The sequence below is a fragment of the Candidatus Sericytochromatia bacterium genome (genome assembly GCA_035285325.1).
In the GTDB taxonomy this organism is placed as follows: Bacteria; Cyanobacteriota; Sericytochromatia; order S15B-MN24; family JAQBPE01; genus JAYKJB01.
In genome coordinates this window covers 1-47,161 of the sequence record JAYKJB010000056.1, presented here as the reverse complement: position 1 = coordinate 47,161, position 47,161 = coordinate 1, and the positions used below count along the sequence as shown (strand labels likewise).

Below are 47,161 nucleotides of genomic sequence, written 5' to 3'. Positions count from 1 at the left end.
CTCGCTAGCCTGCTGGGGCTCTGCGCTCTCGCGCCGGCGGCCTGGTCAACCCCCACGCCATCGCGACCGACCTGGGCCGCGGAGCGCGGCGGCGAGGTCACGCTTCGCGATCTTCCCGTGGACTCCGGCGCGGCCGTCGAGGCGAGGTTATTTGTGCGGGCCCCTTGGTCGGTTTGCCGCGCCGTTCTCTGGGACCATCAAAAATTTCCAGAATTCATGCCCCACTCCCGCAGTTCGAGGAGCCTCAAGGAGGCCCGCGACTTTCAGGTGGTGGAGCAGACCGGGGCCCAGGGGCCCTTCCTGACCACCCTGATCACGGAACGCCGCCTCGAACCGACCCGTATCAGCTGGCACGGGGTGGGAGGGGACCTCCTGCGAAACGATGGCGAATGGGAGTTCACCCACCTGGGAGACGGCACCGGCGTGCGCTACCGCGTTCACGTCGTGCCGCACCAGCCCGTGCCGGCGTCCGTGACCCGCTTTTTGCAGCGCCAGGCTCTGCCCACGATGCTGCTCGCCGTGCGTCGTCGCATTGAGACGAGCCACGCAGACTCCTCACCACGCCCCGGGTCGACGGGACCTTCTCGGCGCCCCTGATAGCGACGGTCCAATGAGCCCCAGGATCGCCTCACCAGCCACCTAGCAGCCAGCGATGCACGTCGGGGTCGTCCGTCCGGGCCATCAGGCGGGCCAGCACATCGGCCAGGCGGTGCGCTTCCGCGGGGTCATCCTCCTCGCCCACACAGCTCAGCCAGGCGGCCACCGCGCGCGCCTGGCCCCGATCATCCCCCAGCTCCGAAAACCCTGCGGCAGCCTCCGCCAAGAGCGGAATGGCATAGGCCACCTGGCGAGCGGCGCGCCGATGCAACGCCAGGCAAAGCGCCGACTCCGCCGAGGCAAGCCGATCACCACGACGCTGCGCGCGGGATCGCCAGGCTTGCCAGAGGGGGGCTAACTCCAGGGCCCCCTCGCCGAATTCGAGCTGCATCTGCGCGGCTAACCAGACCAGGTACGAAAAATCTTCGGCCTCGAGAGCCAACTCCCAGGCTGCGCGCAGCGAGGATTTTTTTTCGGGCGTTCCGTGGCTCGTCATCTGGATCAACAAGCGAGAGGCCTGGGCGTACAGGTCGTGGGCGCGGGTTCGCCGCGCGATCGCGAGCACGAGTTCGAGCAAGGCCCGGTTCAAGGCCTGGTCCTCAGCCTGCGGGACGCCGTAAGCTGGGCCGGACTCGGCCAGTGCCAGGCATTCCCTGCCCCAAGCCTCCCAGGACACTGCGGGGCCAGCCGCCTCGGCCAGGCGCGCCAGGCAAACATCCGGATGCTCCTGCGCATCGCGTAGCAACCACGCAGCCAGCAGCGTGGCGGTAGAGGAGGGCTGGTCAGCGGCAGGTTCCAAGCGGTGGCGCCTCGTCGGTTCTCAGCATCGACAGGGGCGTCATTCCCCGCCGCGCCCGCCCTCATTCAGCCCGTGGGCAACGTCTCGGCCCAGCGTTTTTGTCCGTTGCAACCAGTCGCGCCGAGGAACTTTGGCGTTACATGGCCCGAAGGCGTCACACCGCGGAGCGACACAGAAGAAATGGAGGCGGCATGCGGATTTGCGTGATTGGAACAGGATACGTCGGGCTGGTGACGGGTACCTGCCTGGCCCACATCGGACACGATGTGATGTGCGTCGATGAACACGTCGAGAAAATCGCCGGCCTCAATCGCGCCGAGATGCCCATCTACGAGCCTGGGCTGGCAGAAATGGTGAATACGCAACGCGCCAGCGGTCGTCTGGCCTTTTCCACCGACGTGGCGACGGCGGTGCAACGAGCCGACACCATCTTCATCACGGTGGGCACCCCCACTGGCGAGCACGGCGAGGCAGACCTGAGCGCCGTGGAGCGAGTGGCCCGGGAGATCGGGCGGAGCCTCAATACGTACAAGGTCATCGTCAACAAGAGCACCGTTCCCGTGGGAAGCGGCGATTGGGTCGCCATGTTGGTGCGCGAAGGGCTCGCCACTCGCCAGGGGGTCGGCTCGGCCTGGAAAGCTCAACGTCCCCCCGAAGACGGCGCCTCAGAGGCCCTCGGCCCGGCCTCCTTCGACGTGGTGAGTTGCCCGGAGTTCCTGCGCGAGGGCTCGGCCATCCACGACAGTCTACATCCGGACCGGATCGTGGTCGGCAGCGCAAGCCCCAGAGCGCTGGCTCACATGCGAGCGTTGTACTTGCCCCTGATCGAGCAGCGTTTTCCTGGCGCAGACGCTCGCTCACCCGTGCCCTTCGTGGTGACGGACCTCAACTCGGCGGAGATGATCAAATACGCGGCCAACTGTTTCCTGGCCACCAAGATCAGTTTCATCAACGAGATGGCCAACATCTGTGAAAGGGTCGGAGCCGATGTCACGGCGGTGGCCGACGGGATCGGGCTCGACCATCGCATCGGACGCCAGTTTCTGCAAGCCGGCATCGGCTGGGGCGGCAGCTGTTTCCCCAAAGACCTGCTGGCCATGCTGCAGATCGCCCGGGAAGCAGGTTACGATGCGTCGCTGCTGAAGGCCACCATCGACGTCAACCAGAGCCAGCGTCTGGTGCCCCTGCTCAAGCTGCAACAACATCTGAAGACCTTGAAGGGCAAAACCATCGGCCTCCTCGGCCTGGCCTTCAAGCCTGAGACGGACGACGTGCGGGATGCCCCCGCCCTGTCCCTGGCCCAGCAATTGCTGCAGCGCGGCGCCGCCGTTCGCGGCTATGACCCGGTCGCCTCAGCCCACGCGAGCTTGCTGGCGCCAGGTCTGAAGGTCTTCGACGACCCCTACACCATGGCCGAAGGTTGCGATGCGCTGGTCTTGGCCACGGAATGGCCGGAATTTCATTCGCTCGACCTGGGCCGCATGCGCTTGATGATGAACCAGCATCACGTCTTCATCGACGGGCGCAACATGTTCGACCCGCCCCTGATGCGGGAGCTCGGTTTTCTGTATGTCGGCATCGGGCGTTGAGGAAAGGGAGGTCACCATGCATCTGTGCCTCGTCAATCCGCCTGAAATGCCCGGTTTTGTGAGCGACCGCGACAAGGCCGGAGGCGTCGGCGTCGCGCGGCCCTACCAACGACGACTCTGGAACCGCTACTGCCCTCCCACTCCCGCGCTGGACCTGCTTTACGCGCTGGCGCTCGCAGACCGGGCTGGCATTCCAAACCGCTTCGTCGACGCGATCGCCCGGCGCTGGAACGCCCGACAAACGCTCGCCGCCATCTGCGAGACCAACCCGACGCACGTGGGCGTGCGCATCAGCCTTCCCTCGCTGAAGGAGGACCTGGCCCTGGCCAATGCCGTGGTCACAGCCCTTCCCCGGGCGCAAGTGTTCCTCTTCGGCGCCTGCGCGAAAATGACGCACTCCCGCTGGTTGGGGCAGTTTCGGGGTGATGCGGTCCTCTACGGCGAGGTCGAGGCCCTCCTGCTCGCTTACCTCGATGGCCAGGCCGAGCGGGCCGTCCTGCGTCCGCCCCAATCGGCCACGCCGGCCAGCTGGCAGACGCTTGAAAATCTGGACAGTTTGCCCTTTCCAGCCTGGCATCGGGTCGACCGCGCGGCCTATACGCGCAGGGGGCACGCAGACGACTTCGTCTACTACGTGTTGACCAGCCGAGGCTGTCCCAAAGGCTGCGCGATGTGCCCGTACTTCGTCTATCAGGGCGCCGAGTGGCGGGCGCGCTCACTCGACCACCTGGCAGCCGAATTCGCTCACCTGGCCAACATGGGCGCCCGTCGGGTGCAGACCCGGGACCCGAACATTTCCTGGCGCAAGCCGCACCTGATGGCCCTGGCCGAGCGGTTGGCTGGCCAGCGTCAGCTGGCCATCACCACCGAAACCGACCTGGAGGCGCTGAATCGTCAGGATCTCGAGCGTCTCAGGGAAGCAGGCTTCGTCCGCATCATGACCGGCGTCGAATCCGTCGATGAGACGATTTTGCGCGACATCCATCAGAACGGGCAGGCCCTCAAACGCGTGCTGGTGAACATGCAGACCTGTGCGGAGCTGGGTATTGCCGTGACGGGCTTCTTCATCGTGGGCGCCCTGACGGAAACCTGGCAAAGCATTCGTCAGACGATCGCCACCGCGCGAACCCTGCCGTGCGAGTACAGCGTCTCCTTGATGACCCCCTATCCTGGCACGGAAAGCCGCGAAGCCTTCATCAAGGCGGGCTATCATCGCGAGGGCGACTTCCGCGATTACAACGGCTATACCGGCCTGGTGAGGACCTCGGGGCTGGACCATCAGCAGGTGGTGCTGGCCCACGCCTGGGCCTCTGCGGAACTTGAACTGGTGCAGCGCAGACGCGGATTGCACTGGCGCCATTGGTGGCAGACCCTGCGGTATCTGGCACAGCGCCATCGCGTCACCCGTCTCCGGCGGCGAATCAAACAGGTGGAATCGCTGGCCCCGGCCACGACACATCGCGAGGAGTTGCCCCTTGGCGCCTGAAGAGCCTCTGCATTCGAGAGCCTTGAACATCTGCCTGGTCTCTCGCGAGCATCCCAGTCTGCCCGAAACCGGTGGCATCGGCACCTATACCGACAACCTGGCCAAAGGCCTGGCGGCGCGGGGCCACTGCGTGACCGTGCTGGCAGACGGGGAGCCACCGTCCAGCCCCCCCAGGCCGCAAGCGGGAACGGTGCGTCTGCTCGGGGTGGGTCGCACCGAAGCTTTCAGGCTGCCGTTCGGCCGTCGCTGGCTCGGCACCAGTTCACGCAGCCTTGCGTTTGCATTGGCGGCGGGCAAGCGCTATCAAGCGCTCGATCGCCAAGACCCTTTCGACGTGGTCGAGGTCCCGGAATATCAGGCTTGGGGCCTGGGGGTCTCACTCGTCCGACGTTGTCCCCTGATCGCCCGTCTGCACAGCCACACCCGGCTGGTTCGCGCCCTGAACGCCGTCCCCCTCACCCTGGACGATCGCCTGTGTACGCGCCTGGAGGCCCAGGTACTCCGACGGGCCGAGCGGGTTCTGGCCAACTCGCAGGCCCTGGCCCGCGAGGCATCTCGTGATTTTCCCGGTCTGGAGGCCAGCAGACGGCTGGAGGTGCTGCCGCTAGGAATCGACACCCAGCGTTTCAAGCCCTCGGAAGGAGGCCCGTATCGCCGCGCCCACGGGCTCGACGAGCAGGCTATCCTGTTGCTTTACGTGGGACGATTGGAGCGTCGCAAGGGCGTCTTGACGCTGTGGGAAGCCTTCGCCAGACTGGCTCCTCAGTTGCCGCAATTGCATCTTCACCTGGCTGGCTACAGCACCGACCTGAGCCGGCAAGGGGACAGCGTGCTGGGACACTTGCAGCGACTGAGCCGCGAGAGCGGGCTCGCGGATCGCATCCGATTTCTCGGACATCGCCCCTATCAGGAGTTACCTGCGCTGTACGGCGCCTGTGACGTGTTCGTGGCTCCCTCGCCATTCGAGCCGTTCGGAATGGTCTACCTGGAGGCCATGGCCTGCGGAAAGCCGGTGGTGGCGTGCCGTGCCGGCGGCGCCCTGGAAATCATCGAGCACGGTCGCAGTGGCCTGCTGGTTCCGGCGAGCCACCCCGAGGCCCTGGCCAACGCGTTGCGCACGACGGTGGAAAACGAAGCTTGGCGTCGCCGTCTGGGGGAGGCGGCCCATCAGGAGGTCCAGCAGCGATTCACCCTGGCCCAGCTGGCAGCCCGAACCGAGTCCCACTACCGCACTGCCGTGGCGGCTCACCAGGCCAGCGACGCGGGCTGCCACAGGGGGGCCTGACATGACAACCAGTCTCCCCATCCGCCTGCTCAGCACCCTGGGGCGCTGGGATGAGCGATTGGTCCACTGGCGCTCGCGCAGCCAGCGGGCGCTGCTCCTGCGGCGACACCCCGGCCTGCGCCTGCCCGACAGTGTCAAGGTCGAAGCCGGCGTTCTCTGGCGCCTGGCGCCCAACACCGAGGTGAGCTTCGGTGCCGGCAGCGTGCTACGACGTGGCTGCGAGTTCAAAGCCGACCCCGGCAGCCGCATTCAGGTCGGACAGAACGTGCATATCGGCCCGTGGTGCACGATCAGTGCCTTGCATGGCGTCGAGATCGGGGACGACTGCCTGATTGCCGAGGGCGTGTCCATCCGGGACCACGACCACGCCTTCTCGCCCGAAGGCACTCCTTACCGAGCCCAGGGTTACCGCCTGGCGGCCGTCCACATCGGACGCAACGTCTGGCTCGGAAGCGGCGTGACGATCGTCAAGGGGGTCTCACTGGGCGAAGGCAGCGTGGTCGCCGCCGGTGCCGTCGTGACTCGCTCCTACCCACCCGGCAGTCTCATCGGAGGCGTGCCCGCCCGCCTGCTGCGTCCCCTGCTGGAGGTCTCGCCGCCAGGCGAGGTCGATTGAAGGCAGGCCCTGGTGTCGATGGCGCAGCAAACCCGTCACCACGCGCTCAGCATGGCGATTCAAGCCGGTGCTCAGCTGGGCCTGACGGTCGCGCTGGCCCGCTGGTTTTCGCCCGATGGAATGGGCGCTTACGGCTTGCTGGGGTGGCTGATCGCCATGGCGGGTGTGCTCGTCCACCTGGGAGGCATCACCACCACCGTCAAGTACGTCTCGGAAGCCCAAGGGGCAGCCGCCCCCGAACTGGCAGCTGGCTACCTGACTCGCGGCCTGCGAACGTGGGGACGCAATCTGTTCTGGGTCAGCCTGCTGTGGCTGGCCCTGGGGCCGTCGATGGTGAGCACCTACGGTCAACACGGACTGGATTCGGCCCTCTCCGCCGCCCTCCCTCTGATTGCCACCAGCAGCTTGTTCACCTGGCTGCTGGGAGCGTGTCAGGCGCTGCAACGCTACGGGCAGTGCGCCCTGGCCAGTGCGCTGTGGGCGGCCAGCCTGGTCCTCGCGACCGGCCTGGCCATGGCCTGGGATGGGGGCCTGGTCGGCGTCTTGCTGGCCCAGACGATTGCCTGGGGGATGGGCTGCGCCGTTCTCTGGCGGGGCCTGACACGCTGGCGCGCCGGCTGGTGGCATCAGCCCCTGCCCGGCGCGCGCCAGCGCGAGCTCAGAAAATTCGCCGCACCACTGGCTTTGATGGTCTTGTTGGATGCCCTGATCTGGCAACGCTCAGGCGTCTTGTTTCTGGGCCAAAGCGGCGCGCCCTCCGAGGTGGCCTACTACACGCTGGCCTTCGGACTGGCTCAGCTGGCCATGCGGACCATCCCGGGCAGCCTGATCGGCGTCCTGGTGCCCGCCATGTCGCGGGCCGTGGGAGCCGGAGACACGGCCCGAGTGGGCAGCCTGTATCGCGTCGCAGGGCGATGGATGGGGGCCACGGCCGTTTGGTTGGCCACCCTCGGCACGGTTCTCGGACCGCCCCTGCTCCCTTGGATCTACGGCGAGGCCTACGGAGGGATGGTGGCCCCCTTCTCCATTCTGCTGTGGGCCGGGGCGATCGCCATGGCCCTGGGATTTCCAGCCAGCAGCGTGCTGTACGCGCTGGAGCAACAACGCGCGGTGCTCCGCATGGGGCTGGCGACGGCGCTGCTCTATCTCTTGCTGGCCATCCAGATCATTCCCGCTCACGGGGCCCAGGGAGCAGCCTGGGTCACGGCGATTGCCCAGAGCCTCAGCGTCGCCGCGGGAGTGGGGCTGGCGGCCCGCGCCTGCGGTGGCATCCGTCCGGACTGGTCCAGTCTGGCGCGGATCACACGGGCGGCCACCGTCACCTTCGTCCCCCTCTGGGCGCTGGCAAGCCACCTGCCACCGGCCCTGGCACTCGCCATTGGCGCCCCCCTCGGCACCGTGATCTACGCGCTGGCGTGCTGGAAGGGGGGGGTCGTGACGTCCCAGGAGCAAGACACGCTTCGCCGCTGGATCCGGCATCAGTGGACCAGGCGACATCGCACGCCGGAAGTGACCGCGATCACGTCCCCTGTGGCTTCCATCCGCTAGACTGGGGTCATTGAGAGGGGTGGCTGCATGCCTTCCCCTTTTTTTTTGGAGATTTGGCCGCGCCCCGCCACTGGAGATAGACGCCAATCTCTCGGCCGACCTCAGCGCCTGCTGGGTTCCAGCCGTCCGAGCGGCAGTCCTTGCGCGGCGGCTTCTTCTTCAGACGTGTCCACGCGCGTGCTGCCCCCTTGCCACACGCCGCCACTGCCGGGGCGCAGGTCGGAGGGCCCTTCCTTGATGCCGGGAACCGGGAAGGCGGACGGCGCGTGACGCCCCATGTCCCCGTTGTAGTCGAGCACGTCCGGCACATAGGCGATCAGGTGGCCGGCACGGGTCGGCGTCACATAACCCGCCTCCAGTTGTTCGCGGTAACGGTCGAGCGCAAAGACCATGGGGGTTTGTGGCGTGGCGTCGAGCACCTGCATCTTGGCATTGAGGTTCAGAACCGAATTGATCAAGACATCACCGCCCCACATCAGCAATGTGGCGCGCGCTTGGGGCGCCGGGAGGTCCTCCGGCCACGGGCGTGCCTTGCCATCATCCATCTCAATGTGAAGCGCGTTGTTGCGGATGCCGATCGCGCTGACCTTGCAGATCATCTGGGGCGGGGGATACAACCTGGCAGGGTCCATGATGATGTCGTTGCCGGCCACTGCCAGCCCCTTCTCCTCGCGCGCCTTCATCAGCTTGGCCAGTTCGATCCCGAACAGGCCGATCAGGCCGTCAACCCGCAGGCCCATCGACTTGATCACCTTGGGAACCAAGCGAATCTTGCCATCCGGGGTAGGTTCCAGCACCCCTTCCATTTCGAAGGAGACCCAGACACCCTTTTTCATGCGCCCCGACATGACCAGGCGATCGCCATTGAAGCGAATGCGCAGGTCCTTGATCGGCGAATCGGCATCATTGAACACGTAAGTGTTCATCACCGCCTCGAGGTCAGCAGCCCCCTTGTCGACCGAGGCCTTGTGAATCAGCAGCTTGAACTCGCTCTTGTTGGCCGGTACGAAGGGCATGGAGGGGTCGCGCGCCAGGATGTCCGCGTTCATTTCGGACAGGAACATGGCCACGTTTCGATCCATGCGGTAAAGCACATTGCGCGCCATGAAGCGCGTCGTGCCACCGGGGCCTCGACGAATCAGGTCCACCGTGCTGGAAGCAGGGGGCGGCGCGGACCAGGCCGATTCCCGGCCGCAGCCCGGCAGGGACGCCGCGAGCGCGGCCGCCGCCACCAGGGATTGAACTTGTCGGATGAGCCGACGCATGGGACCTCGCAAACGAGGGAACTGATGCCATGTTATCGGGAGGGGCGGGCAACAATCGGTAAAGCTTGGTTTAAGATTGCAAAATCCTCCCAAGTAATAGGAGTTGGGGAGGGGGGCGACAGGTATCGCCCGGAAAAAAACGGCACCGACCTCCGGAGAGGCCGATGCCGTCGACAGGTGGCGCGCCGCTCTCAGCGGGCAGCAACCGGCGCGTAATGGCGCGCACCAGGGCCGATGTATTCAGCCCGCGGGCGAATCAGGCGGTTATTGGCCAGCTGCTCCATCACGTGAGCCGCCCAACCGGACAAGCGGCTGACGGCAAAGATGGGGGTGAACTGGTCGCCCGGGATCCCCATGTAGTGGTAGGTCGAGGCCGAGTAAAAGTCGACGTTGGTCAACAAGCCCTTCTCGCGCTTGACGACCTCGTCCACCTTGATCGACATCTCGTACCACTTCATGTCGCCCTTGATGCGGCCCAGTTCCTCGGACATGCGACGCAGGTGCTTGGCGCGGGGATCGCCATTCTCGTAGACGCGATGCCCGAATCCCATGATCTTCTTCTTCTTCTCCAGCGCGTCCATGATCCAGGCTTCGGCATTCTCGGCCGTGCCGATTTCAGCCAGCATCTTCATGACGGCCGTGTTGGCACCGCCATGAAGCGGCCCCTTCAGGGTGCCGATGGCCGAAGTGACGCAGGAGTGCATGTCGGACAAGGTCGAGGCCGTTTGCCGCGCGCAGAAGGTCGACGCATTGAATTCGTGGTCGGCGTGCAGGATCAGGGCCCGCTCCATCGCCTTGACCGAAACCGCGTCCGGGTCCTGGCCAGTCATCATGTAGAGGAAATTGTGCGCGAGCGTGACACCCTGCTTGGGGGCAATCGGAGCCTCGCCGCGACGCAAGCGCTCGAAAGCAGCCACAATCGTTGGAATCTGCCCCTGCAAGCGGGTGGCCTTGGCCAGGTTGGCCTCGGGGCCGTTGTCATCGGCTTGAGGGTCGTACAGCCCCAGGGCCGACACGGCCGTGCGGAGCACGTCCATCGGATTGGCATCCTTGGGGAACCCACGCAGCAAATCCATCACGGGTTGCGGCAAGGCAGCCCCGGCCGCGATAGACGCCTTCAAACCGTCGAGTTGCGCCTGCGACGGCAATTCGCCGTGCCACAGCAACCAGACGATCTCCTCGAAGCATTCCGCTTGCTCGGTCAGTTCGTCGATGCTGTAACCCCGGTAGGTCAGCATGTCATCGATGATCGAGCAGATCGACGAAGTGCTCACGACCACGTCTTCAAGGCCCTTGTTGATCACAACGTTTGCGCTCATAGAACCGGTACCAACCTCTCTCGTTCGGGGCTGATTGCCGCTGCCGGCGACCAGGCCATTCCGTCAGGCCAAACAACAGACCAAACCCGTGGCGTCCAGCGACACCGCGCTGCCTCGTGGCAGGCTCATCCTCGAGCTCGCGAGCCGGGGTCCCACGACGCCTCTCACCGACACGCGCGAACGGACGGCAATGGCACGATCGAAGGGCCGCCCGATCCTACCACGCGGCGTGTCACGCCGCCAGGATGCCGTCAAAAAGGCCTCATCCCGCCCTGCTCGATACAAGCCTGGCCTCATCAGGTATGATACCTGAGCTATCAAGTCGCCTCACAATCACTGAACCGTCACGCGCCTGACGGGACGAAGGGAGCCAGCGCCCATGCCCGAGATGCATCCCAACGACCGCCCGCTCTACATCATCAGCGTTGCGGCCGACCTGGTGAACATGCACCCCCAGACGCTGCGCCTGTATGAACGGCGAGGCCTGGTTGCCCCCAAGCGACAGGGCAAGAACCGCCTGTATTCTCAGAGCGACATCGAGCGCCTGCAGTATATCCAGCAGCTCACCCAGGAGTTGGGGATCAACCTGGCCGGCGTGGAGAAAATCATCCGCCTGCAAAACGAGCTGGAAAGCTTGAAGCACTTCAAAGAACGGGAATTGCAGCTGATCGAAGCGCGCTTGAACGAGCTGGCCGTCATGAAGACGGCCCGGGAAAAAGACATTCGGGTCATCAAGGAAAAAATCAAGGAATCGGCAACCGACGACGATGCGCGCTGAAATCCCTTGTGAGTGGGTAAATGCCATGGTAAGGTGGGCGCCATTCGTGGCCCTGCCCCGGCTTCCGCGACGTGCCTGACGGTCCGCCTTTCGGGTGGTGAGCACCAAGCGGAATCCACGCACGGTTCGGAGCCACGGCGGGTCACGCAGCGAGCCTCATTTGAAGCAGGTCCGGCCCTGGAAAAGGGGGTGTCATCATGTTCGAACGGTTCACCGAAAAGGCCATCAAGGTCATCATGCTGGCGCAGGAAGAGGCGCGGCGACTTGGCCACAACTTCGTGGGCACCGAACAGATCCTGCTTGGACTGATCGGGGAGGGCACCGGTGTCGCTGCCAAAACCCTGAAAAGCCTGGGGGTCAGTTTGAAAGACGCCCGCATTGAAGTGGAAAAGATCATCGGCCGCGGATCTGGCTTCGTGGCGGTCGAGATCCCCTTTACGCCCCGTGCCAAGCGGGTTCTAGAGCTGGCGTGGGATGAAGCGCGCCAGCTGGGTCACAACTACATTGGCACGGAACACCTGCTGCTCGGCCTGATTCGCGAAGGCGAGGGGGTGGCGGTGCGGGTGCTCGAGAACTTGGGGGTCGACCTGTCGCGCGTGCGGTCCAACGTGATTCGCATGCTGGGCGAAAACGCCACGACCACCACCAGCGGGCAGCATCGCAGCAAGACGCCCACCTTGGACGAGTTCGGGTCCAACCTGACGCAAATGGCCGAGGAACACCGACTGGACCCCGTGGTAGGGCGCGAGAAGGAAATCGAGCGCGTGATCCAGATTCTGGGACGCCGCACCAAGAACAACCCTGTCCTGATTGGGGAACCAGGGGTCGGTAAGACCGCCATCGCCGAGGGTCTCGCCCTGAAAATCACGGCCGGCGAAGTGCCCGACATTCTGGCCGACAAGCGGGTGGTCACGCTCGATATCGGCTCCCTGGTGGCGGGCACCAAATACCGCGGCGAGTTTGAAGAACGCCTCAAAAAGATCATGGAAGAGATTCGCAACGCCGGAAACATCATCCTGGTGATCGACGAGCTGCATACCCTGATTGGCGCCGGCGCTGCCGAGGGGGCCGTTGACGCGGCCAACATCCTGAAACCGGCCCTGGCGCGCGGCGAGTTGCAGTGCATTGGCGCGACGACACTGGACGAGTACCGCAAGCACATCGAACGGGATGCCGCGCTGGAGCGTCGCTTTCAGCCGGTCAACGTGAACGAGCCTTCCGTTGATGAGACCATCGAGATTCTCAAAGGCCTGCGGGAACGCTACGAAACGCACCACCGCCTCCAGATCACCGACGAGGCGCTGGTGGCGGCCGCCAAGCTGGCCGACCGGTACATCTCGGACCGCTTCTTGCCGGACAAGGCCATCGACCTGATGGACGAAGCGGCCAGCCGCGTGCGCCTGCGCTCGAGTTCGCTTCCTCCCGCGGCCAAGGAACTCGAAAAGGAGCTGCGCGGCTACACCAAGGAAAAAGAGGCGGCCATTCGCGCCCAGGACTTCGAGAAAGCCTCGCAACTGCGGGATCAGGAGCAGGGCGTGCGAGACCGCATCCGAGAGATTGCGGCCGAGTGGCGCTCCGAGCGAGGCCAAACGGCCACCCCGATGGTGGACGAGGAAGAGATCGCCCACATCGTGGCATCCTGGACGGGCATCCCGGTCAAGAAGATGACCCAGGGCGAGACGGAAGCGTTGGTTCATATGGAAGTTGACCTGCACAAGCGGGTCATCGGCCAGGACGACGCGATTCACTCCATCTCGCGGGCCATCCGACGGGCTCGGGTCGGGCTGAAAAATCCGAAGCGTCCCATTGGCAGCTTCATCTTCAGTGGCCCCACCGGTGTGGGCAAAACCGAACTGGCCAAGGCGCTGGCCGGGATCTTCTTCGGCTCGGAAGAATCGCTGATTCGCGTCGACATGTCCGAGTACATGGAGAAGCACGCTGTCTCCAAGATGATCGGCTCCCCACCTGGCTACGTCGGTTACAACGAAGGTGGTCAACTCACCGAAGCGGTCAGGCGGAAACCTTACAGCGTGGTTCTGTTCGACGAAATCGAAAAGGCCCACCCGGATGCCTTCAACATCATGCTCCAGATTCTGGAAGACGGTCGCCTGACGGATGCCAAGGGTCGGGTGGTGGACTTCAAGAACACCATCGTGATTCTGACCTCCAACATCGGCGCACGCGCCATCGAAAAGGGCCAGAGCCTGGGCTTCCAGACGGGGGGCGAAGACAATCGTTACCGGAAGATGAAAGACGTCGTGATGGAAGAGTTGAAAAACAACTTCCGGCCCGAGTTCATCAACCGCATCGACGAAATCATCGTCTTCCATCCGCTTTCCAAGGAAGAGATCAGTCAGATCGTGGATGTCATGCTCGCTGAGGTGCGCAACCGTCTCAAGGAGCAGGAATACGACCTCGAACTGACCCGCGAGGTTCACGAATTGCTCGCCAACGAGGGCTACAACCCCTCTTACGGGGCGCGTCCTCTGCGTAGGGCCATCCAACGTCTGATCGAGGACCCGCTGGCGGAAGAAATTCTGGCCGGTAGCCTGAAGAAAGGCTTGATTCAAGCCCGTCGAGAGGGTGAAAAGGTGGTCTTCGGGCAGCAGTCCGAACCGGAAGCGACCAAGGAGGAAGCCCAGGCCGGCGTCTGAGCGTTCCAGAAGACGGCCCCCCAGCGCAAGTCAGCGCTGGGGGGTTTTTGCTATCTGCCTGCCCGCGCGATTCAGGCCGTCGTGAGCTGGCTCAGCCAATGAATCAGCAAGCGGATCCCGACCCCGGTCGAGCCTTTGGGACGGTAGTCCTTGCCCTCGGACAGATAGGAAGGACCCGCGATGTCGAGATGCGCCCACGGCGCTGCCCCGGCAAAACGCTTCAGGAACATGGCCCCAGCGATCGCGTCCCCCTTCTCAGGGTGCGAGTTGGCCAGGTCCGCGATGTCGCTCTTCACCATGAACTCGTAAGCGTCCCAGATCGGGAAGCGCCAGAGACGCTCACCCGTGGCCTCTCCCGCCTGCCTCAGGGCCTCGGCCAGGGCGTCGTCGGTCGAGAACAGGCCCGAAGCCGCGTATCCCAGCGCCATGATGATCGACCCTGTCAGTGTCGCCACATCGATCGTGTAGCGCGCCTGATAATGCTTGGCCCCGTAGGCCAGCGCATCGGAGAGAATCAGCCGACCCTCGGCATCCGTGTCGATCACCTCGACCACGAGACCATTGTAGGCGGTCAATAGATCCCCGGGCTTGAGCGCCCGCCCGCTCGGCATGTTCTCCGCGATCGGCAGCAACCCCACCAGGTTGAGAGGCAACTGCCGGGCCGCCGCCACCTCCAGCACGCCGAGCACGGTCGCCACGCCGTGCATGTCGGTCTTCATCTCTTCCATGCCAGCCCGGGGTTTGATACAGATACCGCCCGTATCGAAGGTGATCCCCTTGCCAACCAGCACAATGGGAGCGGCGTCGGCGACCGGCGCCCCGTGATACTCCAGCGCCACGAAGCAGGGGCGATGGGCGCTGCCCTGCCCGACTCCCACCAGGCAGCCAAATCCCTCTCGCTGGAGGTCTTCAAACTCCAGCACCCGGGCCGTCAGGCCCGCCCGCTGGGCCACCGCCAGCGCCTCGTCGCGCAGATCGGACACCGTCAACTTGTTGCCGGGCATGTTCGAGAGGGTGCGCGCCCGATTGACCACCCGCGCCAGGTCCAAGCCACGATGGGCGGCCGTCGCCTCTGGTCCGTCTGCCGCCAGGCCCAGCCACAGCGTGGCCAGCTTCTGCTCGTCTTTCTTGTCCTTGTCCTCAGCCGTCTGATAGAGGCGCGTCTCGAAGGCCGCCAGCGCCACCGCCTCAGCCGTGGCTTCCGCCGCTTCAGCAGGCGGCAGCTGGGCAGGCAGGCCGACGGCCATCGAACGGGCCTTGCCGTGAAGGGCACCCACCGCAGCCGCCAGCACCTTGCGCCAGGCCTCCGGCGTGAGAGTGTCCTTCCCGAGGCCCAGCAGCACGAGCCTCCGGGCCCCCACACCTGGAATGGGATACAGCACCTCGCACGCCCCTTCCGCCCCCCGGAACGTGTGATCCGCCCAGGCGGCTTCCAGCCAGGGGCGAAGCACTTCGGGCAGGTCCGCGGGCGGTGCCTCGGACTCCGGGAAAGACAGGACCAGGGCGTCAACGACCGCTTCGGTCAGCGAGGCATTCGTGAATTCAAGCTGCATATAGTCGCCTAGGATGAGGGAGTGGAACCGCCAGTTTACCCCGTGTCGCCTGGCGACGCCAGGCGACACGGGGCTGGCTGAGGCTGGGGTTCCATCTGCTATGCTGCAGGCATGCCCCGACACCTGCACTGCCCCCGCTGCGGGCATGCCACCAAGGCGCAGCCCCTGGAAGGTCGCCTGCGCGACACCTGCCCCGCCTGCCGCGGCGTCTGGTACGACTGTGCCAAGCCGTGTGCGACCGTCGTGATCGAGGACGCCGATGGACGCGTGCTCCTGGTCCGTCGCGGGATCGACCCCTATCGAGGCCTCTGGAACCTTCCGGGGGGATTTCTGGAGGCGGAGGAGCATCCCCTGGCCGGGGCGTGCAGGGAGGCGCTGGAGGAAACCGGGTTCGAGATTGAACCGCTGGAACAACTCGGGATCTATATTGGACACTGGGACGGCCGCGGCGATGCCACCGTATCTCACCACTCCTTGAACGTGGCCTACCGCGCCCGCATCGTGGGAGGAGCCTGGCGCCCGAACGCCGAGTCGACCGAGATGGCCTTCTACACCGCCGAAGACCTCCCGCCGGCTTCACAGATCGCCTACCCCAACCACCATCGCACCCTGATGGATTGGGCCACCTCGCGGCGACCAACCCGCGAGCGCCGGGGCTGAGGCCGCGCCAGCGGGCCTACGGCAGGCTGTGTTCGCCCTAAAATGATGGCGTGGACGGAGACGAAAAAATGACCAGAGATGACGTGATCGCGGCACTCGAAGAGATGGCCACCCTGCTGGAACTGGCAGGCGAAAACCCTTTCAAGGTGCGCGCCTTCCAGAACGGCGCGCGGGTGCTGGAATCGATCAGTGAACCACTGGCCGAGATGATCGCCAGCGGTGCTTTGCGCACGGTCAAGGGCATTGGCAGCGGACTGTTTCAGGACATCCGCTGCCTGGTGGAAACCGGTAGCCTGCCGGCGCTGGATGCGCTGCGCGCGCGCACGCCGGCGGGTCTGCTCGAAATGATGGAGCTGCCGGGGTTGGGCGTCAAAAAGGTACGCGCGTTGCACGACGGGCTGGGCATCGCGAGCGTCGGAGAGTTGGAGTACGCCATCTCCGAGAACCGCTTGCTGGAACTGTCGGGGTTTGGGCACAAGACCCAGGCCAAGCTGTCGGATGCCATCGTCTTCTGGAAACGCCATCGCGGGCAGCGCCTGCTGGCTGACGTGCTGGGTCCCGCCGAGCTACTGCTCAGCGCCATCGAACAACGGGTCACAGGACGTGCCACCCTGGTGGGCGACCTGCGACGGCGATGTGAAACGGTCGATCGCATCGAGATCTTGCTCTGCGGTGTGGACCCAGTTCAGGCGTCGCTGGCTCTGGGGGCTGTGCCCGGGCTGGAAGCCGCTGAAGGCGACTGGGCCTACCACGGGATGCCCGTGTACGTTCACCATGCTTCACCTTCTGAGGAAGGCCTTGCCTTGCTCTTCCAAACCGGCAGTGCAGGCTTTCTGGTCGAACTGGTCGAGCTCGCACGCGCACAGGGTTTTCACCTGTCACGAGAAGGCCTCCGGCAGGGCGATCGCCCCCTCGAGGCCCCCTCGGAAGCGCAGGTTTTCGAGACGCTCGGGCTCTGGCCGATGCCCCCCGAGACGCGGGAAACGGGCCGCCTGGCCGACTGGTCTCGCCAGGTGCCTTCCCCCCAACTGGTCGTGCTCTCGGATATCCAGGGGGCCTTTCACCTTCACAGCCACTACAGTGACGGCAGCGCGACGCTGGCGGAACTGGTCCATCGGGCCAGGGCAATGGGCTGGCGCTATCTCGGCATTTCCGATCACAGTGAAACCGCCGTCTATGCGCGAGGCCTGCGACGCGAGCGCGTGGCTGAACAACTGGCGGAAATCAATGGCTTGCGGGAGACATTCCCGGATATTGTGATCTTCTCGGGCATCGAAGCCGATATCCTGGCGGACGGGGATCTCGACTACGATGACGAGACCTTGAGCCGCTTCGACTTCGTGATTGGCTCGGTGCACGCGCGTCACGGCCAGGATGGCGACACGATGACGAAACGCCTGGTGAAGGCCCTCGCCCACCCTCGTTTGACCATGCTCGGCCACCTGAGTGGTCGTTTGCTGCTGGCGCGGGAGGCCAGCGCCATCGACATGGAAGCGGTGTTGACCGCCGCCGCCCAACACCGCAAGGTGATCGAATTGAACGCCAACCCGCATCGACTGGATATCGATTGGCGCTGGCTGCCGCGCGCGCGGGAGCTGGGAATCCCGATCGCCATCAACCCGGACGCGCACAGCCTGGAAGGGATGTCGGACGTCCGCTGGGGCGTGGAGATGGCACGCAAGGGGGGCCTCAACCGAGCCCAGGTCTGGAACACTCGCCCGGCCGAGGCCATCGAAGCGGAGCTCCGGGAATGAGGGACGGGCCGCGATTGAAAATTTGATCAGGTTTGGCGACTGTGACGCTTGAACTGAGATTAAGCGTTTGTTATTATAAAAATAAGGACGGTCTGCCCACGATGGCCAGACCACTCACATTCGTGAGACGCCCCAAGCCCCACAGAGGGGGCTGAAAGTTCCAGTTGGCCTCGTTCGACCGAATTCTCAATGAGGAGGATCCGATGCTCTCGACGTTGAAAACCGCTGCCCCTTGCGTGTGCCCCAGTTGCGCGGCCTTTACGGTCTCGATGCCTGGCGGTCAAGGGGATTACTGCCCCGGCTGTTTCACGGTGGTCAAGCGCTACCGTGGCGTGAAGCTGGTGCAGCCCAACGCGTTCCGTAGCGAACACGCACGCGCCTGATTGGCGGCTGGGGGAAGCCCCATCGTCGCCCACGCTGACAGACTTTACTCGCCACGGCCCGTTGGGCCGTGGCTTTCTGTTGCGGCCTCACGAGCCTTCACGCCCGATTTGCTTCTCTGCTGGTTTTGACGCCGGTCGCTCGGCTTTGTACCATGGATCACACAAGCCGCAGTGGGGATCACCGTGACCGAGTTTCGAAAGCGCGAGGACATCGCCCGAGAAATTGACCTTCTGAACCGTTGGTCCTCCCAGGGAGCGCCCGAGATGGACCAACTCGGTGACAGCCTCCGGCGCCTGGTGAAAAGCGTCGACCCCAGCATGGTCCCGAAGGTCGAGGGCCGCAAGCCCGCCGCCGCTCCGGGGCCGGAAGCTCCCCCAGAAGCCGTCCCCCCTCCCCGCGCCGAGAGCGTCCCGGAGAGGCCCGCCTCCCCGGAGGGGGCCCCCACGGCTCCCGGTGGGGAGGGCGTCGCCCCTCCTCCACCAACACCCCCTTCGGCCCCGACGGAACAGCCCGTCTCGCCTTCCACGTCGGCGGCTCCCCCACCGCCAGAGGACATTCCTGCCTTCGTCCGGCCGCCCGTCACGCCCGCGCGGCAGCGGGACGGAGAGGAAGACCAGGCCTTCCCGAGTTTTCTGCTGCGGAATGGTGGGGCTGAACCGCTCTTCGGTGGAGAAGCCCTGCCCAGCGGACTGGCGGGGCTGCCCCCGGGTGACGACGAACAGCCCAGAGGTCGGCCCTGGCTCAAGCTCGTCCTGGCGCTGGCGCTGCTGGCTGGAGGCGCGGCGGTGCTCTTCGCAAAGGACCCCTTCCGCTGGCGGGTGGTGGAGCCGCGGGACGATAGGGACCAGGCATCTCCTGGCGAGCCCACCGAGCCGCCGCCCACGCCGTCCGCTCCCCAAACGGAAGCGCCGACGGAGCCGCCCACGGAGAAACCAGCAACCGCTCCCCCCTCGCCCTGGCTGGAGCAAACGCCGGTGCCCACGCCTGTCCCCGCGGCAGCCGGGCCGACCACGCCCGCTCACGTGCCGCCAACCCATGCCGCAAGTCCCGGCGGGGCCGAGATTTCGCCGCCGGCATCCGTCCCCCCTCGTCCGCACGCCGCTCGCCCCTCGCCACTTGGTCATTTGCGTCCTCCTACCCCCAGGGTGAGGGTCCAGCCGCGGGTCAAAGAATACGTGGTGCATCAGGGGGATAGCCTCTCGCTGATCGCCCTGCGGGAATACGGCGATCTGGAACGCTGGACCCAGATTTACGAACTCAACGCGGCCTCGATTCACGACCCTGACCTGATTCGCCCGGGCCAGGTCGTCCACTTGCCTGCGGCAGAGCCCGCCGAGGGCGAGACGCCCACGCCGACATCGCTTGGTCAAGGGGCCGCGGTAACGCCTTCCGCCAGACAAGCCCCCGCAGCGGGCGAGGAGCGGATGCTGACCACCCGCCCGGGTGATACGCTGCGCGCCGTGGCGGCACGCCACCTGGGCGATCCCGAGCGCTGGCGCGAGATTTGGGCCCTGAATCAGGACCGGCTGCTGGCCCAGACCGTGTTACCTCCCCATACGTCCCTGAGAATGCCCCCCAGCGCGCGCGCCGCCGAAACCCTGCTGCCGGGCCAGGCCGGTTATGAGGCCCCGGTCGCCCACTACCACACGGTTCAGCCCGGAGAGTCACTCTCGCTGCTGGCCCGCCGCTATCTCGGTTCGGCGGAGCGGTGGCAAGAACTCTATCAACTGAATCGGCACAAGATTGCCAATCCGAGCTGGCTCTACGCCGGACAGATCATCGCGATCCCGGCGACGCGACGGCACCATGCCCTCAAGTACGTGGTGCGCGCAGGGGACACCCTCTGGGCGATCGCCGCGACCCACCTCGGCGATCCCTTCCGCTGGCCGGAACTCTATCGGGCCAATCGCGACCGGATCAGCAATCCCCATTGGATTTATCCCGGCCAGGCCTTCCGTCTGCCACAGCCCTGAAAGCCTGATTGCGGCGGTCAGGGAAGTGGAGGACCGCTGGTCTGGCCCGCCGTGGCCACGAGCAAGGCCAGTTTCCGCTCCCTCGAGAGCCGCTTGAAATGCCACTCGGCGGCCATCGCGGCGCGCTTGGAGTCATAGGCCCAGCCGGCCAGCAAGCGGACGGGCAGGCGGGAACGGGTGTAACGCGCGCCCTTGCCCGCCTGATGGACCGCCAGACGCCGCGCGACATCCGTGGTGTAGCCGGTGTACAGCGTCCCGTCGGCACACAGCAGCACGTACATCCAATGCATCGACGTCAGGCCAGCGCCTCAGCCGGCATCCAGGGGCGCAAGCGTCCTCCAGAACGGGCCAGACAGGCATCGGCGCCGTCGGCATCGACATTCTGATGGTGCATCACCACGGCGCGTTTCACCCGCCCGGCTGCAGCGTCGAGCAGGACAGCCGCCGCCTCTGAAGTCAGCCCGGTCAACCGGACCACCAGCAACTCGGCACGCTTGCGCAACTTCTGATTGGAGATCGTGACATCGACCATCAGGTTGTCGTAGACCTTGCCCAGCGCCACCATCGTCAGCGTGCTGAGCATGTTCAGCACCAGCTTGGTGGCCGTCCCGGCCTTCAGACGGGTGGAGCCGGCCACGATTTCAGGACCGGTCGGAATCACCACCAGATGGTCCAACTCAGCCCCCGCCGCCGGCTGTGGGTTGCACGTCAGCAAGGCCGCGACCGCCCCGCAGGTGCGCGCCAGTTCCAGGGCCCCCCTGACATAAGGGGCCCCACCATTCGCGCTGATGCCGACCACCACGTCCCCCGCCCGCAGGCCCCGGTCGCGCAGGTCCTGGGCACCAGCACGGGCATCGTCTTCGGCCCCCTCCACCGCCTGTCGAAGGGCAATGTCGCCCCCGGCCATCACCGCCTGCACCCACTCCGGAGGCGTGGAAAAGGTAGGGGGACACTCGCTGGCGTCCAGCACGCCGAGGCGACCGCTCGTGCCCGCGCCCACGTAGAAAAGTCGGCCGCCTGCGCGCATGGCCGCCACCGTGGAGTCCACCAGCGCGGCGATCGCCGGTGTCGCCTCCCCTACGGCCCGCACCGCATCCCAATCCTGAGCGTGCATGACGGCCACGGCCTCGCGGGCGTTGAGGGTATCCAGTCCCCGGCTGGCCGGATTGACCGACTCGGTCGCCACCCCGGTCACCCCGATGGGAAGGGTCGGGCCGAGGATCAGACGGCGATAATTGCGACCTGGCGCCACCACGCCAAGCACCCAGGGCTCTCGGGCCCCGGTGGCTGCGGGCACGACATTTGGCTCGCCCGCCACGGTTTGATAGGCCAGCAGCGCGAAGGCCCAGGCCTCCTTGAAATCCGGATCGACCCCCAGCACGGCAACGCTATCGAGGCTGGCCGGCGCCAGCCGCTGGCGCAGCATGGACAGCAGGGTCCGATTGGCGGCACCGCCTCCGCTCACAAACACGCCGAGGTCGGCCAGCTGGGCCGGGACGTGCCGACGCACGGCCTCCGCCACCGATTCCGCCGTGTAAGCCGTGACGGTCGCCAGCAGATCCGCTTCACCAAGACCTTCCTGAGCCGCATCGGACAGCAAGCCAGCCAGGAATGTTGCCCCGTAATGTTCACGGCCCGTGGACTTGGGCGGTGGCAGGGCCAGGAAAGCGTCGCGGGCGAGCCAACGCGCCAGCAGGGCCTCGTGGACCCGGCCTTCGGCGGCCCCACGACCGTCTTCGTCGAACCGCCTGGCCCCGCCTGACAGGTGCTGGACCAGCGCATCCAGCACCATGTTGGCGGGTCCCGTGTCGCAGGCCAACAGCGAAGCCTCCGCCCCTTGAGGCGGCACCCACGTGATGTTGGCGATGCCCCCCAGGTTCAGAAAAACCGCGCCGCCCGGTCGCAAGGCCCGAGGGTGACTCGCCAGCAGGCGATCGACGTACGGCACCAGAGGTGCCCCTTGCCCCCCCAGGCAGACATCCGCCACGCGAAAGTCAGAGACGGTCGTGACGCCCGTCAATGCCGCCAACACAGCGCCGTGGCCAAGCTGCCAGGTGAATGGCGAGCCAGCGCTCGGCGCATGCCAGATGGTCTGCCCGTGGGAGGCGACCAGGTCAAGGGCCGCCAGCGGCAGACCCGCTGAGCCGACACACGCTTCCACCGCGAGCACCAGTTGGCGGCTGAAGTCCGCGTTCAAACGGGCCCAATCGGCGGCCGGCATCGGCTGCCCCCGCACGGCCCGTTCGAGTTCCCCCCGCAACGACTCCGGCAGCGCCAGCGATTGCGTCGCCTGGACCTCCCAACGCAATCGCTCCCCGACCCCTTCGACCTCGACCAGACAGGCGTCGAGCCCATCCAGGGAAGTACCGGACATCAATCCAACGATGCGCATGGGGGCAGGACTCCAGGGGACAACAGGCTTGCACGAGCAAGCGCCCTTTTTGGACTTTCACGCGGAAGATGGTGTAGATTATGCACGATTCGTCGCGTCAGCGCCCGAATTGCGCCGGTTCCCGCCGCCGCCCCCCCCTCTCCCCGAGGAACCTCCGGTGCGCATCGCGCCTTCCCAGCTCACCATCCGTGAACTCATCGGCCAGCTGATGATGCCGAAACTCCCCGACACGGCGGAGTTGCGGGACCCGGCAGTGTGGCAACGCGTGGTGGACGACCAGGCCAAATTCAGCTTCGGCGGCTACATCGTGTTTCGGGGCGACCGCACGGAAACCCCACCGATGCTGGCTGAGCTTCAGGAACTCAGCGACTTGCCGCTGCTGATCGGCGCAGACCTCGAGCGCGGCGCGGGACAGCAATTCACGTCGGCCACGAATTTCCCCCATGCGATGGCGCTGGGTGCCGCACGGGACCCTGACCTGGCTTATCAGCAAGGGGCCATCACCGCCTTGGAGGCCCGTCGAATCGGGGTCCACTGGATCTTTGCGCCCTGCCTGGACCTGGTCAACCTGCCGGCCAACCCCATCATCAATGTGCGGGGCATCAGCGACTCGCCGCGCACCACCGGCAAATTGGGCGCCGCATTCATCTTGGGCGTGCAGCGTCATCGGGCGATCGCCTGCGCCAAGCACTTCCCTGGCCACGGCCAGACCAGCGTGGACTCACACGAGGAATTGCCGGAACTCAACATTTCGCGGCACCGGATGGAACACGAAGACCTCGTGCCCTTTCGTCACGCCATCGAGGCCGGTGTGCAATCGATCATGGTGGGGCACCTGGCCGTTCCAGCCTTGGACGAGACGGGCTTGCCTGCCACCATGTCCAAGCGCATCGTGACCGACCTGCTGCGCGAGCAGATGGGCTTCCGCGGCCTGATCATCACGGATGCGCTCGACATGGGGGCGATCACCCGTCGATTTGACCCAGGCCTGGCCGCCGTGCGCGCCTTGCAAGCCGGCGTCGACGTGCTGCTGATGCCGCCTGACCCGGATGCGGTGGTCGCCGCGGTGCTACGTGCGCTGGAGGAGGGCGGCCTGACCAAGCATCGCCTGCTTGAGTCGGTGGAACGCATTGACCAGGCCCGGCTCGAACTGGGGCTGTGGCGCTACGACGACGAGTACGACCCGGTCCCCAGCACCGAATGGCACGACTACGCGCCTGCCGTGGCCGCGATCGCCGACGCCGCGTTGACCCTGGTTGACGATGAGCAGAACCTCTTGCCGCTGAAGCCGGGCACTTCGGTCTGTACCTTGGTCCTGGATGATGACGACGACGCCGATCTACAACGCACCTGGCGAGAGGTTCTGCGGGAACTGGGCGACCAGACGGCGGACGTCAAGGTGGCCACGCTGACCGCCCAATCGGATGAGGCCACGATCGAGGCCGCCTGTGCCGAGGCCGCCAAGCACGAGGTGGTGGTGGTGCCGGTCTTCATGTGGGTGCGGGCCTGGAAGAACCGCGTCAGTCTGCCCGCCTTGCTCTCGACCGTGCCGCGACGCCTGGCGGAGGCCGGTGCCAAGGTGGTCCTGCTGTCCTTTACCAGCCCCTTCTTGCGGGACGAGATGCCTGAGGCGGACGCTTACATCTGTGCCTACTCGCCCAATACCCACTGTCAGCGAGCCGCCGTCCAAGCCCTCTGGGGCCGTGCCCGGCTGCCAGGCCGCCTGCCGGTGGCCCCACTCGGGTCGTCACGCTGACCCCCGGGGCGCACTGGCCAAGTCCAGCACACAGGCCTATAATTGAGTTGTATGGCCGTGCGGGCGCTTGTGCCCGTCTTTCCCTCAACGGCCCTCAGGCGCATCACGCGCCCCCACCATGAGCCCATCGAACCGACGTCAAGGCCGCCGCCGGGGGCCTGGAATCAAAGAATACCTGCTGGCCCTGGTCGTCACCATTGCGACCGGCCTGGCCGTTGGCGTGCTGGTGGGGGAAGCGTATGCGCCCAGTCCGGCGGTGGATGCCACAGACCCCACCGCTTCAGAGTCCAGCGCCCCATCGCTCGGTTCCTCGTTCTCCTTTTCGCCCCGCCTGACCGATGCCATGAACGTGCTGGTCATGGCCACCGACGTGAACTATACGGTGCGTGGTGGGCGACGCGTCATGGGGCTGACGGGCAACACCGATACGATGATTCTGGCGCGCTTCGACCCGGCCGGCGAACAGGTGCGCGCGCTGTCGATTCCACGCGACACCCGCGTGCCCATTCCAGGCCACGGCATCTTCAAGATCAACGCGGCCAATCCCTACGGGGGCCCCGTGCTCGCCGCCCAGGTGGTGGCCGATTTCCTGGGTGTGCAGGTGGATCGCTACGTCCTGCTGAACACGCGCGCGGTGGTCCAGATTGTCGATGCCCTCGGAGGCATCGAGATCTTCGTGCCCAAGCGGCTGTATTACAACGACTGGGCTGGGAACCTGCATATCAACGTCCAGAAAGGCTGGAACACCCTGGATGGCCGTCAGGCGCACGACTTTCTGCGTTTTCGGCACGACGAACTGGGTGACATCGGCCGGGTGCAGCGGCAGCAAGCCTTTGTCCAGGCCGTCCTGAAAAAGATGCTGATGCCGGCCAACCTGCTGAAAACGCCGGAATTGCTGGCCGTGGCCAAGGAGAACCTGGAAACGAACCTGAGCAACGAAGAATTGCTGAAACTGGTGACTTTGAGCAAGGATCTGGATCGCGAACGGGTGCAGATGGCGATGGTGCCAGGTGTGGCCACGAGCATCGACGGCGTGAGTTACTGGGTGGCCAACGAGAATGCCACGCGCCGGATGGTCAGCAGTTTTCTGATTGCCGACGCCGCTGCCGAAGCCCTCCCGCCGCGGATGTATCGGGTGGCCATCCGAGACGGGGTGGGTGACCGCACCGGCACCCGCACCATGAAACGGGAGATCCTGGGTCTCGGCTATGGGCGCATCGACATGGATGGACTGGCCCCGCAACTGGGCCTGGCGGAGACCCAGATCATCGCTCAGAATGCGGACCTGCCGGGGGCCAAGCAGCTGGCTGAGTCCCTGGGGGTGGGCAAGGTGGTCATGGCGGCGACGGGGAACATCTACGCGGATTACACGGTGGTGATTGGACGCGACTGGATTCAGCGACAGGCTGCCGAGTCCAGCACACAAGGGCGCCGCTGATGCGGGCCCGGCGGGCTGCCCTCGCCGCAGGCCGGGCGAAGGAAGGAATCCGGATGCCCCCCGCCTTGGCCTTGACCCTGGCGGGTCTGCTCGCCTTCACGTCGCCGGTCGCGGCAGCCGAGGAGACCGTCGCTCTGAGCCTCGAGGAGGCTGAAGCCCTCAAGACCAGCCTGATCGAAGCGAAGCCGAACCTGGCCTCCGTGGCACTAGCGGCCTTTGTCTTCCCCGGGTCGGTGCAGTTGCAACTGGGCCATCCCGACCGAGCCCTGCTGCTCTGGGGAAGCTACCTGACGGCCTACACGCTGACCCATTCTCTGATTCCGGCTCAGGCCACCTGGGGAGGCCAGAAAATCACGGACTGGTTGGTCTTAGGGAGTTTTCTGAGCGTGTCGGGGGTGAGCCTTGCCGATGCCTACGGCCTGGCCCAGGCGCGTCGGCAACGATGCGACGCCTTGCTGAACCGGCTGACCGATCTGACCGAACCCCTGGACCCGGAAGCCCTGCGTCCCCTGTCCAGAGGACCGAACCCGAGTCAGAGCCCAGCCTCGCCCTGATAGAGACGGTCCGTTCAACGCACCACGCCTGGCAAGAACTTGTAGACCTTCTTCTTGCCCTGGTCGACCACATAAATGCGGCCCCCGGCATCCACCGTGGCGGCCACCGGCTTGTCGAAGACGCCTTGCCCGACATTGCCGATCAGGTTACCGAGGCCGTCATAGACGTACACCTGCTGCGCTCCCTGATCGACCACCACCACGTGCCCATTGCGGGGGTCGACGGCCAGATCCACGGCCTCACGGAAGGCGGCAGACCCATCTGGGCCCCCGGCCCCGAATTCCATCACGGTCTGGCCCTCGGCGTTGACCTTGACGACCTTTTGAGCGGAAATGGCCCACCAGCCATCCTTGGCCGCAGCCACGGCACGACAAGCCTCCAGGTTTCCGATCGGCTGGGCCCCTTCGCCATCCGGGCTGAGGCGGAACAATCCACCAGGCCCGGCCAGGACCAGATTGCCTTGCGCATCCAAGGCGATGTCGGTCGCCTCCTCGCTCAGTTCGCTTTGCTTGTCCTTGTTGCCCTTGCTGTCGAAGCGCCACAAACGCTTGTCTCCGTCAATCACGACCACACGACCCGACGCATCCAACGTCAGGGCGCGCACACTGTCTTTCATCTGCGCCAGCCCGAGCCACCGACTGTAATCGCCGAACTTGCCCTGAAAGGTTCCGGCCTCAGCGTCGTACTGACGAATCACCCCGGTCTTCACCAGGGAGGCCACGTTGCGGTCGAGCACCAGCACGGCCGCCCCACGCGCGGCCACTCCGACAGGGAAAAGCAGAGGGGCAGGCGCTTCTCCGCTGCGCCCCATTTCCTTCTCGAGAATGTACGAAACCCGCGTGATGCCGGACGCCCCGTTGCCAGGCACCATGAAGATGGTCGGTACGTCGGCGGGCTGCCCAGGCATGACCAGGCTGCCGGCAGGTCCCATCTGAACCAATCCGCTGCCCATGGCCTGGAAGGTATAGTTGCCGGCCGTCAGGCCATTGATCTGGAAACGGCCCGCTGCATCCGTGGTGCCTCGAAAGCCACCCGGTTCTGCTACCACCGTGACACCCGCCAGCGGGGCCTGGTTGGTCTGGCTCAGCACCTGCCCTTGCGCCGCGCCCACCCCGGTCAACGCCACGGGAGCCGAAGACAACGCGCTGCGCGCTGGAGTGGCCCCGGAAGACAGTGGGGCGGCGGCTCGTTTGGCCGTCGACGGCGTCAGGCGAGGCGCCTGGGTGCTCGTCACGCGGCCACAGCCCGTTGCCGTGAGCAACGCGACGGTCAGCAAGCAGGAAGCAATACGCAGGGCAGTCATCAACTCACTCCAGGGGCCACCCTCTCTATCGCCGCGGGCCGGAGGCGCCTTGCCAGCTGAAGATTGTGAGCGAATTAAAACTGCTAGAAGTTTGCCTTAAACGTGAATGGCGCGCCCCAGCGCCCCCAGCACCGCCTCGTGCAGGGCCTCAGAGAGGGTCGGGTGCGCGTGGACAGCCAGTTCCAGCTCATCTGCGGTGGCCTCGGCCGCCCGTGCCAGGCCGAACTCAGGCAAAAGTTCCGTCACGTCCGGGCCGACCATATGGATCCCCAGCAACTCGCCGTGGCGCGCCTCGACCACCACCTTGACCTGTCCCGTGGCATCTCCGAGGGCCAGGGCCTTGCCATTGGCGCCCAAGGGAAACCGCCCGATGCGGACCTCCAGTCCACGGGCCTGGGCCTGGGCTTCCGTGAGGCCCAGACTCGCGACCTGCGGATGGCAGTAGGTACAGCGCGGCATGTCTTCGTAGCGCAGCGGTTGCGGGTGGTGACCGGCGATCGCCTCGGCCGCCACCACGCCCTGGGCCGACGCCACGTGGGCCAGACCCGACAGGCCGTTGCAGTCGCCGATCGCCCAGAGGCCGGGCACGCTGGTGCGCATCTGCGCATCCACGGAGATGAAGCCCCGTTCCAGCTTCACCCCCAGCGCTTCGAGGCCGAGACCTTCCGTGTTCGGAGTGATGCCCAGCGCCACCAGCATCCGCTCGGCTTCAATTTCTCGTGCGCCGGCCGGGGTGCTGACCCTTACCTTGACTCCGTTTGAGGTGAGTTCATGACCCTCGAAGCGGCTGCCGAGCAACAACTCGTAACCGTGCGCGCGATAGGCCTTCTCCAGCACCTCACTGCTCTCGGGATCTTCATTGGGCAGCAGGTGGTTCTGCATCTCGACCAGGGTCACCTTGGCCCCATAGCTGCCATAGACATACGCGAATTCGCAGCCGATCGCGCCCCCTCCGAGAATCACGATCGAGGCGGGCGCCTGGCGGTTCTCCAGCAAGGCCGCGCGGCTGGTTACCACGCGCTGTCCGTCCGCCGTCATGCCAGGCAGCAAGCGCGGCCGCGCCCCCACCGCCACGATCACGTGCTCGGCCTCCAGCACCTCGCCGCCGACCTGCACGCGACCAGGTGCCAGCAGGCGGCCCTCTCCCTGCACCACCCGAATGGCGTTCTTCTTCATCAGATACTGGATGCCACGCACCAGCTTGTCGGCCACCTGCCGGGAGCGGTCGAAGGCCGCGCCGTAATCGGCCGAGAGCCCTTCGATGGTCACACCCCAGTCACGTGCGTGGCGAAAAAGATTGAGCACCTCGGCATTGCGCAGCAGGGCCTTGGTGGGGATGCAGCCCCAGTTGAGACAGACACCGCCCAACCACTCCCGCTCCACCAAGGTGACCTTCAAGCCCAGTTGCGCCGCCCGGATGGCCGCCACATAGCCACCCGGTCCTCCCCCGATGATGATCACGCTCGACACGTCACTTGCACTCCCTGAAACCGGTCACACCGCGAGGCGCCCTGCCGGAAGGCGGGCGCCCACGGGGATGCCGTCACACCAACAACTGAAGCGGATGTTCGAGCAGACGCTTCACTTCCGCTGCGAACTGAGCGGAGACGGCGCCATCGGTGATGCGGTGGTCCGCCGAGACGGTGAATCGCATCACCTGGCCCACGGCCAGCGCGCCCTCTCGCACCACCGGTTCGGCTTGAACCGCCCCCACGGCGATCGCCGCACTCTGCGGCGGCGTCACGATGGCCGTGAAAGCCTCGACGCCAAACATGCCCAGGTTGCTGACGGTGAAAGTCCCACGCCCATATTCGTCCGGCGCCAGCTGGCCATTCTTGGCGCGCTGGGCTTTTTCCCGAATTTCTCGCCCGATCGCCCCGACCGACTTGAGATCGGCATCGTGGATGTCCGGCGCAATCAGGCCATCAGGCAAGGCCACGGCCACGCTGATGGCCACGCCGGCCGGGTGGAAGATCGCATCCTCGTCCCAGCGAGCATTCAGGAGGGGTTGCTTGCGCAGCGCCACCGCACAGGCCTTGACCACCAAGTCATTGACTGAAATGCGATCCGCCTTCTCAAGCCCCGCGTTGATCTGCTCTCGCAGGGCCATGGCTGCGTCCATGGAAACGGCCATCGTCACGTAGAAATGGGGAATCGGTGACATCGACTCGACCATGCGCCGGGCGATCGCCTTGCGCATGCCCGTCAGCGGCTCCCGGCGTCCCGGCAGTCCGACGGGCGGCGCAGGCTGGGAAACGGACGGGGCGACCGACGCGACCGACGGGGCAGGCGCCCCGGCAACAGCGGCGGGAGCAGCCGCCAGAGCCGCCTCGACATCACGGCGCACGATGCGACCCGCAGGCCCCGTTCCCACCACAGAACCCAGATCAAGGCCCCGCTCGCGTGCCACCTTGCGCGCCAGGGGAGACGCGAATCGACGCGCGCCGGCATCCTGCGGCGCCGATGTGGGAGCCGGGGCAGCAACCGAGGCCAAGGGGGCTCCGGTGGGGGGCGCCGGCGGCGCAGGGGGCGAGGTCGGTGCGACAGGTGCAGCGGGGGCAACGGCCGGCGCGGCAGCCGCGGCGGCTGATGGCGCGACAGGCGCGGCCGAGGCGGCCACATCCGCCACTTTCTCACCGGGTTCCGCGATGACCCCGATCGGGGCGCCCACTTTGGCCATTTCTCCGGGTCCCACCAGCACCTTGGCGAGCGTCCCCGCAGCGAAGGCCTCGATCTCGATCGCGACCTTGTCGGTCTCGATCTCGGCCACCGCCTCCCCCTTGGCGACCGGCTCTCCCTCCGCTTTCAACCAGCGCAGGAGCTTGCCTTCTTCCATGTCGTAGCCCATTTTGGGCATCAAAATGTTACTTGCCATCGTCAACCTCCAGACGGATTCGCGAGTGCCGTGGGGGACGCCAATTCAGAGCGTCGCCCGACAGGCGGCGAGAATGTCCGCCTCGCTGGGGATGCAGAGCTTTTCCAGGTTCTTGGCGTAGGGCATCGGAACCTCCTTGCCCGCGACCCGCCCCACCGGCGCATCCAGCCAATCGAAGGCCTCTTCGGACACCCGGGCGGCAATCTCCCCCCCGATGCCCAGCGTGCGCCAGCCTTCTTCCACCACCACGCAGCGGCTGGTCTTCTTCACGGATTGGACCACCGTCGCCGTGTCGAGCGGACGCAGGGCGCGCATGTCGATGACCTCGACCGAGACGCCCTGTTGGGCCAAGGTCTCGGCCACATTGAGACAAGGCTTGAGCATGCTCGACCAGGCGACCAGCGTCACCTGGTCTCCCGCCCGTTTGATCTCGGCCCGGTCGAGCGGCACGGTGTAATCCCCTTCAGGAACCTCTCCCTTCTGACCGTACAGATTGGAGTGTTCGATGAACATGACGGGGTCAGCATCGCGGATGGCGGCCTTGAGCATGCCCTTTGCGTCGTAGGGGGTCGCCGGCATCACGACCTTGAGCCCCGGCACGTAGGCATACCAGTTCTCGAACGTCTGCGAGTGGGTGGCTGCCAGCATGCCGTAGCCGGAGGAGGTGCGAATCACCATCGGCACCGACCACTGGCCCCCGAACATGTGGCGCATCTTGGCCGCGTGGTTGACGATCTGGTCGATCGCGACCAGCGTGAAGTTGATGCTCATGATTTCCGCGATGGGGCGGGTGCCCCCCATCGCCGACCCGGCCGCCAGCCCGATGATACCGGCTTCAGCGATCGGGGTGTCGCGGACCCTCTCCGGGCCGAATTCATCGAACAGCCCCTTGGTGACGGCATAGGTGCCGCCATAAGCCGCGATGTTCTGCCCCAGAATCCAGACGGCAGGGTCGCGACGCATTTCCTCGGCGATGGCTTGACGCAGCGCCTCGCGGTACGTGATGACTGGCATGGATGGCCTCTCAAAAGGCCCTAGGCGCTGGCGCCAACGGGCGTGTAGATGTCGTCGAACAAGGTGGATTCATCGGGGAAGGGGCTCTCCAGCGCAAAGCGCGCGGCGGCTTCCACTTCCTCGGAGACCTCCCGTTCCAGCTGGTCGGCCGCACTCTGGCTCAGCACTTTGGCGCGTACCAGGCGGGCCTTGAAGGTCTGGATCGGGTCGCGTTGCTTCCAGGCCTCGACCTCCGCCTTCTCCCGGTACAGTTCCGGGTCCGCCATCGAATGGCCGCGGAAGCGGTAGGTCATCGCTTCAATAAAGAATGGTCCCCGGCCGGCCCGCGCGTGCGCCACCGCCGCGGAAACGACTTCGTGAACGTTTTCGACGTCCATGCCGTCGCAGCGTTCCGCCGGCATGCCATAAGCCCGCGCCTTCTCGACAATCTGTTGCATGGCGGAGTTCATCGCGATCGGCACGCCCATGCCGTACAGGTTGTTTTCACAGACGAACACGATCGGCAAGCGCCAGAGTTGAGCAAAGTTCATGGCTTCGTGGAACTCGCCGATGTCGGTGGCGGCATCCCCGAAGAAGCACATGGTGACCCCACCCGACTGACGGAACTGATGGGCGTGCGCAAGACCCACCGCCACCGGCAGGTGCCCCCCGACGATGGCATAGCCGCCCCACATCCGGCGCTTGATATCCGCCAGGTGCATCGAGCCGCCTCGCCCCTTGCAGACGCCGGTCGCGCGGCCACACAGTTCCGCCATCAAGGGAGCCGCCTCGATGCCCCGCGCGAGGGCGTGGCCGTGATCCCGGTAATGGGTCACCACGTCGTCGTCAGGCCCCAACGCGTGGATGGCGCCCACCGCCACGGCCTCTTCCCCGATGTAAAGGTGCAGGAAGCCGCCAATCTGGGCCCCCGCATACAGCTCGGCACACTTCTCTTCGAACTGCCGGATGAGCACCATCTGGCGGTACAGCTTGCGCCGCGATTCACGATCCATGACGAATCTCCTGAAGGCCCCGCCGCGACCGGATCCCACTTGTGGGGCCTGAGCAAGCGACAACTATACCACACAAGGCGCCGCGTTCAGCCCCCGAGTGGGAGGCGTGGGGGTCAGCAGGTGACCCCATCCTCCAGGCGTTGGTCGGAGTGTTCAGGGGTGGGGCGTCGCAGGGCGTCCTTCAGGGACCGCCACCGCCGCCGGCGTTGCCGGTCTCGTTGGCATGGCTGCCCGCCACGATCGCATCGTCCAGTTTCTTGCCGATGCCGTAGAGCAGCGTGACCTGGTTCTCCGCATCGCGACTGTACAGATACACGCCCCAATCCGTCGTGAGGGGCGTCCCATCCACGGGCAGTTGGCCGTTTCCGATGTAGGACCCCGGTCGCTTGGCGAAACCATCCTCGGTCGCCAGTTCTGTGGCCGAATTGATGACCACGGGCGCCCCGTTGGGCGCCGTGAATTCCTCCTGGACAATGGTCGACCAGGGGTTGGATGGCAGGCTTCCTCCCACCAGGTAGTTGGCCAGACCGATGGCACTGGGGGAGTAGGGCGCGGCCCCTCTGTCGGTGTCCTGCGCGTCCGGACTGCGAGGGAAGGAGCCATCGTTCTCGGCGGCGTACTGGACCAGCGCGGTGGCAACGGTTTTGACGTTCCCCTGCATGGCGGCGTTGCGCGCCTTGTCTTGAGAACTCTGGTAGGAGGGAATGGCAATGGCCGCCAAGGTCCCGACGATGGTGATGACCACGGCCATCTCGACCAAGCTGAAGCCAGGTCGCGCAGTCTTCCGTACCGAAGAGCGCCTCGCGCAGCCCGGACGCCGCTCGAGGGAAGGCACTTGGAGAGGGAGGCGGAGTAGGTGAGCCATAGGTAGATCGGGCCAATCCAACAACTGCTTCCACTGTACCCGAACCGCTCCGAAATTCACCCCTCACCGGCCCATCAGGGTGCTGTCAAGAGAGCGGCCATCGTCCGTGGACGCGGGGAGACGGGGGGCGCTGCACGCTGCGAGGGCCCTGCTATAATGCAGCCCATGACAGAACACTGGCCCAGTTTGGAAATCGAGACCCATCATGCGGTGCCAAGTGGGCGCTCGGTGCGACTTCGGCGCGCCCGGCCAGACGACGCCGAAGCCATCTGGCAACTGTATCATCGGGTCTACCAGGGCACCTATTCCCTGCCGATTGTGAACCTGCGCACCCAGCGGGAAGAGGCCCTGAGGGACCCAGCCTGTCTTTGGATCGTGGCGGAACACGAGGCGGGGCAACTGGTCAGTTCGGTCATTTTCCAGTTCGACCTGCGGGAACGACACGCCAAGGTCTTTGCAGCGGCCACCGAGCAGGCCTGGCGACGGGATGGCCTGGCGGAAGCCTCGATCCGGTTGGGTATCGAACACCTGATGTACCGGGAACCGCGTTGCTGCGACGTGATCTACGCGACGACCCGCACGCGCACCATGGGGCCCGACGCGCTGCTGCGCAAACTCGGCTTCATGAGCTTGGGCATCTTTCCCAATGTCCACCGGACCACGCACTATGAGACGCACGGGCTGAAGGCGCTGTTTCATCCGGACGCCTTCGGCGCCCGCCGACCCACGCCACGCTTGATCCCGGAGGTGGCCGGTTTCTACGAGATCGTGCGCGATTCCTACGAGCTGGAACCAGCTGAAATCACGCCCATCAGCGATCGGCTGCGCCTGCGTGTCGAACGCGGTGAGCTCGTGCCCGAGGCGCTGATGCGATGTCGCTCCCAAGGCTCACTGCTGATGGATTTTTTCCCATTCCATCAACCCACCCACCTGTTCATCGCCGACCACGGACAGGTCAAGGCCTTCGTCAACCACGACGGCAAGGACGGCCACGGGGTGCTGCGGGCCCTGGAAGTGGACCGGGCGGAGGTGCAGCACCTCACCCACGTGTTCGAGATGGTGTTCGAAACCGGGCGGAGCGTCGGCATCGACTACCTGGAGGTGCTGATCAGCGCCTACGAACCCACCCACCAGCGGGCGGCCCTGTCAGCCGAGTTTTTGCCCTGTGCCTACTTTCCCGGCATGGCCCACACCGGTGACCAGCGCAGCGATTACCTGATCTTTGCTCGCTCGACCCTGCCCTTGAACTTTTCGAACGTGCAACTGACCCCGCGCGACCGCAAATTCCTGGACGCCTATTTGATGAATACCGAATTCCGCAACCTGGTCGTGCAGATGCAAGACCCCGTCACGGATGAATGACGCGGTGGACGCCTTCGATCCGGTGGAGAGCTGGGAGCGAGAGGCTCGCGAGCGCTGGATCGACACCCGGCTGGGGGCCCTGCTCACGCGAGCCCGGCAGGCCCCCCTGTATCGCGCGCGCCTGGCCGATTGTCCCGCGGGGACGCCGCTGGGCCTGCCAACGCTGGCTCATCTCGCCCCCCTCGACAAGGCAACCTGGGTGGCCGCCAGCCCGCCCCGTTCCCACGAAGCCCTGACGGGGCCGCTGACCGACGCGCTGGTGTTTCGCAGTGGGGGAAGCACCGGCGACCCCAAGTTCTCGATCTACTCGCACGCGGAGTTCGCGGCGGCCATGCCGCTGTTCAGCCGCACGTATCGGGCGGCCGGTCTGGCTCCTGAGGACCGCGTCGCCAACCTGTTCGCCGCGGGCAGCCTGTACGCGTCATTCAAATTCGTGGATCGCCTGCTCGAAACGATGGGCTGTCTGAACTTCCCCTACACGGCCTCGGCGGACGCGGAGGTGGTGGCCGATGGCGTGACGCGCTTCGGGCTCAACGTGCTGGTGGGCTTTCCCTCGCGCCTGTTGCAGGTGATGCCGGCGATCGCTGCCCGCGGCGCCCGCATCGAGAAGATTTTCTATGCAGGCGAACACCTGCATCCGGAAGACCGCCAGCGCCTCGTGCGGGAACTGGGCGTGCGGGTGATCGCCTCCGCCGGCTACGGCGCGGTCGATTCCGGCTTGATGGGACACGCCTGCCCGGCCAGTCCGCCAGGCCACCACCACGTCTTGAGTGACCACGTCTGGCTGGAAATCGTCGATCCGGACCATGGCGGGCCCGTCGGCCCGGGAGAGCCTGGCGAGTTGCTGGTCACCAACCTCGATCGCCACCTGCAACCCGTGATCCGCTACCGGGTGGGTGACCGGGCGCGCTGGGTCGGTGCGGACTGCCCCTGTGGGCGCAAGACCCCGGTCTTCGACCTGCTCGGCCGCGCCGACGACGCCCTGCGCCTGGGATATGCCACGCTGACCCGGGCCGAGGCCCTGGCGGCCCTGGCCACGGTTGCCCCGGTGGGCCAGGCGGTGCAGCTGGTCAAACAGCGCCAGGCCGGACGAGAAGTCCTCTGCCTGCGGGTGGAGGTGCTGGAACCGGAGGCCGACCCGGGCCTGGCCGAGCGTCTGGCCGAGGCCTTGCTGCGCAGCAAACCGGACCTGGCCAGATTGATTGGAACCGGCAGCCTGGCCCCCGTGCGTGTGGAACTCTACCCGCAAAACGGCATTCCACGGGTCTCCGTGACCGGCAAGTTCCAGGGGGTGCGCGACGAGACCCTCGCCCAGGACGAGTAATTTAACGCCTTATTAACCATTGAAACCGGGCTTGGAACCGGCTTGGAACGTTTGGAACAGACCTCCCTCTTGTGGGCGCCGGGTGGCGCGGAGAGTGGAGGGAATGGGCATGTTCGGCAAGACCAAGTTCTGAGCGAATCGCGTCGGAAGCCGACGCACAGGCGGGTATCATGAGGGCCAGAGGAGCCCACGATGTCAGCGCCTGCCGCATCCACCCAACTGACCGCCTTGATGGCGGCCGCGGAACCTTACGAGCTTTCAGACAGCAAAGACGCCCTGTTCCTTGGGGCCATGCGCGAGGCGGTGCGCCATCACGCGGCAGCCAGCCCCTTCTACCAGGCCTTGTGTGCCCGCCACGGCTTCTCACCGGAGGCGCTCGTCGTGCCGGCAGACCTGGCCCAGGTGCCCTGGCTGTTCGTCAACACGCTCAAGCATCACGAGCTGCTCTCGGTGGCGCACGACGACGTGAAATTGACGCTGACGAGCAGCGGCACCACCGGACAGAAGAGTCAGATTTTCTTCGATGAGGGCTCGCTCGCCCGCGGGCTGGCCACGGTGGACCGCTGTTTCGAGGCCATGGGAATGGTGCAGCGCGACCAGCCCGTGAACTACCTGATCTTCGCGCACGACCCGGCTCACGCCAGCACGCGGGGCACGTCCTACACCGATCACTACATGACCGGTTTCACGGCCGTGCAGGCTTGCTGGTACGCGCTGCGCTGGAACCAAGAGGCCCAGGACTGGGCCTTCGATGTGGCACAGACCAATGCCCGTCTGGAGGCCTATGCCGAGGAAGGCTTGCCGGTCCGCATCATCGGCTTTCCGGCATTCCTGCACCGCCTGCTGGCGTGGCGACGCGAGCAAGGACTGCCGCCTCTGGCCCTGGGCCCCGCCAGCTGGGTGCTGACCGGTGGAGGGTGGAAGAAAAATGAGCAGGAGGCCATTCCCAAACAGGTCTTCCGCGCGGAGGTGGCCGCCGCCCTGGGCATTCCCGAAGCCAATCAGCGGGACGGCTACGGCCTGGTGGAACACGGCGTACCCTACCTGGAGTGCGCCGCGCATCGATTTCACGTGTCGCACTTCGCCCGGGCGATCGTGCGCGATGTCGAGACCCTGGCCCCACTCCCGGATGGGGAGGCCGGCTTTCTGAACCTGCTGACGCCCTACCTGCTTTCCATGCCCGCTATTTCTCTGCTGACCAGCGACCTGGCCATCCGCCGTCACGGCTGCCCGTGTGGCCGCAACACCGCCACGATCGAACTGCACGGCCGGCTCGGCACCAAGAAAAATAAGGGCTGCGCCATTCAGGCCACCCAGTTGCTCTCCTGAACCGGACCTGGCCGCTGCGACGGTACGTGCGAACCGGTCCCTCTCTCGCCTCCCCCCGCGAACCTCAGCCATCCCATCCCCCGAGGAAGCCCACCGTGTCTCGAACCCATCTGACCTTTGGTCGTCCTCTGAGTGGCCACCTCACCCCGGAGCGGGTGGCCGAGCTGTTGCGGGAAGCCCGAGCCGCTCGCGAGGCGGTGGCGGCCGTCCCGATCGAGGACGTGCTGGGCATCCTGGAACGCGTGGGGCAGCGCTTTGTACCTGGCGGCCCCCTGCACGGCAGCTTGCTGGAGGTTTTACCGGGTGAGATCGGCTTCTCTCGAGAGATGGTCGCCCTCGAACTCACCGGCCTGCACCTGGCGCTGACGCGCCCGTTTCTGGAAGGCAAGCTACGGGCGGAATGGGGCCGGGCCGATGCCGTCGACACCTGGCATCGCCGCGCGGGGTGTCCCCTGCTGCAACGGGCCGTCCCACGCGGGGTGGTGCTCCACGTGGCCAGCGGCAACGTCTCGACCACCGGCGTGCTGTCCGTGGTCGAGGGCCTGCTGGCGCGCAACGTCAACCTGCTCAAGGCCGCCAGCGCCGCCACCACCTTACCGCTGCGCTTTGCCGAGACGCTCCGGGACTGCGACCCGGAGGGCCTGCTGCGCTCCGCCCTGGCCGTCCTGAGCTGGAGCGGTGAGCGCGAGGCGCTGCACCCTCAATTTCTGCAGGAAGTGGACGCCGTCGTGGTCTGGGGGGGGGATGAGGTGGTAGCGACCTACCGTCAGTCCCTCGGCCCGCAGGCCCGCCTGATTGCCTATGGGCCCAAGGTGTCGATGGCGCTGCTCGGTGCAGACACCCTGCAAGGAGACGGTCTGCAGCAGGCCGCCGCGGAGGCCGCCCGAGACGTCGCGCTCTGGGATCAGAATGCCTGTTCCAGCGCTCAGGCGATCTACCTGGAGGACCCGGAAGGCGCGCTCACGCCGCGCTTCGTCGCGGCCCTGAGCGAGGCCCTGGATCGCCTGGCGGACGAGCTGCCGATGGGAACGCTCGATCTCCATGAGAAGGCCGAGATCACCAAGGAACGTGAACTGGCGATCGCCCGAGAACTGCTCGGTGGCCCCCGCTTGGTGGTACCGACCCGTCCCGGCAGGACCCAAAGCTGGACCATGCTGGTCGACCCCTCTCCCGAATTCGAGCTGTCACCGCTCTATCGCACGGTTGCCATCAAGCCGGTGCAAGACCTGGCGCTGGCGATTCCCCAGCTGGCACGCTGGCGGGCCTACTTGCAGACGGTCGGGCTGCGCGTGGCCCCCGCCCGTCTCGGGCCACTGGCTCAGGCGCTGCTGGCCGCCGGCGTGCATCGGGTGACACGCACGGGCGAAATGAGCGGCGGGGCGCCCGGAGAACCGCACGACGGCGTCTACGGCCTCGGCGAATTGGTGCGCTGGATATCGCTCGACCTCCCCGAGCGCACGCAATTTCCCGATGGGCATTTTCTGGTCACCCGGACACAGGCGGAACGCACCAGCTGGGCGCGACGGCGCCGTCTGGTGGAGAGCATTCTGCCGGACAGTCCTTACTGGCGGGACCGCCTGCCCGGGGTCCCGCTGAAGGACGAGACCGATTGGCTGGCCTTGCCTCAGCTGCGCAAGGCGGATCTGGTCGCCCACACCCCGCCGGCGGGAGATGCGCTGCTGACCTGTGCGCCGGCCCCTGAGGGCGGCGGGCACTGGCTGCGCACGGGCGGCAGCAGTGGTGACCCCAAGCTGTCCATCTACGGCTACGACGACTATGAGGCCGATATGGCGCGGGCCGCTCGGGGGGCCTGGATGGCCGGGCTCAGACCCGGGCAAAAGGTGGCCAATCTGTTCTTTGCAGGTGACCTCTACGGCTCCTTCCTGAGCCTCAACCGGGTGCTGGAGCTGGTGGGGGCCAACTCCTTCCCCCTGACGCATTTCGCCCCCATCGAGAGCGTCCTGACCTGCTTGCGGCAGTTCCAGATCGACACCGTCATGGGGCTGTCTACCTACGTGCAGGCCGTGTTGGCAGAGGTCGCCAAGGCGCCCGAGGGCATCACGATCCGGCAGGTCTACTACGCCGGGGAGCCCTTTCATGCCTCCGAACGCCAGCGTCTGCGCGAGACGCTGGGCATCACGCGGATCGCCTCGATCGGCTATGGCGGGGTGGATGCGGGCCCGATGGGCTATGCCTGTTCGCATTGCACCGGCAACGTCCACCACGTCCACGACGACCACGTCTATCTGGAGATTCTGGACCCGCAGACGGGACAGCCCTGCCCCGCCGGGAAGGTGGGCGAGGTGCTCATCACCAGCCTGAATCGACGGGTCATGCCGCTGTTGCGCTACCACGTGGGAGACCTGGCGCGCTGGCTGCCGGAACCCTGTGCCTGCGGTGCACAGGCCCCTCGCTTCGAACTCACCGGTCGGGTCGAGGACCTCGTCTCCGTGGCGGACGCGCGCCTGAATTACGGCGAAATTCAAGCGGTGGTGGCTGAACACGGGGCCTTTTCGGCCAGCCCGCAGTTGATTCTGGCGGATGACCCACGCGTGACGGTACGCGTGGAGAGCCTGGCGCCGAGGCCAGCGGAAGACCCTGTCATCGGTGCCCTGAAAAGCTCCCTGGAGGCGCGAGTTCCTGGCCTTGCCCCCCTGAACTGGTCGCTCGAAATCGTCCCCGCCGGGGGGCTTGAGCGCGTCGGGCGCACGGGCAAGGTCATTCGCGTGATCGACCGGCGGCAACCCTCGTGAGTGACGCGCCCGCTGACGCATCGCTGCTGCGCACCCCCGGTTTTCTGAAGTTGTGGCTGGCGCACACCGTCAGCCAGCTGGGCGATCGCCTGCATCAGCTGGCGCTGATGTGGTGGACCATGGTGCAAACCGGCTCGGTGGCACAGACCGGTGCCGTCTTGATCGCCTCGACCCTGCCGGCCGTCTTGCTGGGTCCGCTGGCCGGAACCCTGGCGGATCGGGTCGAACGGCGCAGGCTGATGGTGCTCTCGGACCTGGCGCGCGCCGGGGTGGTGGCGGCCCTGGCCTGGCTGGCCTGGCACGGGGCCCTGACCGTTCCCGTGGCCCTGCTGGCCAGTGCCTGCCTGTCCGCGCTGACCACCCTCTTCGCGCCCGCAGCCCTGGCCACCTTGCCGAGCGTCGTGTCGTCCTCGCAGGTGATGCGGGCCACCTCCTGGATGGAGAGCAGCCAGCATGGCGCGTCGTTGGCAGGCCCCGTGCTGGGTGGCCTGCTGGTGGCGGGAGCAGGCAGCGCGGGGGCCTTCGCCCTCAACGCCGGCAGTTTCTTGCTGTCAGGGCTGCTGCTGGCCGGTTTGCCTCGCCAGGGCCTCCCGCCGGGCCCCGCAGCCGAGTCCTTCCTGGCCGCCAGCCGGGGCGGGTTTCGCTTGCTGCGCCTGGACCCCACCGTGGCCGGTGTGCTGACGTGCTTTGCCACCGTCAACATCTTCACCATGCCGGTGATCCTGTTCATGCCCTATTTCGCGCGGGAGGTCTTTCAGGTCGGCGCAGCGGGACTGGGCTGGATGGAAGGTGCGCTGGGGCTGGGCATGCTGCTCGCCGCACTGGCCCTGGCCACCCGGCTGCGCGTCCGCCGACCGTTCCCGTGGGTGGCGGGTGGCATTGCCGGGGTGGCGCTGGCGATCGCCGCCATGGGGCAATGGCCCAGCTTTCCGCTGCATCTGGCCGCGCTGGCGCTGGCCGGCCTCTGCATGGGAGGGGTCAACGTCGTGACGATCGCCTGGTTCCAAGGGCGGATTCCACCGGCCGAAGCCGGCCGGTTCTTTGGTCTGATGACCAGCATCTGCAGCGGCCTGATCCCCCTGTCATACGGGGTCTACGGCATGCTGGCGGAGCATCTGGCGCCCGCTGCCCTGCTGCGCGTGAACGCCGTGGCGATCGGGGCCCTGGCCATCGCGCTGGCCTGGGTGCCGGGGTTTCGCCGGGCCGGTCAGGCGCCCAGCGCCGACGCCTGATCCGAGACCGCCGCGATGAAAGCCAAAACCCCGCCGAAGCGGGGTCGCGGGCTCAGAGAAAGACCGGGCTCAACGGCACCACAGCACCTTGCGGCACAGGCTGCGCAGGATCGTACGCACCTTCTTCCGCGTGTTCTTGAAGGCACGAGACACGGCGCGGTAAAGCTTGCTTTCCTGAATGGCGGAGAGCACCCGGTTGCGGCTGCCCACGCGGGCATTCCCCGCCCACTGGGCCGAAGGGCCGGCGGCTTGCTCTTCCAGGATGGTGACCTCGTCCAGGTCCATCGAGAGCGATTCAGCCTTGCGCACGCGGGCTTTGACCACCTGCTGATCCGGCGTCATCTCATCGAGTTCTTCCGTCAGCAGCTCCTCATATTCCTCGGCCTCGGCAGCCGTGACCTTCTTCATCTCCCCGCGCAACTCCTGTAGATCCTCGATCTCCTGCAGCAGGAAATCGTAGGCCGCATCGGAGTCCGTCCGCGCGATCTTGCGCACCATCTCACTGCGGGCGTTGATCGAGCGCCAGGCCGTCTCGTTGAACTCGGCGATGTAACGCTTGGCCCGGGCCTCCGCCTGCGCCCGCGTTTCCTTGCGGGCAGCGGCCTGCAGCTTGACCGCGGCCGGGGCGGCCGAAGCCTGCCGGGGCAGCGCTGGTGCGCCGGCGGTTCCGCAACCCGCCAGGCTTCCAAGCATCAAAGAGGCCGCCAACACGGGCGCCACGAGCAGACAACGAGACATCGGGGACCTCCACGCAAAGAGAAGTAAAGCTTAAGCATATATTATAAAAAGGTTAAGTACGTCAGTAAAGTGTTCACTCGGAAATTCTCGTGAGGAAGCACTGGCCGCGCCCGAAGGGCGATCCGCAGCTCACCAAGATGGCCCACTCCGGAGCTCAAACGGGCGCGCCCGCGCCCTCCGCGGAGACCGTTTGGCGCCGATCCAAGGCCAGGCAAAGGGCCAGAGTCGCGGCACCGACCAGCAAGACGACGCCCACCCCCAAGAAGGTGGGGCGAGCGCCGTGGGCATACCAGATCGGGGTCAGCAGCGCCCCGATCAGCGTGCCGAGGGTGCGGATGGCCGTCACAGCGCCGATCATCCGCCCACGCATCGCTTCCGGGGCCGCCTGCACCATCAACGTGTTGGCCGCAGGGTACGCGAAGGCAAATCCGACCCCTTCCAGCGCGCAAAAGGCCAACAAGGTCGACACATCCGCACAGAACGCATAAGAGCAGACCACGCACCCCGAGAACAGGGCGCCCCACAGCAACGGGCGGCCCCCACCGACGCGGTCAATCAGGCGCCCCGCAAACGGCCCCAGAAACAGCGACGGCACCGCGAACACCGTCCACGAAAACGACACATCCCAATCGCTGGCTCCCAGCGCGGCCATGAACAGGGGCCAGACGGTCAGGTAGGAACCGAGGGCAAAACCTGCGGCCGCGGCCCGGCAGGAAATGCCCACGAACAGGTAGGGGCGAACCGAGTGCCACAAACCCGGCCCTTTTCTCATCAAAGGCCCACCCGTCCGCGTCACGGTGCTCGCCTCTGTTGCCTCAGGCGGCTGCTCAGGTGCCTGGGAAGGCGTCCCCTGGGCCCCCGGCGGCACAGGGACGTCAGCCTCCCGCTTCGCTGGGACCGGGAGACGAAAGACCAGCGCCGTGCCGATCAGGCACATCACCGCCAGGCAAGCGAACAGCACCCCCATCCCCAAGGCCGTCTTGACGGCCCCACCGAACGCAGGCCCGAGCAGCAGACCGAGATTTTCCGCCACCGCGAGTTGGCTGATGCGCAGACCCCGCTCGGAAATGGGATAGCGGTCAGCCACGTAGGCGAGGGCCGCCGGCAAAAAGCAGGCCGCCGCGATGCCTTCGATGCCACGCAGGACAATGAAGCCCAACGCGGAGGGCCAGAGCAGGAACCCCAGCGAACAAGCGGCGTAGGTAAGCATACCCACCGCCATGAGCGGACGCCGCCCCAGCCAATCGGAGAGTCGCCCGGCCCCATAAAGAAACACCAGATTGGTCGCCAGGTAGGCCGCGGCCATCCAGCCGATGGCCTGCAGGTCGGCCCCCTGGTCCCTCGCGTAAAGCGGCAGCAGGGGAATGACCGAGGTCACCCCGAGCGAGGCCAGCAAGGTCAACCACCACACCAGCCCCTCGGGGCCAGGCGGCAGGGTGTTTCGGAGATAAGCGGCCAGTTGCCGAAGCGTTGCGGTCACAGCTTCGGCACCCAACCCACCGGGCAAGCTGCCAAGTCAGCCAGCCTCTCAGCGCCCGGGGCGCGATTTGACAGGAGGCGTCTTGCCGGGCGCCGGCGTGCGAGGTGCTGTCTGCGCGGGTTTCGGCGAGGCCGTTGAGTCATCGGATTCGGTGGCTGGCGCCTTCGTGTCGGGGGCATCCTCCGATTCCTCATCGTCCGAAACCCACATCGTGAGCATCACGCGAGGCCCGATGGCCGGGTCCACCCGCATCTGCGGCAATGGCACCGGATAGTGGACGGAAAGTTCCAAGGTGAGGTCCTTGCGCGGGTCAGGCGTGAATTGGAACCCGAGGTACGGCTCAAGCAAGAACCCGGCGCCGTTGTGAAACCGCAAGGTGCCCGCCTGGGCCGTATCGGCCACAATTTGGCGCAGCCACGCCAGTTCCAGCGCAGAGCCCAGGCGCACGGGGCCGAGTCTCAGGGACGCATCGACAGAGCCGCCGGCGGTCTCGAACACGTAGGTTCGGTCTGGCGACAAGGTCTGCGAGCGGGACACCAACCCCAGGCCGAAATCCGTGAACGGCGTCAGGGCCCCCCAACGATAGCGGAACGCGGAGGAGCCGTGGAGGGTGTCGAAGCGGGCGAGATTCCCGCTATCGGCCTGCGAGAAACCAAAGGACGCCCCGAAGGAGGAACTGGCCAGTGCCGGTGCGGCGACCGCGGCCTGCAAGGCCAGGGCCAGGCAGGTCGCTTGGAGAAGACGAGTCATAAGGAGAGGCACCCCCGGCAAAGAACAAGGACGACGACTCCGTTATACCCTCCCGAGGCAGCATTCCAGTCAAGCCTTGCCAGCCTCCAGGCCTGGACGGACCGGGACGCCATCCCGCATTTGACCCCTGAGGCGGAAGGTCAGATACTGATGAGGCTGCTCCCTGTCGAGGCCGTTTACTGATGCACACCGCCCCCATCCAGGACGACATCGTTGCCAAGCTTTACCGGGACATCACGTTCCTGGCCGGTGAGATTGCGGTCGACCGCTGTCGCACCCGGGTCTTGATGCGCCTCGTGAAAGAGCAACTGCAGCTGAGCGATGAGGCCCTCGACGACATGTTCCGGGAAGAAATCGGGGACCACCTGGAAGACTTCGTCCGCCGCATCACGGCGCCCATGGTGATGCAGGCCGAGGTCGACGAAACGGGTCCGGCCGGTTGCTGCGGCGGTAACTGAGCCGACCGGTCGGTCAGCTCGCCCCCTGCTCAGGTGGGCTGTGCCAGGGTCCCGGGCGCGTGTCGGACCTGATTTCGCCCCTCGTGTTTGGCCAGATAGAGGGCCGCATCGGCCCGTGCGATCAGGTCATCCGGGTCGCGGTCCTTGATGCCGAGTTCCGCCACCCCCAGGCTGGCGGTGACGGTGGGAATTGGACGCCCGCGCCCATCCAGGGGGGCCAAGGCTTCGATGGCCGCGCGGATGCGCTCGGCGAGCGCGGTGGCGCCGGCCAGGTCGGTGCGGGGCAGGGCGATCGCCAGTTCCTCGCCGCCGTAGCGCGCCACCGTGTCGTAACCCCGCGCCGCCTCCTTCACCACGCGCGAGACCTGTCGCAGGACCTCGTCACCGGTGGGATGGCCGAAATTGTCATTGATCCGCTTGAAATGATCGATGTCGATCAGCAACACGCTCAAGGGGGCCGCGTGGCGCCGAGCCTCGTGAAAGCGGGCCCACAGCTGTTCCTTGAAATACACGTGGGTGGCCAGTCCCGTCAGGCCATCCGTGACCGCGCGCTGCTGGGCATCCTTGTAACGCTGGGCCAAGGTGTCCATCTTGGAGCGACGGGTGCGCTCCGTCCGTTCGAGTAGCAACATCGCAATGGCCAGACCGGCCTCGCGCACGATGCGTTGGACCAACCAGCGTTCCCCGTTGGTGTAGGCCTTTCCATCCGCTCGCCCCGCCAGCATCAACAAGGCCACGGTGCCCCCGTGGGCGACGATCGGTTCCACCAGGCTGAGACCGTGGCGGGTGAACCAGTGGTCGAGATCAGCCGCCGCCGTGAGTTCCTCGGGCGTCATGTCAGGCGCGCCTCCGACCGCGGCGAGCCAGGCTCGTACCTGGTCATCGGAGAGCACATCGAAACTGCTGGGCAAGCCGATGCAGGCGGCCAGGTGATACACGCGACGCTCCGCATCCAGCAACCAAACGAACCCCTGCGTGGGACGCACCACCTGATGAAGCGTGCCAGCCACCAACGACGCCACCTGCTCGGCGTCGGTCGCAGCGTCCAGCGCCCGCGAGAGGCGTTCATCGGCGCGCAGGTGAGCCTGCGATGGCCCCAGAGTGGCCAGGCGTTTCCGCCCCACCACCTGAAACACCACAGCCGTGAGCAGCCCCGCTCCCACGGGGATCCAAGGGTCCGGCGCCTGCAAGGCCCCCAGCGTGGCCAGGCCCGCCGCATAGGTCCCCAAGAAACCGCCCGACCACAGGGCCAGCCGGGCCAGTGGGGCGGCCCGGCGACGCGCGGCGGGTGGAAGTGAGCGGGGACGGGGCATGCCCCCATCCTCGTCGCTGAAGAGGCGCCTCGCAAGTGCGAGGGTCACCTGCGCGCGGCGCTGGGCGTGTTAGGATGACGGGGCCGCGGCCCAAGCCAGAATCTCCGATGTACGCCGACCATATCACCATCAACCAAGCGCTGCGCCTGCGCATCGGCGAGGAGACGCTCAAAGGTCTCATCGTCAACATGGGGGCGGACGCGATGCTGGTGGCCAGCACCTCGCGTGAGAAGCCGGCCGCCGAACCTGGCACGCCCGTGCAAGGCGAGGTCTTCACGCCGGAGGGGCTGTATCACTTCACCTCCAAGCTGATCGGCGTTCAGATGATGCCCGTGATGGTGCTCATCCTGGAACGGCCACGCGCGATGCGACGGGTGCAACGCCGCCGAGAGGCTCGTTATGACGTCAGCATGCCGGGGTTGCTGATTTATATTTCGGCCGAACACACCATCAACGCACCGGTTGAAATTTCCAACATCAGCTTTGGAGGCGCCGAGATCTTGGCCCCGGATGCGCCGCCGGTCGGCATGCACAGTGTGCTCCTGATGCGTCAGGACGAGAACGAGATCAGTGCCATCGTGCGCGTGATCCATGCGGGCCCGATCGAAGGGGGGCAGCGAATCGGCGTCGCCTTCGTGGAGATGTCGCGCAAGGAAGTCGAATTCCTGCATCGCTTCATCGCCCTGCTCGCGGGAAGCGGTGAAACGCTGCACGGGCCTGTTTGACAGCCCCCCTCACATCTTGTAGACTCGCTTCGGCGGGACGTAGCGCAGCTTGGTAGCGCATCTGCTTTGGGAGCAGAGGGTCGCTGGTTCGAATCCAGTCGTCCCGACCATTCCACCGTTTCGCGGGAGTAACTCAATGGTAGAGTACCTGCCTTCCAAGCAGGTTGTTGCGGGTTCGAGTCCCGTCTCCCGCTCCATTTTGCGCCCGTAGCTCAGCTGGATAGAGCATCCGCCTTCTAAGCGGACG

At 66.0% G+C, this 47,161-nt stretch carries 38 protein-coding genes and 2 tRNA genes; 24 read left to right on the top strand and 16 right to left on the bottom strand.

The genetic code is table 11. From position 1 onward, the window contains the following. A partial coding sequence (locus tag VKP62_07140; GenBank protein MEB3196964.1) for an SRPBCC family protein occupies positions 1-597 on the top strand: 597 nt, incomplete at its 5' end. A gap of 31 nt (positions 598-628) precedes the next feature. On the opposite strand, the gene VKP62_07135 is transcribed toward VKP62_07140, so the two are convergent. Next, positions 629-1,396 (bottom strand): hypothetical protein, encoded by a 768-nt coding sequence (locus VKP62_07135; protein ID MEB3196963.1) that lies wholly within the window; start codon positions 1,394-1,396, stop codon positions 629-631. 191 nt (positions 1,397-1,587) lie between these two features. On the opposite strand from VKP62_07135, the gene VKP62_07130 reads away from it, so the two are divergent. The 5 genes from VKP62_07130 to VKP62_07110 are packed head-to-tail and all read left to right on the top strand — an operon-like array spanning position 1,588 to position 7,920. Continuing rightward, entirely contained in the window at positions 1,588-2,985 is a 1,398-nt protein-coding gene (locus tag VKP62_07130) for a UDP-glucose/GDP-mannose dehydrogenase family protein (protein MEB3196962.1), read from the top strand. A gap of 16 nt (positions 2,986-3,001) precedes the next feature. Continuing rightward, entirely contained in the window at positions 3,002-4,471 is a 1,470-nt protein-coding gene (locus VKP62_07125) for a radical SAM protein (GenBank protein MEB3196961.1), read from the top strand. After that, the gene (locus VKP62_07120) at positions 4,461-5,756 is read left to right on the top strand and encodes a glycosyltransferase family 4 protein (protein ID MEB3196960.1); all 1,296 of its coding nucleotides are present in this window, start codon (positions 4,461-4,463) and stop codon (positions 5,754-5,756) included. The genes VKP62_07125 and VKP62_07120 overlap by 11 nt, the downstream gene beginning before the upstream one ends. Position 5,757: 1 nt before the next feature. Then, the gene (locus tag VKP62_07115) at positions 5,758-6,372 is read left to right on the top strand and encodes an acyltransferase (GenBank protein ID MEB3196959.1); all 615 of its coding nucleotides are present in this window, start codon (positions 5,758-5,760) and stop codon (positions 6,370-6,372) included. Between the two features lie 18 nt (positions 6,373-6,390). After that, entirely contained in the window at positions 6,391-7,920 is a 1,530-nt protein-coding gene (locus VKP62_07110) for a polysaccharide biosynthesis C-terminal domain-containing protein (protein ID MEB3196958.1), read from the top strand. Positions 7,921-8,021: 101 nt separating this feature from the next. Here the strand turns inward: VKP62_07110 and VKP62_07105 are convergent, their stop codons facing one another. Continuing rightward, positions 8,022-9,185: a hypothetical protein gene (locus tag VKP62_07105; GenBank protein ID MEB3196957.1), complete on the bottom strand. Its 1,164-nt coding sequence runs from the start codon at positions 9,183-9,185 to the stop codon at positions 8,022-8,024. Positions 9,186-9,376: 191 nt separating this feature from the next. Beyond that, entirely contained in the window at positions 9,377-10,504 is a 1,128-nt protein-coding gene (locus VKP62_07100) for a citrate synthase (GenBank protein ID MEB3196956.1), read from the bottom strand. A 379-nt stretch (positions 10,505-10,883) separates the two neighbouring features. On the opposite strand from VKP62_07100, the gene VKP62_07095 reads away from it, so the two are divergent. Then, positions 10,884-11,282 carry a helix-turn-helix transcriptional regulator gene (locus VKP62_07095; GenBank protein ID MEB3196955.1) on the top strand — a complete coding sequence of 133 codons (399 nt, stop codon included), beginning with the start codon at positions 10,884-10,886 and terminating at the stop codon, positions 11,280-11,282. Positions 11,283-11,479: 197 nt separating this feature from the next. After that, complete coding sequence (locus tag VKP62_07090; GenBank protein ID MEB3196954.1) at positions 11,480-13,936, top strand: ATP-dependent Clp protease ATP-binding subunit; 2,457 nt, start codon at positions 11,480-11,482, stop codon at positions 13,934-13,936. 71 nt (positions 13,937-14,007) lie between these two features. On the opposite strand, the gene VKP62_07085 is transcribed toward VKP62_07090, so the two are convergent. Further along, positions 14,008-15,489, bottom strand: coding sequence for a leucyl aminopeptidase (locus VKP62_07085; GenBank protein ID MEB3196953.1), 1,482 nt, complete (start codon positions 15,487-15,489; stop codon positions 14,008-14,010). A gap of 111 nt (positions 15,490-15,600) precedes the next feature. Between VKP62_07085 and VKP62_07080 the strand changes: the two genes are divergently transcribed. From VKP62_07080 to VKP62_07065, 4 genes are all read left to right on the top strand, one after another. Then, positions 15,601-16,149, top strand: coding sequence for an NUDIX domain-containing protein (locus tag VKP62_07080; GenBank protein MEB3196952.1), 549 nt, complete (start codon positions 15,601-15,603; stop codon positions 16,147-16,149). Positions 16,150-16,217: 68 nt separating this feature from the next. Then, the gene (locus VKP62_07075) at positions 16,218-17,903 is read left to right on the top strand and encodes a PHP domain-containing protein (protein ID MEB3196951.1); all 1,686 of its coding nucleotides are present in this window, start codon (positions 16,218-16,220) and stop codon (positions 17,901-17,903) included. A 203-nt stretch (positions 17,904-18,106) separates the two neighbouring features. Next, the gene (locus VKP62_07070) at positions 18,107-18,286 is read left to right on the top strand and encodes a hypothetical protein (protein MEB3196950.1); all 180 of its coding nucleotides are present in this window, start codon (positions 18,107-18,109) and stop codon (positions 18,284-18,286) included. A 183-nt stretch (positions 18,287-18,469) separates the two neighbouring features. Beyond that, complete coding sequence (locus VKP62_07065) at positions 18,470-20,260, top strand: LysM peptidoglycan-binding domain-containing protein (GenBank protein MEB3196949.1); 1,791 nt, start codon at positions 18,470-18,472, stop codon at positions 20,258-20,260. A 17-nt stretch (positions 20,261-20,277) separates the two neighbouring features. On the opposite strand, the gene VKP62_07060 is transcribed toward VKP62_07065, so the two are convergent. After that, a complete protein-coding gene (locus VKP62_07060) occupies positions 20,278-20,550 on the bottom strand; it encodes a GIY-YIG nuclease family protein (GenBank protein ID MEB3196948.1) in 273 nt (90 codons plus the stop codon). Positions 20,551-20,555: 5 nt separating this feature from the next. After that, positions 20,556-22,652 carry an anhydro-N-acetylmuramic acid kinase gene (locus VKP62_07055; protein MEB3196947.1) on the bottom strand — a complete coding sequence of 699 codons (2,097 nt, stop codon included), beginning with the start codon at positions 22,650-22,652 and terminating at the stop codon, positions 20,556-20,558. A gap of 157 nt (positions 22,653-22,809) precedes the next feature. Here VKP62_07055 and VKP62_07050 point away from each other — a divergent pair, with 157 nt between their 5' ends. The 3 genes from VKP62_07050 to VKP62_07040 all read left to right on the top strand — a co-directional run bounded on the left by VKP62_07050 (position 22,810) and on the right by VKP62_07040 (position 26,400). After that, positions 22,810-24,408 (top strand): glycoside hydrolase family 3 N-terminal domain-containing protein, encoded by a 1,599-nt coding sequence (locus VKP62_07050; GenBank protein MEB3196946.1) that lies wholly within the window; start codon positions 22,810-22,812, stop codon positions 24,406-24,408. A gap of 118 nt (positions 24,409-24,526) precedes the next feature. Then, a complete protein-coding gene (locus tag VKP62_07045) occupies positions 24,527-25,846 on the top strand; it encodes an LCP family protein (GenBank protein ID MEB3196945.1) in 1,320 nt (439 codons plus the stop codon). A gap of 53 nt (positions 25,847-25,899) precedes the next feature. Beyond that, positions 25,900-26,400 (top strand): hypothetical protein, encoded by a 501-nt coding sequence (locus VKP62_07040; GenBank protein MEB3196944.1) that lies wholly within the window; start codon positions 25,900-25,902, stop codon positions 26,398-26,400. A 14-nt stretch (positions 26,401-26,414) separates the two neighbouring features. Here VKP62_07040 and VKP62_07035 read toward each other — a convergent pair whose 3' ends face one another. The 6 genes from VKP62_07035 to VKP62_07010 form a co-directional block, all read right to left on the bottom strand. After that, on the bottom strand, positions 26,415-27,704 hold the full coding sequence (locus VKP62_07035) for a carboxypeptidase regulatory-like domain-containing protein (protein ID MEB3196943.1): 1,290 nt from the start codon (positions 27,702-27,704) through the stop codon (positions 26,415-26,417). A gap of 96 nt (positions 27,705-27,800) precedes the next feature. Continuing rightward, positions 27,801-29,174 (bottom strand): dihydrolipoyl dehydrogenase, encoded by a 1,374-nt coding sequence (lpdA, locus tag VKP62_07030; protein ID MEB3196942.1) that lies wholly within the window; start codon positions 29,172-29,174, stop codon positions 27,801-27,803. A 73-nt stretch (positions 29,175-29,247) separates the two neighbouring features. Further along, positions 29,248-30,579, bottom strand: a complete 1,332-nt coding sequence (locus VKP62_07025) for a dihydrolipoamide acetyltransferase family protein (protein MEB3196941.1) — start codon at positions 30,577-30,579, stop codon at positions 29,248-29,250. Positions 30,580-30,624: 45 nt separating this feature from the next. Further along, a complete protein-coding gene (locus tag VKP62_07020; GenBank protein ID MEB3196940.1) occupies positions 30,625-31,593 on the bottom strand; it encodes an alpha-ketoacid dehydrogenase subunit beta in 969 nt (322 codons plus the stop codon). A 20-nt stretch (positions 31,594-31,613) separates the two neighbouring features. Then, on the bottom strand, positions 31,614-32,585 hold the full coding sequence (gene pdhA, locus VKP62_07015) for a pyruvate dehydrogenase (acetyl-transferring) E1 component subunit alpha (GenBank protein ID MEB3196939.1): 972 nt from the start codon (positions 32,583-32,585) through the stop codon (positions 31,614-31,616). 181 nt (positions 32,586-32,766) lie between these two features. Further along, positions 32,767-33,450, bottom strand: coding sequence for a prepilin-type N-terminal cleavage/methylation domain-containing protein (locus VKP62_07010; protein MEB3196938.1), 684 nt, complete (start codon positions 33,448-33,450; stop codon positions 32,767-32,769). Between the two features lie 165 nt (positions 33,451-33,615). Between VKP62_07010 and VKP62_07005 the strand changes: the two genes are divergently transcribed. The 5 genes from VKP62_07005 (at position 33,616) to VKP62_06985 (ending at position 41,450) form a co-directional block, all read left to right on the top strand. Beyond that, the gene (locus VKP62_07005; protein MEB3196937.1) at positions 33,616-34,812 is read left to right on the top strand and encodes a GNAT family N-acetyltransferase; all 1,197 of its coding nucleotides are present in this window, start codon (positions 33,616-33,618) and stop codon (positions 34,810-34,812) included. Positions 34,813-34,816: 4 nt separating this feature from the next. Further along, positions 34,817-36,136, top strand: a complete 1,320-nt coding sequence (locus tag VKP62_07000) for an AMP-binding protein (protein ID MEB3196936.1) — start codon at positions 34,817-34,819, stop codon at positions 36,134-36,136. Between the two features lie 192 nt (positions 36,137-36,328). Continuing rightward, on the top strand, positions 36,329-37,465 hold the full coding sequence (locus tag VKP62_06995; GenBank protein ID MEB3196935.1) for an acyl-protein synthase: 1,137 nt from the start codon (positions 36,329-36,331) through the stop codon (positions 37,463-37,465). A 95-nt stretch (positions 37,466-37,560) separates the two neighbouring features. After that, positions 37,561-40,218, top strand: coding sequence for an acyl-CoA reductase (locus VKP62_06990; protein ID MEB3196934.1), 2,658 nt, complete (start codon positions 37,561-37,563; stop codon positions 40,216-40,218). Then, a complete protein-coding gene (locus VKP62_06985; protein MEB3196933.1) occupies positions 40,215-41,450 on the top strand; it encodes an MFS transporter in 1,236 nt (411 codons plus the stop codon). Before VKP62_06990 ends, VKP62_06985 begins: the two co-directional genes overlap by 4 nt. Before the next feature lie 69 nt (positions 41,451-41,519). Here the strand turns inward: VKP62_06985 and VKP62_06980 are convergent, their stop codons facing one another. From VKP62_06980 to VKP62_06970, 3 genes are all read right to left on the bottom strand, one after another. After that, a complete protein-coding gene (locus tag VKP62_06980) occupies positions 41,520-42,188 on the bottom strand; it encodes a hypothetical protein (GenBank protein ID MEB3196932.1) in 669 nt (222 codons plus the stop codon). Positions 42,189-42,342: 154 nt separating this feature from the next. Beyond that, the gene (locus VKP62_06975) at positions 42,343-43,668 is read right to left on the bottom strand and encodes an MFS transporter (GenBank protein MEB3196931.1); all 1,326 of its coding nucleotides are present in this window, start codon (positions 43,666-43,668) and stop codon (positions 42,343-42,345) included. A 48-nt stretch (positions 43,669-43,716) separates the two neighbouring features. Continuing rightward, the gene (locus VKP62_06970; protein ID MEB3196930.1) at positions 43,717-44,418 is read right to left on the bottom strand and encodes a hypothetical protein; all 702 of its coding nucleotides are present in this window, start codon (positions 44,416-44,418) and stop codon (positions 43,717-43,719) included. Between the two features lie 182 nt (positions 44,419-44,600). Between VKP62_06970 and VKP62_06965 the strand changes: the two genes are divergently transcribed. Then, the gene (locus tag VKP62_06965) at positions 44,601-44,876 is read left to right on the top strand and encodes a hypothetical protein (GenBank protein ID MEB3196929.1); all 276 of its coding nucleotides are present in this window, start codon (positions 44,601-44,603) and stop codon (positions 44,874-44,876) included. A gap of 29 nt (positions 44,877-44,905) precedes the next feature. On the opposite strand, the gene VKP62_06960 is transcribed toward VKP62_06965, so the two are convergent. Continuing rightward, complete coding sequence (locus VKP62_06960; protein MEB3196928.1) at positions 44,906-46,189, bottom strand: GGDEF domain-containing protein; 1,284 nt, start codon at positions 46,187-46,189, stop codon at positions 44,906-44,908. A gap of 107 nt (positions 46,190-46,296) precedes the next feature. On the opposite strand from VKP62_06960, the gene VKP62_06955 reads away from it, so the two are divergent. The 3 genes from VKP62_06955 (at position 46,297) to VKP62_06945 (ending at position 47,111) form a co-directional block, all read left to right on the top strand. After that, positions 46,297-46,914 (top strand): PilZ domain-containing protein, encoded by a 618-nt coding sequence (locus VKP62_06955; GenBank protein ID MEB3196927.1) that lies wholly within the window; start codon positions 46,297-46,299, stop codon positions 46,912-46,914. 33 nt (positions 46,915-46,947) lie between these two features. Then, positions 46,948-47,024 (top strand) — tRNA-Pro (locus VKP62_06950). A 12-nt stretch (positions 47,025-47,036) separates the two neighbouring features. Then, positions 47,037-47,111 (top strand) — tRNA-Gly (locus VKP62_06945). Positions 47,112-47,161: the final 50 nt, after the last annotated feature.

Bases quoted from the DNA above. Each gene is read 5' to 3' on its own strand.
- VKP62_07070 (MEB3196950.1), top strand. From the start codon at position 18,107: ATGCTCTCGACGTTGAAAACCGCTGCCCCTTGCGTGTGCCCCAGTTGC.
- VKP62_06970 (MEB3196930.1), bottom strand. From the start codon at position 44,418: ATGACTCGTCTTCTCCAAGCGACCTGCCTGGCCCTGGCCTTGCAGGCC.
- VKP62_07045 (MEB3196945.1), top strand. From the start codon at position 24,527: ATGAGCCCATCGAACCGACGTCAAGGCCGCCGCCGGGGGCCTGGAATC.
- VKP62_07125 (MEB3196961.1), top strand. From the start codon at position 3,002: ATGCATCTGTGCCTCGTCAATCCGCCTGAAATGCCCGGTTTTGTGAGC.
- VKP62_07105 (MEB3196957.1), bottom strand. From the start codon at position 9,185: ATGCGTCGGCTCATCCGACAAGTTCAATCCCTGGTGGCGGCGGCCGCG.
- VKP62_07100 (MEB3196956.1), bottom strand. From the start codon at position 10,504: ATGAGCGCAAACGTTGTGATCAACAAGGGCCTTGAAGACGTGGTCGTG.
- VKP62_07095 (MEB3196955.1), top strand. From the start codon at position 10,884: ATGCCCGAGATGCATCCCAACGACCGCCCGCTCTACATCATCAGCGTT.
- VKP62_07025 (MEB3196941.1), bottom strand. From the start codon at position 30,579: ATGGCAAGTAACATTTTGATGCCCAAAATGGGCTACGACATGGAAGAA.
- VKP62_06995 (MEB3196935.1), top strand. From the start codon at position 36,329: ATGTCAGCGCCTGCCGCATCCACCCAACTGACCGCCTTGATGGCGGCC.
- VKP62_07075 (MEB3196951.1), top strand. From the start codon at position 16,218: ATGACCAGAGATGACGTGATCGCGGCACTCGAAGAGATGGCCACCCTG.
- VKP62_07090 (MEB3196954.1), top strand. From the start codon at position 11,480: ATGTTCGAACGGTTCACCGAAAAGGCCATCAAGGTCATCATGCTGGCG.
- VKP62_06965 (MEB3196929.1), top strand. From the start codon at position 44,601: ATGCACACCGCCCCCATCCAGGACGACATCGTTGCCAAGCTTTACCGG.
- VKP62_07130 (MEB3196962.1), top strand. From the start codon at position 1,588: ATGCGGATTTGCGTGATTGGAACAGGATACGTCGGGCTGGTGACGGGT.
- VKP62_07055 (MEB3196947.1), bottom strand. From the start codon at position 22,652: ATGCGCATCGTTGGATTGATGTCCGGTACTTCCCTGGATGGGCTCGAC.
- VKP62_07035 (MEB3196943.1), bottom strand. From the start codon at position 27,704: ATGACTGCCCTGCGTATTGCTTCCTGCTTGCTGACCGTCGCGTTGCTC.
- VKP62_07005 (MEB3196937.1), top strand. From the start codon at position 33,616: ATGACAGAACACTGGCCCAGTTTGGAAATCGAGACCCATCATGCGGTG.
- VKP62_07060 (MEB3196948.1), bottom strand. From the start codon at position 20,550: ATGCATTGGATGTACGTGCTGCTGTGTGCCGACGGGACGCTGTACACC.
- pdhA (MEB3196939.1), bottom strand. From the start codon at position 32,585: ATGGATCGTGAATCGCGGCGCAAGCTGTACCGCCAGATGGTGCTCATC.
- VKP62_07115 (MEB3196959.1), top strand. From the start codon at position 5,758: ATGACAACCAGTCTCCCCATCCGCCTGCTCAGCACCCTGGGGCGCTGG.
- VKP62_07110 (MEB3196958.1), top strand. From the start codon at position 6,391: ATGGCGCAGCAAACCCGTCACCACGCGCTCAGCATGGCGATTCAAGCC.
- VKP62_07020 (MEB3196940.1), bottom strand. From the start codon at position 31,593: ATGCCAGTCATCACGTACCGCGAGGCGCTGCGTCAAGCCATCGCCGAG.
- VKP62_07080 (MEB3196952.1), top strand. From the start codon at position 15,601: ATGCCCCGACACCTGCACTGCCCCCGCTGCGGGCATGCCACCAAGGCG.
- VKP62_06955 (MEB3196927.1), top strand. From the start codon at position 46,297: ATGTACGCCGACCATATCACCATCAACCAAGCGCTGCGCCTGCGCATC.
- VKP62_07085 (MEB3196953.1), bottom strand. From the start codon at position 15,489: ATGCAGCTTGAATTCACGAATGCCTCGCTGACCGAAGCGGTCGTTGAC.
- VKP62_06980 (MEB3196932.1), bottom strand. From the start codon at position 42,188: ATGTCTCGTTGTCTGCTCGTGGCGCCCGTGTTGGCGGCCTCTTTGATG.
- VKP62_06960 (MEB3196928.1), bottom strand. From the start codon at position 46,189: ATGCCCCGTCCCCGCTCACTTCCACCCGCCGCGCGTCGCCGGGCCGCC.
- VKP62_07040 (MEB3196944.1), top strand. From the start codon at position 25,900: ATGCCCCCCGCCTTGGCCTTGACCCTGGCGGGTCTGCTCGCCTTCACG.
- VKP62_07010 (MEB3196938.1), bottom strand. From the start codon at position 33,450: ATGGCTCACCTACTCCGCCTCCCTCTCCAAGTGCCTTCCCTCGAGCGG.